Annotated in this window: 56 protein-coding genes and 2 tRNA genes (2 of these 58 cut by a window edge); 40 read left to right on the forward strand and 18 right to left on the reverse strand. The window is 62.0% G+C overall.

Annotation, left to right across the window (positions count from 1 at the left end; genetic code table 11):
- Positions 1-2,150, reverse strand: the 5' portion of a protein-coding gene (locus ASD01_RS13950; RefSeq protein WP_060529515.1) for a type I polyketide synthase. 5,362 nt of this gene lie to the left of the window's left edge; 2,150 of the gene's 7,512 nt are visible here — the first part of the coding sequence; the start codon lies at positions 2,148-2,150; the stop codon falls past the left edge of the window.
- A gap of 408 nt (positions 2,151-2,558) precedes the next feature.
- On the opposite strand from ASD01_RS13950, the gene ASD01_RS13955 reads away from it, so the two are divergent.
- The 3 genes from ASD01_RS13955 (at position 2,559) to pncB (ending at position 5,875) form a co-directional block, all read left to right on the forward strand.
- Positions 2,559-3,746 (forward strand): polysaccharide biosynthesis/export family protein, encoded by a 1,188-nt coding sequence (locus tag ASD01_RS13955; protein WP_034797015.1) that lies wholly within the window; start codon positions 2,559-2,561, stop codon positions 3,744-3,746.
- A gap of 179 nt (positions 3,747-3,925) precedes the next feature.
- Positions 3,926-4,525, forward strand: coding sequence for a bifunctional nicotinamidase/pyrazinamidase (pncA, locus tag ASD01_RS13960; RefSeq protein WP_034797595.1), 600 nt, complete (start codon positions 3,926-3,928; stop codon positions 4,523-4,525).
- A gap of 45 nt (positions 4,526-4,570) precedes the next feature.
- Positions 4,571-5,875 (forward strand): nicotinate phosphoribosyltransferase, encoded by a 1,305-nt coding sequence (gene pncB, locus ASD01_RS13965; protein WP_034797014.1) that lies wholly within the window; start codon positions 4,571-4,573, stop codon positions 5,873-5,875.
- 346 nt (positions 5,876-6,221) lie between these two features.
- Here the strand turns inward: pncB and ASD01_RS13970 are convergent, their stop codons facing one another.
- Positions 6,222-6,935, reverse strand: coding sequence for a DNA helicase (locus tag ASD01_RS13970; RefSeq protein ID WP_034797013.1), 714 nt, complete (start codon positions 6,933-6,935; stop codon positions 6,222-6,224).
- Positions 6,936-7,259: 324 nt separating this feature from the next.
- Positions 7,260-7,334: transfer RNA gene (locus ASD01_RS13975), tRNA-Thr, on the reverse strand.
- A gap of 151 nt (positions 7,335-7,485) precedes the next feature.
- Here ASD01_RS13975 and ASD01_RS13980 point away from each other — a divergent pair.
- The 10 genes from ASD01_RS13980 to ASD01_RS14025 all read left to right on the forward strand — a co-directional run bounded on the left by ASD01_RS13980 (position 7,486) and on the right by ASD01_RS14025 (position 14,031).
- Positions 7,486-7,737 (forward strand): hypothetical protein, encoded by a 252-nt coding sequence (locus ASD01_RS13980; RefSeq protein ID WP_060644096.1) that lies wholly within the window; start codon positions 7,486-7,488, stop codon positions 7,735-7,737.
- A 259-nt stretch (positions 7,738-7,996) separates the two neighbouring features.
- Positions 7,997-9,289: a UDP-N-acetylglucosamine 1-carboxyvinyltransferase gene (murA, locus tag ASD01_RS13985; RefSeq protein ID WP_034797010.1), complete on the forward strand. Its 1,293-nt coding sequence runs from the start codon at positions 7,997-7,999 to the stop codon at positions 9,287-9,289.
- 106 nt (positions 9,290-9,395) lie between these two features.
- Positions 9,396-9,836: a DUF2948 family protein gene (locus ASD01_RS13990; RefSeq protein ID WP_034797590.1), complete on the forward strand. Its 441-nt coding sequence runs from the start codon at positions 9,396-9,398 to the stop codon at positions 9,834-9,836.
- Positions 9,837-9,879: 43 nt separating this feature from the next.
- Positions 9,880-11,184, forward strand: a complete 1,305-nt coding sequence (gene hisD, locus ASD01_RS13995) for a histidinol dehydrogenase (RefSeq protein ID WP_060644097.1) — start codon at positions 9,880-9,882, stop codon at positions 11,182-11,184.
- Positions 11,181-11,657: a UPF0262 family protein gene (locus tag ASD01_RS14000; protein ID WP_034797007.1), complete on the forward strand. Its 477-nt coding sequence runs from the start codon at positions 11,181-11,183 to the stop codon at positions 11,655-11,657. Before hisD ends, ASD01_RS14000 begins: the two co-directional genes overlap by 4 nt.
- 14 nt (positions 11,658-11,671) lie before the next feature.
- Positions 11,672-12,139: an arsenate-mycothiol transferase ArsC gene (locus ASD01_RS14005; protein WP_034797006.1), complete on the forward strand. Its 468-nt coding sequence runs from the start codon at positions 11,672-11,674 to the stop codon at positions 12,137-12,139.
- A 271-nt stretch (positions 12,140-12,410) separates the two neighbouring features.
- Complete coding sequence (gene infA, locus ASD01_RS14010; RefSeq protein WP_004435948.1) at positions 12,411-12,629, forward strand: translation initiation factor IF-1; 219 nt, start codon at positions 12,411-12,413, stop codon at positions 12,627-12,629.
- A gap of 147 nt (positions 12,630-12,776) precedes the next feature.
- Positions 12,777-13,397 carry a Maf-like protein gene (locus ASD01_RS14015; protein WP_034797002.1) on the forward strand — a complete coding sequence of 207 codons (621 nt, stop codon included), beginning with the start codon at positions 12,777-12,779 and terminating at the stop codon, positions 13,395-13,397.
- Positions 13,366-13,614, forward strand: a complete 249-nt coding sequence (gene yacG, locus ASD01_RS14020; RefSeq protein ID WP_051659366.1) for a DNA gyrase inhibitor YacG — start codon at positions 13,366-13,368, stop codon at positions 13,612-13,614. The genes ASD01_RS14015 and yacG overlap by 32 nt, the downstream gene beginning before the upstream one ends.
- A 341-nt stretch (positions 13,615-13,955) precedes the next feature.
- Positions 13,956-14,031 (forward strand) — tRNA-Phe (locus tag ASD01_RS14025).
- A gap of 77 nt (positions 14,032-14,108) precedes the next feature.
- Here ASD01_RS14025 and ASD01_RS14030 read toward each other — a convergent pair.
- Positions 14,109-15,008: a LysR family transcriptional regulator gene (locus ASD01_RS14030; protein WP_034796999.1), complete on the reverse strand. Its 900-nt coding sequence runs from the start codon at positions 15,006-15,008 to the stop codon at positions 14,109-14,111.
- Positions 15,009-15,106: 98 nt separating this feature from the next.
- Here ASD01_RS14030 and ASD01_RS14035 point away from each other — a divergent pair, with 98 nt between their 5' ends.
- The 7 genes from ASD01_RS14035 (at position 15,107) to ASD01_RS14065 (ending at position 22,903) form a co-directional block, all read left to right on the forward strand.
- Positions 15,107-16,177: a 4-oxalomesaconate tautomerase gene (locus ASD01_RS14035; RefSeq protein WP_034796997.1), complete on the forward strand. Its 1,071-nt coding sequence runs from the start codon at positions 15,107-15,109 to the stop codon at positions 16,175-16,177.
- 54 nt (positions 16,178-16,231) lie between these two features.
- The gene (locus ASD01_RS14040; RefSeq protein WP_234798726.1) at positions 16,232-17,212 is read left to right on the forward strand and encodes a Bug family tripartite tricarboxylate transporter substrate binding protein; all 981 of its coding nucleotides are present in this window, start codon (positions 16,232-16,234) and stop codon (positions 17,210-17,212) included.
- Between the two features lies 1 nt (position 17,213).
- Positions 17,214-17,735 (forward strand): tripartite tricarboxylate transporter TctB family protein, encoded by a 522-nt coding sequence (locus tag ASD01_RS14045; protein WP_082566601.1) that lies wholly within the window; start codon positions 17,214-17,216, stop codon positions 17,733-17,735.
- A 1-nt stretch (position 17,736) separates the two neighbouring features.
- Positions 17,737-19,242 carry a tripartite tricarboxylate transporter permease gene (locus ASD01_RS14050; protein ID WP_034796995.1) on the forward strand — a complete coding sequence of 502 codons (1,506 nt, stop codon included), beginning with the start codon at positions 17,737-17,739 and terminating at the stop codon, positions 19,240-19,242.
- A gap of 196 nt (positions 19,243-19,438) precedes the next feature.
- Positions 19,439-20,485, forward strand: a complete 1,047-nt coding sequence (locus tag ASD01_RS14055) for an acyltransferase family protein (protein WP_034796993.1) — start codon at positions 19,439-19,441, stop codon at positions 20,483-20,485.
- A gap of 177 nt (positions 20,486-20,662) precedes the next feature.
- Positions 20,663-22,426, forward strand: coding sequence for a flagellin N-terminal helical domain-containing protein (locus ASD01_RS37590; protein ID WP_034796991.1), 1,764 nt, complete (start codon positions 20,663-20,665; stop codon positions 22,424-22,426).
- A gap of 255 nt (positions 22,427-22,681) precedes the next feature.
- Positions 22,682-22,903, forward strand: coding sequence for a hypothetical protein (locus tag ASD01_RS14065; RefSeq protein WP_034796981.1), 222 nt, complete (start codon positions 22,682-22,684; stop codon positions 22,901-22,903).
- A 104-nt stretch (positions 22,904-23,007) separates the two neighbouring features.
- Here the strand turns inward: ASD01_RS14065 and ASD01_RS14070 are convergent, their stop codons facing one another.
- From ASD01_RS14070 to ASD01_RS14100, 7 genes are all read right to left on the reverse strand, one after another.
- The gene (locus ASD01_RS14070) at positions 23,008-24,255 is read right to left on the reverse strand and encodes a glycosyltransferase family 2 protein (protein WP_034797586.1); all 1,248 of its coding nucleotides are present in this window, start codon (positions 24,253-24,255) and stop codon (positions 23,008-23,010) included.
- Positions 24,256-24,725: 470 nt separating this feature from the next.
- Positions 24,726-25,112: a DUF930 domain-containing protein gene (locus tag ASD01_RS14075; protein ID WP_034796975.1), complete on the reverse strand. Its 387-nt coding sequence runs from the start codon at positions 25,110-25,112 to the stop codon at positions 24,726-24,728.
- A gap of 120 nt (positions 25,113-25,232) precedes the next feature.
- On the reverse strand, positions 25,233-25,694 hold the full coding sequence (locus ASD01_RS14080; RefSeq protein ID WP_034796972.1) for a YbaK/EbsC family protein: 462 nt from the start codon (positions 25,692-25,694) through the stop codon (positions 25,233-25,235).
- 89 nt (positions 25,695-25,783) lie between these two features.
- Positions 25,784-25,972 (reverse strand): hypothetical protein, encoded by a 189-nt coding sequence (locus tag ASD01_RS14085; RefSeq protein ID WP_034796970.1) that lies wholly within the window; start codon positions 25,970-25,972, stop codon positions 25,784-25,786.
- A 127-nt stretch (positions 25,973-26,099) separates the two neighbouring features.
- Entirely contained in the window at positions 26,100-26,354 is a 255-nt protein-coding gene (locus tag ASD01_RS14090) for a GlsB/YeaQ/YmgE family stress response membrane protein (RefSeq protein ID WP_034796969.1), read from the reverse strand.
- Positions 26,355-26,510: 156 nt separating this feature from the next.
- Positions 26,511-27,806: an L-rhamnose catabolism isomerase gene (gene rhaI / locus ASD01_RS14095; RefSeq protein ID WP_034796968.1), complete on the reverse strand. Its 1,296-nt coding sequence runs from the start codon at positions 27,804-27,806 to the stop codon at positions 26,511-26,513.
- 14 nt (positions 27,807-27,820) lie between these two features.
- Entirely contained in the window at positions 27,821-29,920 is a 2,100-nt protein-coding gene (locus tag ASD01_RS14100) for a bifunctional rhamnulose-1-phosphate aldolase/short-chain dehydrogenase (protein ID WP_034796967.1), read from the reverse strand.
- Positions 29,921-30,123: 203 nt separating this feature from the next.
- Here ASD01_RS14100 and ASD01_RS14105 point away from each other — a divergent pair, with 203 nt between their 5' ends.
- The 7 genes from ASD01_RS14105 to ASD01_RS14135 all read left to right on the forward strand — a co-directional run bounded on the left by ASD01_RS14105 (position 30,124) and on the right by ASD01_RS14135 (position 37,504).
- Positions 30,124-30,936 carry a DeoR/GlpR family DNA-binding transcription regulator gene (locus ASD01_RS14105; RefSeq protein WP_034796966.1) on the forward strand — a complete coding sequence of 271 codons (813 nt, stop codon included), beginning with the start codon at positions 30,124-30,126 and terminating at the stop codon, positions 30,934-30,936.
- A gap of 117 nt (positions 30,937-31,053) precedes the next feature.
- Positions 31,054-32,043 (forward strand): rhamnose ABC transporter substrate-binding protein, encoded by a 990-nt coding sequence (gene rhaS / locus ASD01_RS14110; protein ID WP_034796964.1) that lies wholly within the window; start codon positions 31,054-31,056, stop codon positions 32,041-32,043.
- Between the two features lie 268 nt (positions 32,044-32,311).
- Entirely contained in the window at positions 32,312-33,808 is a 1,497-nt protein-coding gene (locus ASD01_RS14115) for a sugar ABC transporter ATP-binding protein (RefSeq protein ID WP_034797583.1), read from the forward strand.
- Complete coding sequence (locus ASD01_RS14120; protein ID WP_034796963.1) at positions 33,805-34,785, forward strand: ABC transporter permease; 981 nt, start codon at positions 33,805-33,807, stop codon at positions 34,783-34,785. Before ASD01_RS14115 ends, ASD01_RS14120 begins: the two co-directional genes overlap by 4 nt.
- Positions 34,785-35,789, forward strand: a complete 1,005-nt coding sequence (locus ASD01_RS14125; protein ID WP_034796962.1) for an ABC transporter permease — start codon at positions 34,785-34,787, stop codon at positions 35,787-35,789. Before ASD01_RS14120 ends, ASD01_RS14125 begins: the two co-directional genes overlap by 1 nt.
- A 7-nt stretch (positions 35,790-35,796) precedes the next feature.
- Positions 35,797-36,111: an L-rhamnose mutarotase gene (rhaM, locus tag ASD01_RS14130; protein WP_034796960.1), complete on the forward strand. Its 315-nt coding sequence runs from the start codon at positions 35,797-35,799 to the stop codon at positions 36,109-36,111.
- Positions 36,112-36,115: 4 nt separating this feature from the next.
- Entirely contained in the window at positions 36,116-37,504 is a 1,389-nt protein-coding gene (locus ASD01_RS14135; protein WP_034796958.1) for an FGGY-family carbohydrate kinase, read from the forward strand.
- 51 nt (positions 37,505-37,555) lie between these two features.
- On the opposite strand, the gene ASD01_RS35990 is transcribed toward ASD01_RS14135, so the two are convergent.
- On the reverse strand, positions 37,556-37,798 hold the full coding sequence (locus tag ASD01_RS35990) for a hypothetical protein (RefSeq protein ID WP_156552927.1): 243 nt from the start codon (positions 37,796-37,798) through the stop codon (positions 37,556-37,558).
- A 395-nt stretch (positions 37,799-38,193) separates the two neighbouring features.
- Here ASD01_RS35990 and ASD01_RS14140 point away from each other — a divergent pair, with 395 nt between their 5' ends.
- The 13 genes from ASD01_RS14140 to visR all read left to right on the forward strand — a co-directional run bounded on the left by ASD01_RS14140 (position 38,194) and on the right by visR (position 51,046).
- Complete coding sequence (locus ASD01_RS14140) at positions 38,194-39,810, forward strand: globin-coupled sensor protein (protein WP_034796956.1); 1,617 nt, start codon at positions 38,194-38,196, stop codon at positions 39,808-39,810.
- 41 nt (positions 39,811-39,851) lie between these two features.
- On the forward strand, positions 39,852-40,145 hold the full coding sequence (locus ASD01_RS14145) for an STAS domain-containing protein (protein ID WP_034796954.1): 294 nt from the start codon (positions 39,852-39,854) through the stop codon (positions 40,143-40,145).
- A gap of 4 nt (positions 40,146-40,149) precedes the next feature.
- The gene (locus ASD01_RS14150; protein WP_025425897.1) at positions 40,150-40,515 is read left to right on the forward strand and encodes a response regulator; all 366 of its coding nucleotides are present in this window, start codon (positions 40,150-40,152) and stop codon (positions 40,513-40,515) included.
- 19 nt (positions 40,516-40,534) lie between these two features.
- Entirely contained in the window at positions 40,535-42,826 is a 2,292-nt protein-coding gene (locus tag ASD01_RS14155) for a chemotaxis protein CheA (protein WP_034796950.1), read from the forward strand.
- 5 nt (positions 42,827-42,831) lie between these two features.
- Entirely contained in the window at positions 42,832-43,302 is a 471-nt protein-coding gene (locus ASD01_RS14160; RefSeq protein ID WP_034796948.1) for a chemotaxis protein CheW, read from the forward strand.
- A complete protein-coding gene (locus tag ASD01_RS14165) occupies positions 43,299-44,207 on the forward strand; it encodes a protein-glutamate O-methyltransferase (protein WP_034796945.1) in 909 nt (302 codons plus the stop codon). The genes ASD01_RS14160 and ASD01_RS14165 overlap by 4 nt, the downstream gene beginning before the upstream one ends.
- Entirely contained in the window at positions 44,204-45,262 is a 1,059-nt protein-coding gene (locus ASD01_RS14170; protein ID WP_034796943.1) for a protein-glutamate methylesterase/protein-glutamine glutaminase, read from the forward strand. Before ASD01_RS14165 ends, ASD01_RS14170 begins: the two co-directional genes overlap by 4 nt.
- The gene (locus tag ASD01_RS14175) at positions 45,262-45,651 is read left to right on the forward strand and encodes a response regulator (RefSeq protein WP_025425902.1); all 390 of its coding nucleotides are present in this window, start codon (positions 45,262-45,264) and stop codon (positions 45,649-45,651) included. The genes ASD01_RS14170 and ASD01_RS14175 overlap by 1 nt, the downstream gene beginning before the upstream one ends.
- A complete protein-coding gene (cheD, locus tag ASD01_RS14180) occupies positions 45,648-46,202 on the forward strand; it encodes a chemoreceptor glutamine deamidase CheD (RefSeq protein WP_034796938.1) in 555 nt (184 codons plus the stop codon). The genes ASD01_RS14175 and cheD overlap by 4 nt, the downstream gene beginning before the upstream one ends.
- Before the next feature lie 73 nt (positions 46,203-46,275).
- Entirely contained in the window at positions 46,276-46,668 is a 393-nt protein-coding gene (gene cheT, locus ASD01_RS14185; protein WP_034796935.1) for a chemotaxis protein CheT, read from the forward strand.
- Between the two features lie 359 nt (positions 46,669-47,027).
- Entirely contained in the window at positions 47,028-48,704 is a 1,677-nt protein-coding gene (gene fliF / locus ASD01_RS14190) for a flagellar basal-body MS-ring/collar protein FliF (RefSeq protein ID WP_034796933.1), read from the forward strand.
- Positions 48,705-49,546: 842 nt separating this feature from the next.
- Entirely contained in the window at positions 49,547-50,287 is a 741-nt protein-coding gene (visN, locus tag ASD01_RS14195; RefSeq protein WP_034796931.1) for a transcriptional regulator VisN, read from the forward strand.
- A gap of 12 nt (positions 50,288-50,299) precedes the next feature.
- Positions 50,300-51,046, forward strand: coding sequence for a transcriptional regulator VisR (gene visR / locus ASD01_RS14200; RefSeq protein ID WP_051659365.1), 747 nt, complete (start codon positions 50,300-50,302; stop codon positions 51,044-51,046).
- A 106-nt stretch (positions 51,047-51,152) separates the two neighbouring features.
- Here visR and ASD01_RS14205 read toward each other — a convergent pair whose 3' ends face one another.
- The 6 genes from ASD01_RS14205 to motA form a co-directional block, all read right to left on the reverse strand.
- Complete coding sequence (locus ASD01_RS14205) at positions 51,153-51,593, reverse strand: hypothetical protein (protein WP_034796929.1); 441 nt, start codon at positions 51,591-51,593, stop codon at positions 51,153-51,155.
- A gap of 5 nt (positions 51,594-51,598) precedes the next feature.
- Positions 51,599-52,675 (reverse strand): flagellar biosynthesis protein FlhB, encoded by a 1,077-nt coding sequence (flhB, locus tag ASD01_RS14210; RefSeq protein WP_034796927.1) that lies wholly within the window; start codon positions 52,673-52,675, stop codon positions 51,599-51,601.
- A 198-nt stretch (positions 52,676-52,873) separates the two neighbouring features.
- Positions 52,874-53,905 (reverse strand): flagellar motor switch protein FliG, encoded by a 1,032-nt coding sequence (fliG, locus tag ASD01_RS14215; protein WP_034796925.1) that lies wholly within the window; start codon positions 53,903-53,905, stop codon positions 52,874-52,876.
- Between the two features lie 29 nt (positions 53,906-53,934).
- Positions 53,935-54,543, reverse strand: coding sequence for a flagellar motor switch protein FliN (gene fliN / locus ASD01_RS14220; RefSeq protein ID WP_034796923.1), 609 nt, complete (start codon positions 54,541-54,543; stop codon positions 53,935-53,937).
- A gap of 60 nt (positions 54,544-54,603) precedes the next feature.
- The gene (locus ASD01_RS14225; protein ID WP_034797578.1) at positions 54,604-55,539 is read right to left on the reverse strand and encodes a FliM/FliN family flagellar motor switch protein; all 936 of its coding nucleotides are present in this window, start codon (positions 55,537-55,539) and stop codon (positions 54,604-54,606) included.
- A gap of 4 nt (positions 55,540-55,543) precedes the next feature.
- Positions 55,544-56,030: the 3' portion of a flagellar motor stator protein MotA gene (motA, locus tag ASD01_RS14230; protein ID WP_034796921.1), read on the reverse strand. It continues 392 nt past the right edge of the window; only the last 487 of its 879 coding nucleotides appear in the window; the start codon falls outside the window, past its right edge — the gene reads right to left on this strand; its stop codon occupies positions 55,544-55,546.

Consider the following 56,030-nt stretch of genomic DNA (forward strand, 5'->3'; position numbering starts at 1 on the left):
ATGTCGAGGATCTGGACCGGGATCTTCGCCTTGCGGGCGGCATCGCGGAAGGCCGAGATCTGGTCGGCCGGGCCCGAGATCGTCACGGAATTATGCGCGTTGACCGCAGCAACGCAGAGTTCGTCAAGACCGCGAGCCTCGGCAAAGGCGCGAGCAGCCTCTTCACCGAGCATGACGGCCGCCATCGTGCCGTGGCCGGCAAGCAGGTCCTGATGCAGCGAACGTTTCGCAACGATCGAAACGGCATCGACGAGCGACAGCGCGCCGGCCGCGTAGGCGGCGGCGATTTCGCCGACAGAGTGACCGAAGACGGCGACCGGCTTGATGCCCATGGCAACCAGCGAATCCGACAGGGCGGCCTGCACCGCAAACAGCAGCGGCTGGGCGATCTTGGTGTCGGCAAGCTTCTTGTCGAGATCAGGATCGGTCAGGAGATCGGTGAGCGCGATATCCGAATGGAACTTGAACAGCGCGCTGACCGAGGTGAAACACTGGCGGAAATGCAGGTTTTCGCGGAAGGCTTCCACACCCATGCCGGCCCATTGCGAGCCGTTGCCGGAGAACACGAACGCGACCTTGGCGTCGCGAACGACGGCCTCGCCCACCTCACCGATATCCGAGCCGGGCTTTTCCAGGTGGCTGGCGATCGCACGGACGATATCTTCGGGCTGGTCGCTGCGAGCGGCAAACCGATGGCGCATATGGGTGCGGTTGGCACCCGATGCGGCGATCATCGCACGGGCTTCACTCTTGGAAGCATGCGCGAAAGCGGTCTTGTAATCCTTGAGAAGGGCTTCCAGGCTCGACTGCGTATGAGCGCTTGCGAGGAACACATGTCCCGAAGACGACGGGTTTGCGGCCTTTTCATCGGCGGCCGGTTCCGGGTCGCTGATAACGACGTGCGCATTGGCGCCGCCGAAGCCGAACGAGTTGATGCCGGCAAGGCGCGCGCGCTTGCCGCGCAGAAGCTCGATCGGGTTTGCCGTGACGCGGACGTTCAGACCATCGAAGTCGATATGCTCGTTTGGCGTGTCGAAATGCAGCGAAGCCGGCAGGTAGTTGTTCTCAAGCGCCATCATGGCCTTCAGCATGCCGAAGAGGCCGGAGGCGGGTTCCGTATGGCCGATGTTCGACTTGATCGAGCCGATCGGCACAGGCGCCCGGCGCTTGGCGCCGATGACCGTTCCGATCGACCAGACTTCCGCCGGGTCGCCGACCTTGGTGCCGGTACCGTGGCCTTCGACGAAGGCCACCTGATTGGCGTCGATGCCGTTTCCTTCGTAGATCGCTCTCAGCAGGTTGGCCTGGGCTTCGCGCGACGGCAGCGAAATGCCGTTGGTGCGGCCGGCCGAATTCACGCCGGTCGCGACGATGCGCGCATAGCTGCGGTCTTTCTCGCGGCGCGCCCGGTCGGAACGGCGCAGCACGAAGACCACGCCGCCTTCGGCGCGCACGTAGCCGGCGCCGTCGTTGTCATAGGCGCGGCAGAGGCCTTCCGGCGACAGCATGCGTGCCTGGGCGAAGCCGACGAAGGGCAGGGGGTGGGCAAGGATGTTGACGCCGCCGACGATCGCCGTGTCGATCTCCCCGGCGTTGAGCGCCCGCATCGCCTGGTCGAGGGCGACCAGCGAGGAGGAACAGGCGGTGTCGACCGTCATGCTCGGGCCGCTGAGGCCGAAGATGTGCGAGATGCGGTTGGAGACGATCGACAGGGTGTTGCCGGTCATGAAGTACGGGCCAGCCGCGGCCGGATCCTCGACCGTCAGGTTGGCGTGGTCGAGGCTCGATGCGCCGATATAGACACCGACGTTTTCGCCGTGCAGCGACGTCGCCGAGATGTTGGCGTCTTCAAGCGCCCGCCAGGCGAGCTGGAGCAGCACGCGCTGCTGCGGGTCCATATACATGGCCTCGCGCTGCGACATGCCGAAGACGGCCGGATCGAAATCATAGAGTTGATCCAGCACGCCGGCCGCGAAGGAATAGGTCTTCCCCTGCGTGCCCATGACGGGATGCCAGAATCGCGCCACGTCCCAGCGATCCGATGGAATGCTGGTGACGGTGCACTTGCCCTGACGTAGAAGTTTGAACAACGCCGAGGGCGATTCTGCTCCAGGGGCGAGGCATGCACGCCCAATAATCTCAACAGCCATGTATGATCGAACGCTCTAAAATGCCGTTAAAGTTGCACCTGCGATTGCGCGGCGGAAGTTGAAATGCAATCGCCAATCGTCATGCTTGCGGGCTATCCCCAGCTATATTCGTTCCGCCTCATTAGTCAGCTTTTAACTTAAAGTCCCTAGCTTTCAACCCCAAAGACTGAAGATATACACGCTGTCAACGCCAGTCCAAGTCGGATTGGGCGACAAACCACGCTCAAGGTATCGAAGGTATGACCAGAAAGACGCGGGCTCAAATAAATTGCCCGTCTTGGTCTTGAGGTGACTTGTTGTGGGACGGCGATTGTGCTTTTCAGAGACCGGCGAAATTCCCTGCCGGGGGATGATGCGGCGCGGAACCATGAGCAAAATCATGGCTGTGCCGAATGTGGAGTGTCGTAGTTGAAACGAGTCAGTGCCCTTCTGCTTTGTTCCGCCCTCGTCGGGTGCCAGGCTGTGCCTGGTGAAGGGCCGCTGGCCGGAGCGATCGTCAAGGACGCCGGCCAGTCAGGCGCCGAGATCGGCCGCCAGAATGCAACGGTTTTCGACATCGTCGATGTGGACGGACGCTCCGCGCGTCTCGTTTCCGATTATGTCTCCTCGACGCTTAATCGCCGTTTCGGCATTGGCGGCGGTGTTGGCCGCGTCGTCATCGGCGTTGGCGACCAGCTTAAGGTCTCGATCTTCGAAGCCGGCAGCGACGGCTTGTTCTCGACGCAGGACTCCAAGCAGACGAGCATCGATCTCGTCGTTCAGCCGGATGGCAAGGCTGCCATCCCCTATGTCGGCCCGGTCAAGTTTGCCGGCCTGACACTGGAGCAGGCGCGCCAGGAAATTCTGGAAGCGCTGAAGCAGAAGGCGGTTGAGCCCGACGTCATCGTCACGAGCATGAGCACCGCCTCGCGTAACGTTACGGTTTCGGGTGCCGTCGGCAAATCGTCGGTGGTGCCGCTGAGCCTCGTCGACGAAACGATCAACGAGGTGATCGCCAAGGCCGGCGGCCCGGTCGCGCAGCCCTACGAGACCTTCGTCACATTGGTGCGCGGCAAGAAGACCGGAACGGTTCTCCTGAAGTCGATCATCGAGAACCCGTCGGAAAATATCCACGTCAAGCCGGGCGACCAGATCTTCGTGACGCGCGATCCGCGCCGCTTCACGATCCTCGGTGCGGTCAAGGCCAACCAGCGCGTCGAATTCGGCGCCAACGATCTCAATCTGCTCGAGGCGATGGGCCTTGCGGGCGGTGGCTCGGACTACACGCTCGACATGAAGGGCTATTTCATCTTCCGTTACGAAGAGCCTGATGTGGTCATGAGCCTGCTCGGTCAGCAGCGTTTCAACGAAATGCTGCGTAAGGGCATGAAGACCGACAGCGTGGGGCGCTACCCGATCGTCTACCGCTTTGACATGAGCAAGCCGGACAGCCTGATTGTCGGCCAGACCTTCCCGGTCAAGAACCGCGACGTCATCTATGCCTCGCGTCACCCGTCGGTCGATTTCTCGAAGTTCCTGAACTTCGTCGCCCAGCCGGTCGGCATCGCCAATTCCGGCTTCTCGATCGCAGATAACATCAACAATCTCGGAAACTGATCGTTTTCGATCGCATTTGTTCGAGGGCGTCGGCCATGGCCGACGCCCTTTTTGCTTATCTGCCCTTCCGATCTCGGAAGCCTGCGGAACTGGCTTGTCGTCGCTCAAATTCTGTGATTGATCTTGGACTTAAATCGATTTTGGTGATCGATAAGCAGTTGATCGTCCAGAGGTGAATGATGGCGGATAAAGCGTTGATCGTCGTGGATGTGCAGAACGATTTCTGCCCGGGCGGAGCGCTTGGTGTTGCGGGCGGCGACGAGATCGTGCCGATGATTAACGGGCTGATCGGCCGCTTCGAGCATGTGGTTCTGACCCAGGATTGGCATCCGGCCGGCCACTCCAGCTTTGCCTCCAGCCATCCCGGCAAAAATCCCTTCGAAATGATCGCCATGCCCTATGGCGCGCAGACGCTCTGGCCGGATCATTGCGTGCAGGGCAGCGCCGGCGCCGATTTCCATCCGGCGCTCGAATGGACCCGCGCCGAACTTTTGATCCGCAAGGGTTTCCGCGCGCAAATCGACAGCTATTCCGCCTTCTTTGAAAACGACCGCCGGACGCCGACCGGCCTTTCCGGCTATCTCAGGGACCGCGGTATCAAAAAGGTGACGCTCTGCGGGCTCGCGACCGATTTCTGCGTCGCCTTCTCCGCGCTCGACGCGGTGGCGCAGGGATTCTCGACCACGGTCGTTCTCGATGCCTGTCGGGGCATCGACCTCAACGGCTCGCTTCATGCCATGGTGACGCGTATGCGTGATGCCGGCGTCGAGCTGAACTAGCCGAGATGATCTAGCCTCGCCCAAGAGGAAGGAGCAATTTCACCGATGACGAAGACCGATATCGCCAGGCGCGTCTACAATCATGCCTGGAAACTCGACCCGATCGTACGCAGCCTGCTGGACACGGATTTCTACAAGCTCCTGATGCTGCAGATGATCTGGCAGCTCTATCCGGATGTCGATGCGACCTTCTCGCTGATCAACCGCACGAAGACGGTGCGGCTCGCCGACGAGATCGACGAGCAGGAACTGCGCGAGCAGCTCGATCACGCACGCGAACTGCGTTTCTCCAAGAAGGAAATGATCTGGCTTGCGGGTAATACCTTCTATGGCCGCAAGCAGATCTTCTCGCCGGAGTTTCTCGCCTGGCTCGCCAAGTTCCGCCTGCCGGATTATGAGCTGAAACGCAGCGATGGCCAGTTCGAGCTGACCTTCCGCGGCCGCTGGGCGGAGACCACCATGTGGGAGATCCCGGCGCTGGCGATCATCAACGAGCTGCGCTCGCGCTCGGCGATGAAGGGCCTCGGTCCCTTTACCCTCGATGTGCTCTATGCCCGCGCCAAGGCCAAGATGTGGTCCAAAGTCGAGCGGCTGCGGCAGTACCCTAACCTCAGGATCTCCGATTTCGGCACGCGCCGCCGCCACAGCTTCCTTTGGCAGCGCTGGTGCGTCGAGGCGTTGAAGGAAGGGATTGGCAGTTCGTTCTCCGGGACCAGCAATGTCTTGCTCGCGATGGACAACGATCTGGAGGCGCTTGGTACCAACGCACACGAATTGCCGATGGTGGCCGCGGCCCTTGCCCGCAACGACAAGGAACTGGCCGCCGCCCCCTACAAGGTGCTGCAGGACTGGAACCAACTCTATGGCGGCAATCTCCTGATCGTGCTGCCCGATGCCTTCGGCACAGCGGCGTTCCTGCGCGACGCGCCGAAATGGGTGGCGGACTGGACGGGCTTTCGGCCGGACAGCGCGCCGCCGATCGAAGGTGGCGAAAAAATCGTCGCCTGGTGGAAGAAGATGGGACGGGATCCCCGGGAAAAGCTGCTGATCTTCTCCGATGGTCTCGACGTCGACACGATCATCGAGACGTACCGACACTTCGAGGGGCGCGTGCGCATGAGCTTCGGCTGGGGCACCAACCTCACCAATGATTTTGCCGGTTGCGCGCCGACGGAAATCAGCGGCCTCAGTCCGATCTCGATCGTCTGCAAGGTCAGCGAGGCGGATGGCCGGCCGGCTGTAAAACTCTCCGACAATCCGCGCAAGGCGACCGGTGACCCGGCCGAGGTCGAGCGCTACCTCAAGTTCTTTGGCTCGCAGGATTTCGTTGAGCAGGCGGTTAAGGTCTGACCGCCAAGTAACGCCTAAGTCAAACGACGCCGCGTGCTCAGCGATCTTGCAAAAAAAGAAACCGGCAGGAGCCGGTTTCAAAAGGGGATCAAAGATGTTGCGATTGTCCATCATCGCAATATCAAATCTGGCAGTGGAATCTTAAGGTTGCGTTAATCTGCCAACCTGCCGTTGCATTTTGCTTCTCTAGAATACGAACATGTAGAGAAGGATGATGACGATGAGCGGCACGCCCATAAGCCAGAGAACGATACCTTTCATTGAGAAGCCTCCGCGTTGCTGCCTTTGAAACGATAACGCAGCATCGGGAAATACGTTCCGGGTGTCAGCGAGGCAGGCTCTTGTTTCAGTTTATCGCCAGTAGCCTCGCTTCGCCCTTGTTCAAGAAGTAGGCCTTGTCGAAAAGCCGGAGATCGACGGGGTTCGGCATCCGGATATCGTCCAGGTCCGGAAGTGGTTTCACGGCGGCTTCGAAGGATCGATCGATCTGCGAGATGAAGATGATGATCAGCCCGCGTTGCCGCGCGAATGCCCTCAATTTGCGCACCTGATCGCCAAGAGCGGGATTGTCACGTCGCTGATCGAGAAGCTGGAGGTAATCGACGACCACCAGCGTGCCGGGATCGGCCTTGGACAGCTTGCCGACGATATGGTCGGCGCTGATCGTGTCGGAGCAATCGATCTCGAACAGCGGGGCAAACCGGCCATGGTCGGCCCCGATGGCCGCAAAACGCTCGATGACGTCCGTCACGGTATATTCCAGTGTGAAGAAGTAGGCGCGATGGCCGGCCCTCATCGCCTCTACGGCAAGCTCGAGGCTCTTCAGCGTCTTGCCCTGGCCGGGGCGTGCGCCGAGGACCACGAGATCTCCGGGAGCGAGCTGGGCAAGCATACTCGCCGCGGTGCCGGCAGTCGTTTGTCGTGCCGCAAGCAGGCTCCAAGTGGAGTAGCCCTCCTGAACGGCAATGCGATCAAGTGCTTCATGGAGCGGGATGGCTTCTTCACGGCACAGGCGTTTCGCCCTGCGTTTCAAATGGTAGATCGGTGCAGTCAGTTTCATCGGCAACCTCCTGGTACGAGCGATCGTCGCAGTCCCTCCTTGTGCGCATTGCCCCAACAGTCGGTTCGATGATGAGAGTGCCCGGTATGGAATCTACTTTCCCGATCGGAGGGGGGAGGCGTGGGCGCGCCCGAATCGCAGCATAACGCAGATGGCAGCAGGCGAAAATTGCATCCGATGAGAAATTCTGCGGCCTGGCGCGCGTCTTTCGCGGCGCCCTAGATCCTGCTCGTTTGGGGCGATAGGACAGGCGAAAACATTCGCAGACCGCAAAAGCACGCGGTGCTACGAGCGAGTATCAATTTGATTTCTTTAAGAGAAAACTGGTGCTGCTAGAGAGATTTGAACTCTCGGCCTCTCCCTTACCAAGGGAGTGCTCTACCCCTGAGCTATAGCAGCATCTCGCGGCCGGTTCGTGTGTCAGCCGCATCAAGCGAGGGGGCTATTGCCATAGCTCAGCGGCGAGTGCAAGCCGCAATTCGAAGTTTTTCGCGAAGAGCTGTGAGAAAAGTCACCGGCGCTTCCGAAGACCCTGGTTTTGCGCTATGGCATGGGCATGCAAACAGACGACGAAGAAGGCGGCAAAGCGGTGCCTCCGCCTGACGAACGGCAGGCGGATGGCAAGGTGCGCCAGAAAAAGATAAAGGATACGACCGAGGCGGACCTGAAAAAGGCGCGTCTTGCCAGGAACTTGCGCGACAACCTCATGCGCCGCAAGCAGCAGATGCGGGCGCGCCGATCTGGCGCTGCCGATGACGTCAGCGGTCTTCCTGCCGCAAAAACGGACGAATCCCAAGATTAGTACGGGCAGGAAGCGGCATCGCCGCTTCGTTCTCAATTTGCCGGTGGCATCTCCATCGGCGTTCGATTGCACAGGTTCGTAAATCGGGACCGATCGCGGGGGAAGCCGTGCAGCGACCTAAATGTTACAGCGCCAGGCGTCCGAAGGGATGCGCGGCGTTCAAGGCACTTCTAATTTCGCGGCGTCTCCACTAAAGAGGCGCCTTCAGACAACATCGGATTATTTTGGAAAGGCGGGCCAAGCCCGTTCGAGAGGCCTCATGGATCGCATCAGGATTGTAGGCGGCAACAAGCTCAACGGCGTCATCCCGATTTCGGGCGCCAAGAATGCGGCCCTGCCGCTGATGATTGCGTCGCTTCTGACCGACGACACGCTGACGCTCGAAAACGTGCCGCATCTGGCCGACGTCGAGCAACTGATCCGTATCCTCGGCAACCATGGCGCGGATATCTCCGTCAACGGTCGCCGCGAGCGCCAGGGCGAGAGCTACGCCCGCACCATCCATTTCACCTGCCGCAACATCGTCGACACGACCGCCCCTTACGAGTTGGTCTCGAAGATGCGCGCGAGCTTCTGGGTTATCGGCCCGTTGCTTGCCCGTGAAGGCAAGGCGCGGGTATCGCTGCCGGGCGGTTGCGCCATCGGCACGCGTCCGGTCGATCTCTTCATCGAAGGCCTGCAGGCGCTTTCCGCCAACATCGAGATCGACAGCGGTTACGTCAACGCGACGGCGCCGGCTGGCGGCCTGATCGGCGCGCGCTACACCTTCCCGAAGGTGTCGGTCGGCGCCACCCATGTGCTGATGATGGCAGCGACGCTTGCCAACGGCACCACGGTGCTCGGCAACGCCGCGCGCGAGCCTGAAGTCGTCGACCTCGCCAACTGCCTGAACGCCATGGGCGCCAAGATTACCGGCCAGGGCACCTCGACGATCACCATCGAGGGCGTTCGCTCGCTCTCCGGCGCCCGTCACCGCGTTCTTCCTGATCGCATCGAGACCGGCACCTACGCCATGGCCGTTGCCATGACCGGCGGCGACGTCATTCTCGAAGACACCGACATGGCGCTGCTCGACACGGCGCTGGAAGCGATCCGCCGCGCCGGCGCCGAGATCACCGAGACCAACAGCGGCATCCGCGTCGTGCGCAACGGCGCCGGCATTAAGCCGGTCGATATCGTCACTGATCCCTTCCCGGGCTTCCCGACCGACCTGCAGGCGCAGTTCATGGGTCTGATGACCATGGCGAAGGGCACCTCGCACATCACCGAGACGATCTTCGAGAACCGCTTCATGCACGTGCAGGAACTCGCCCGTCTCGGCGCCAAGATCTCGCTTTCCGGCCAGACGGCGAAAATCGAGGGCGTCGGCCGCCTGAAGGGCGCGCCTGTCATGGCGACCGACCTTCGCGCCTCGGTCTCGCTCGTCATCGCCGGCCTAGCCGCCGAAGGCGAGACCATGGTCTCGCGCGTCTATCATCTCGACCGCGGCTTCGAGCGGCTCGAAGAGAAGCTTACCCGGTGCGGCGCGCACGTCGAGCGCGTCAGCGACTGATTTGAACGGTTGCGCCTGATACCGTTGCGGTTTCAGGCGCAACATCCTATGTCCATTTCAATTGTGGCACGGCAAGATGTGCGGCGAAACGAAAGGAATGGATGGCATGACCGGATTGAAGCTGCTGGCGCTCGACGAGGAGGATCTCGCTGTCGTCTCCGCCCACGTCCAGGATGCCGTGTTCAAGGTTTCGGGCCTGGAATACGACGCGCGTCGCAAGCAGTTTTCTCTCATCGTCAACCGCTTCGTCTGGGAGACGGCCGATGGCAAGCGCCGCTCCTTTGAGCGCCGGCGTGCGGCTCTCCTCTTCAAACGTGTGAATGCAGTGCGCTCCGTCGGCTTCGACCGGCGTGACGGCGAGGCGGTGCTCGATCTGCTGACGCTGAAGTTCGCGCTGCAGGGCGAGGGGCCGGAAGGCACGCTGGAGTTGGTTCTGGCTGGCGACGCCTCGATCGCGCTTGACGTCGAATGCATCGAAACGCAGCTTGCGGATACCGGCGGGGCGTGGGAAACCGCTTTCAAGCCCAAGCATCCCGAAGGCGCTTGACGCTGATCGACCCGACCGACACTGGCATACAAGGACGTCCCCTTTGGCAATCAGGCTCAATTTTCTCGACGGTGACTTCGAACAAAAGTTCGCGGCATTCCTGACGACCAAGCGAGAGGTGTCCGAGGACGTCAATGCGGTGGTCAAGGCGATCATCGACGACGTGCGGGCACACGGTGACGCGGCGCTCGCCGAATACTCCAAGCGTTTTGATGGCGTCGATTTCCAGACGACGCCGATGGCGGTCAGCGCCGTCGAGATCGATGCAGCGATCCAGGCGGTCGAGCCGGAAGTTCTCGGCGCGCTAAAGGTCGCCGCCACCCGCATCGAGGCGCACCATGCCCGCCAGCGCCCGAAGGACGATATCTACCAGGACGCCATGGGCGTCGGCCTCGGCTCGCGCTGGACGGCGGTCGATGCCGTCGGCCTCTATGTGCCCGGCGGCACCGCGAGCTATCCGAGCTCGGTGCTGATGAACGCGCTGCCGGCAAAGGTTGCCGGCGTGTCCCGCATCGTCATGGTAGTGCCGGCAACCGGCGGCAAGGTCAACCCGGCGGTGCTGGCTGCTGCACGCCTTGCCGGCGTCGAGGAAATCTACCGCATCGGCGGCGCGCAGGCTGTGGCCGCCCTTGCCTATGGCACCGAGACGATTGCACCGGTTGCCAAGATCGCCGGCCCGGGCAATGCCTATGTGGCTGCGGCCAAGCGCCAGGTCTTCGGCACGGTCGGCATCGACATGATCGCCGGCCCCTCCGAAGTGCTTGTTATTGCCGACAAGCACAACGATCCGGACTGGATCGCTGCCGATCTTCTCGCCCAGGCCGAGCACGATGTCGGCGCCCAGTCGATCCTGATCACCGACGATGCGGATTTCGGCCAGGCGGTCGAGAGCGCAGTCGAGCGGCAGCTGAAAACTCTGCCACGCGCCGAAACGGCGTCGGCAAGCTGGCGCGATTTCGGCGCCGTCATCCTCGTGCCCGATCTTGAGAAGGCCGTGCCGCTCGCGAACCGCATCGCTGCCGAACACTTGGAGCTGGCGCTTGCCGACCCCGAGCCGATGGTGGCCAAGATCCGCAATGCCGGCGCGATCTTCGTCGGTCGCCACACGCCCGAGGTCATCGGCGACTATGTCGGCGGCTCCAACCACGTGCTGCCGACCGCTCGTTCCGCGCGCTTCTCCTCCGGCCTTGGGGTGCTGGATTACATGAAGCGCACGTCGATCCTGCGGCTTGATGCCGAACAATTGCGGATCCTCGGACCGGCGGCCATCGTGCTGGCAAAATCCGAAGGCCTTGAGGCCCATGCGCGCTCCGTCGCCATTCGCCTCAATCTCGGGGACGCTGGATGAAGGCGGACCGCAACCAGCGTCTCTGCGATGTCGTTCTGGACGAGACCATCGGCCGCTCGACCCCTGACGTGGAGCATGAGCGCGCGGTTGCGATCTTCGACCTGCTCGAAGAAAACCTGTTCGAGCCGGTCGGCCATCCAGGCGGCCCCTATAAGCTCAATCTCTCGCTCGTCGACGCCAAGCTCGTCTTTGCGATCTCGACCGACAAGGGCAGCGACGTCGCCACCCATATTCTGTCGCTGACGCCGTTCCGCCGGATCGTGAAGGACTACTTCATGATCTGCGAAAGTTACTACGAAGCGATCCGCTCGGCGACGCCGAGCCAGATCGAGGCGATCGACATGGGGCGCCGCGGCATTCACAACGAGGGTTCGCAGACGCTGATGGATCGCCTCTCCGGCAAGATCCGGCTGGACTTCGATACCGCCCGCCGCCTGTTCACGCTCGTCTGCGTGCTCTACTGGCGCGGGTGAGGGCGGCGACCGGCATGGCGGGAACCGAGGCTCAGCGCTTGAAAATGCCCCGCTCGGTCCTCTTCATGTGCGGCATGAACGCTATTCGCTCGCCGATGGCCGAAGCGCTCGCCAAGGCGGCGCTGCCGGCCGGAACCTATGTCGCCTCCGCCGGCGTGCGGCATGGCGAACGCGACCCCTTCGTCGACGTGGTCATGGCCGAAGTGGGCCTGAGCCTCGGTCGCCACCAGCCGCATACGCTCGATGAACTCGAGGATGACTATTTCGACCTTATCGTCACGCTGGCGCCGGAGGCGCATCACAAGGCGCTCGAATTGACGCGCTCCATGGCCGTCGACGTGGTCTACTGGCCGACGCCGGATCCGACGGTGGCTGCCGGCACGCGCGAGCAGATCGTCGATGCCTACCGCGCCGTGCGCGATCACCTATCGACGCTGATCAATCATCGGTTGATCGGCTCCAGGAAGTCGGAAGACGCTTGAGAGTGTTGCGAAAAATCCCGGCGCGGTCTGCAGTCTCCGTCGCTTCCATGCCGGCGTAAATCTCGATCGATTTAAGACTAGAGACATGGAGCGGTACGAAGTGCTATAGCGGCTTCGCGCTTCTGATCCGACGCGCGGCACAGTAGCCCGTCACAAAAGCGCAAAAGCCGGTCTTAGATGGTTCACAAATCCTCGTCGATTGTGTAGTTTCCGGCGAATTTTTCGGGATACCTGACGGTTCCCTAAACAAAGATAGAAAGAACAGTCCTACATGGCGAAAGAAGAAGTCCTTGAATTTCCGGGCGTGGTCACCGAATTGCTTCCGAATGCGACCTTCCGCGTGAAGCTCGAAAACGAGCATGAGATCATCGCTCACACTGCTGGTCGTATGCGCAAGAACCGCATTCGCGTGCTTGCCGGCGACAAGGTTCTCGTTGAAATGACCCCGTACGACCTTACCAAGGGCCGTATCACCTACCGCTTCAAGTAAGCCGCTCCGGCTCTTAGCAATTCCTGGAGCATTTCCGCTTCTTCTTCGAATCGCGAAAACGCTCTAACCTTTGGTTGGATTGCAATTCCAGACGTAAACCGCCTATCGCATTTTGCTGGAATTGCTCTGGAGTGACGGCTCGTTCCGATGACAGTGGCCAAGAAACTGATACTTGCGTCCGGTTCGCCGCGTCGCGTCGAGCTTCTGGCGCAAGCCGGCATCGAGCCCGCGCGCCTGATGCCGATGGATCTCGATGAGACGCCGAAGCGTGCCGAACATCCGCGTTCGCTCGCAAGGCGCCTGTCGGCAGAAAAGGCGCGAGCGGCGCTTGCTGCAGTCAAGGGCGAGGCCGGCTGGGACGGAAGCTACATTCTGGCAGCCGATACGGTCGTTTGCGTTGGCCGCCGCATCCTGCCGAAACCGGAACTCGTCAGCGAAGCCTCGAGCGCGCTGCATCTTCTTTCCGGCCGCAGTCATCGCGTCTACACCGGCGTCTGCCTGATCACCCCGGACAAGACCGTGCGCCAGAAGGTCGTCGACACCAAGGTGCGCTTCAAGCGCCTGTCCGGTTTCGATATCGAAAGCTATCTCGCCTCGGGCCAATGGCGCGGCAAGGCGGGCGGCTACGGCATCCAGGGCATCGCCGGCAGCTTCGTGGTCAAGCTCGTCGGCTCCTACAGCAACGTCGTTGGCCTGCCGCTTTACGAAACCGTCAGCCTGCTTGTCGGCGAAGGCTATGACGTGCACAATCGTTGGCTGGAAGGCTGAACGAGTGACCGACGAAACGAAGAAAAGCGCTTCGAACGTTGCGCCCCTGCGCGCACCGCGCCCGTGTCCGGAATGTGGCCGGCCGTCGCATCGGGAACACTATCCCTTCTGCTCCGACCGCTGCCGCAACGTCGACCTCAATCGCTGGCTCTCCGGCTCCTACGCTATTCCGGTCGCCGACGACGAGGCGAAGGCCGACGACGGCGACGACCGCTAGGCGTACCGCTGCGGCCGGACCCGCCGGTCCGGCTTTTCCTTCCCCACATCCTCTTTGCCGCGAACGACGCCTCGAAGATCCTCGCGCGTCACCGGGTGCGTGCAATCATCTTTTTCGGCTTCCAACGGCCACTTTCCACGAAAAATGGACCAGGGAGAGAATGCGATCTCTCTGAAACTCCTCGCTTTTTCGGCGTTTCGATTGTCCACAGGATTTCGGTCAAAAAACTTTCATTTGGCGCTGGACACCGCCGAACAAGATGCTATAACCCCGCTCGTTCCCAGGGCAAACACAAGCGCCCCGATGGTTCCGAAAGGAGCCGATGCCCGAAACGGCAGGATGCCCGGATAGCTCAGTTGGTAGAGCAGCGGATTGAAAATCCGCGTGTCGGTGGTTCAAATCCGCCTCCGGGCACCATCTTTCTTCTCGAAGATCTTGGTTCCTTCAAGCGCTGGCGTGTCGTTTCCTTGCGTCCACTATGCGGCTGCGCTCCCTCAATACGTCGTCCACTCCTGCACCAGCATCTCGCGAAAGCGGATGGCGGCCGGTGATAGTCTGCCGCCGCGGCGTTCGACGAGGCCGATGGTGCGGCTGACGGTGGGGGCGGTCAGCGGCACGGTGGCGATCACTGGGTGTTCGACCTGGGGTGTGGCCAGCCGCGGCATCACGGAGATGCCGAGGCCCGCCTCGACGAGGCCGAGCGAGGTCGACAGGTGGTTGACCTCGTAGAACCAGTTGAGCTGCACCTGGGCCGTTGTAAGCGCCCGGTCGAGCACGGCACGGTTGCCGCTGGTCTTGCTGACCCCGATCAGCGGGTGGCCGGTCAGATCCGCCCAGGTCAGTTGCTTCGAGGTCGCCAGCGGATGATCGCGGCGGCAGGCGAGCACGAACGGGTCGTCGACGAGCGGCGTGAAGCTGAGATCAGGGCGCGCCGCCCCAGTGATGTTGATGCCGAATTCGACCTCGCCGTTGGCGACCGCATCAAGCCCCTCATTGGCCGAGAGATCGAGGATTCGGAAGCGGATACCCGGGAATTTCTCGTTGAAGGATTGCACAACCCTGGGAAGAAAATAGAAGGCCGCGGTCGGGACCGAGGCGATGGTGACCTGGGCGCGGTGTCGCCCACCGAGGTCGCTGATCGAGAGGATCGATTCCTCGAATTCGTCGACCAGACGCCTGACCAGTGGCAGAAGCTCCCGCCCGACCTGCGTCGGCGCCACGTGCCGGGTCGTGCGTTCGATCAACTGCGCGCCGACGGAGGCTTCAAAGCCCTTGATCCGCCGTGAAAGCGCAGGTTGTGAAAGATTGAGCTGGCGGGCAGCTTCGTTGAACGAGCCGAGGTCGAGTACGGCGAGAAAAGCCTTGAGGTCGAGGAATTCGAAATTATTGCGCATATCGGAATAATTACGCCATTCTTTGCATTTCACAACAGATTTGATCCGTGAGATCCCTCCGATCAGCCGGTTGCGGCCGGTTCGAAGGAGCATGCGGAATGGATGACTTGATCAGGATACCCTGCGTGATGATGCGCGGCGGAACGTCGAAGGGACCGTTTTTTCTGTCTCGCGATCTTCCGGCTGATCCCGTCGAGCGCGACCGCCTGCTGATCGAAATCATGGGCTCCGGCCACCCGCTGCAGATCGACGGTCTCGGCGGTGGCAACTCGCTGACGAGCAAGGTCGCGATCGTCGGTCCGTCGAGCCGTCCGGAAGCTGATGTCGATTATCTCTTCGCCCAGGTGAAGGTGCTGGAGCGCAGCGTCGATACGGCGCCGAACTGCGGCAACATGCTCTCGGCCGTCGGCCCGTTCGCCATCGAGGCCGGCCTGGTTCTGCCGACCGGCGACGAAACGGTCATCAAGGTTCACAACGTCAACACCGGCAAGATCATCGACGCCCGCATTCAGACCCCCGGCGGCGCGATCGCCTATCAGGGAGAGGCCGCCATCGACGGCGTGCCGGGCAAGGCCGCCCCTGTCTATCTGGCCTTTCGCGATGCGATCGGCGCCAAGACCGGCCGACTGCTGCCGAGCGGCAAGGCGACCGATGTCATTCTCGGTCTTGAAGTAACGCTGCTGGACGGCGCAACGCCGGTGGTGATCATCACCGCCGAGGATATGGGCTACAGCGGCTCGGAGCCCGCTGCAGCTTTCGACGCCGATGCGGCTTTCATGGCCCGGCTCGAGGAAATCCGGCGGGAGGCCGGAAGGCTGATGGGGATGGGGGATGTCAGCCAGTCGGTTCTGCCGAAGCCGGTGCTGATCGGGGCGCCCGCGAGCGGCGGCGATCTGGCCGTGCGCTATTTCACGCCCGCCAATTGCCACACCGCGCTTGCAACGACCGGTGCCGTGAGCCTCGGTTTGGCGGCAACGATCCCGACCGGCCTCGTGGGTCGGCGTTTTCCGGAGCTTTCGCTGCCGGCGACGCTCGCCTTCGAGCACCCGACCGGTGAACTGCGGGTGAGGGTCGAGAAGGCAATAGGAGACAATAGCCCGACTGTGTCTGTGATGCGCACCACGCGTCGGCTGTTTGAAGGTGCGGCTCTTGTTCGCAAAGACGCTTAGGGTCTTGCAGAGCAACGTGTCGCGAATGCATTAACGAACTGGGAGGAGAACAAAATGCCCATGAAATTTACCCGTCGCGTCGCCCTGGCCCTGTGCGGGGCCGCCATGACCATGTCGGTCGCAGCCCCTATGATGGCGCAGGATGCGTATCCGTCCAAGCCGATCACGCTGGTGGTTTCCTATGCCGCCGGCGGCGGCACAGATGCCATCGCCCGCGTCTTTGCCGCGCGGCTTGAAAAGGCGCTCGGCGGTCGCGTCATCGTCGAAAACCGGCCGGGTGCCGCCGCCAACCTTGGAACCGAAGTCGCCGCTGCGGCTGATCCCGACGGCTACACCCTGCTGATCGGCAATCAGGGCCCGATGGTCGTCAACCCGCATATCTTCAAGCTGAAGGCCGATCCGGGCACGGACCTCGATCCGATCGCGATGATCGCGGATGCGTCCCTCGTCGTCGTTGTCGGACCATCGCTCAAGGTCAACACGCTCGGCGAACTGGTCGAGGCGGCCAAGTCCGGCGAGCTGGTCTATGGTTCGGCCGGCAACGCCTCGGCCAGCCATCTCGGCGCGCTGCTGCTCGGCCAGACCGCCGGCATCAAGGTCAGGCACGTTCCTTACAAGGGCGCAGGCCCGGCGGTGAACGATCTCGTCGGCGGCCACATTGACTTCATGGTCACCACCATTCCCTCGGCGATCGGGCTGATCGAGAGCGGCACGCTGAAGGCGCTTGCCGTCACCGGCGACAAGCGCTTTGCGAGCCTGCCGGATGTGCCGACCGCCATTGAAGCCGGCGTTCCGGGCTACACGGCCTCGGCCTGGTATGGCCTCGTCGGTCCGAAAGGCATGCCGGCGGACGTAAAGTCGAAGCTCGAGGCGGCGACGACCGAGACGCTCAGCGATGCCGACGTGCTCGACAAGCTGAAGAACGACGGCGCCGTGCCGTCCTCCATGGGCCCCCAGGCCTTTGCCGATTTCATGGCCAAGGAGCGCGCGCGCTGGGGCGACGTGGTGAAAGCGGCCGACATCAAGGTCGAGTAAGATGGAAGCCACGTCCACGAACACTGAAACCGAGCCCTCTGCGGGAGGGCTCGGCCGGGAGAGGCTTGCCGGCATCGTGCTGGTCGGCCTCGGCGGGCTTGGCCTGTGGGCCGGCTCCGATCTGCCCTTCATGACCTCGGAAGGCGTCGGCTCGGGGCTGATGCCGCGGCTGCTTTCCCTCGTCATCCTGGGGCTCGGGCTCCTGCAACTGGTGCTGAGCCGAAAGGATCCGGGGCCTTCGACCGGCCGCTGGGCGATCCGCGAGACGATCCCCGTCATCCTCGGCGTCGTTCTCTTTGCCGTTACGGTGCGTGGCTATCATCTCGGTCCGGTTACCATTCCCGGTCTCGGCCTCTCGATCGCCTGTCCGCTGGCGGTCGTCGCTTCCGGCCTGGCCGCGCGCGATGCCCGCCTTGGCGAACTTCTTGTCTTTGCCGCCGTGCTAACAGCCTTCTGCATCGGCCTCTTTCGCTATGCGCTCGGGCTTTCGGTTCCCGTTGCGCCCTGGCTTCTAGGATACTGAGATGCTGGACGTCTTTATCAATCTCGGCCTCGGCATGACCGTGGCGTTCACCCTGCAGAACATCGCGCTCTGCTTCATCGGCTGTCTCATCGGCACGCTGGTGGGCGTGTTGCCGGGCGTCGGCCCGGTTGCCACCATCGCGATCCTGCTGCCGGTCACCCTCTCGCTCGATCCGACCGGCTCGTTGATCATGCTCGCCGGCATCTATTACGGCGCCCAGTACGGCGGCTCGACCACGGCGATCCTCGTCAACATTCCCGGTGAGGCAACCGCGGTCGTCACCGCCATCGACGGCCACAAGATGGCCCAGAAGGGCCAGGCGGGGCTTGCGCTCGGCCTGGCGGCGATCGGTTCGTTCTTTGCCGGCACGGTTGCCACCATCGTGATTGCCGCTCTCGGCGTTCCGATGACGCGCATGGGCCTTCTCTTCGGCCCGACCGAGTATTTTTCGCTGATGATCATGGGCCTCGTTTTTGCCGTCGTGCTGGCGCACGGCTCGCTTCTGAAGGCGGTTTCGATGATCCTCATCGGCGTGCTGCTCTCCTGTGTCGGCGCCGATATGGAAACGGGTCGCGAGCGCATGACCTTCGGCCTTGAAATGCTCCAGGACGGCATCGAATTCGTCGTGCTGGCCATGGGCATCTTCGGCTTCGGCGAGATCTTCAAGAACCTTGCCGATCCGGAATCCCGCGATGTCGTGCGCAGCCGCATCGGCCGCCTGTGGCCGACGCTGAAGGAGCTGAAGGATAACTTCCCGCCGATCCTGCGCGGCACCTTCCTCGGCTCTGTCCTTGGCGTTCTGCCGGGCAACGGCGCGATCCTCGGCCCCTTTGCCAGCTATGCGGTGGAAAAGCGTATGTCGAAGCGGCCGCAGGACTTCGGCCATGGCGCACCGGCGGCCGTCGCCGGCCCGGAAAGCGCCAACAATGCCGGCGCGCAGACCTCGTTCATCCCGCTTCTCACCCTCGGCCTGCCGCCGAATGCGGTGATGGCGCTGATGGTGGGCGCGATGATGATCCAGGGCATCGTGCCCGGGCCACAGGTGATCGAGCGCAATCCGGAACTGTTCTGGGGGCTCATCGCCTCGATGTGGATCGGCAACCTCATGCTGGTCATCATCAACCTGCCGCTGATCGGTCTGTGGGTGAAGCTGCTGCGCGTGCCCTATCGCCTCCTGTTTCCGGCCATCGTCTGCTTCTGCTGCATCGGCCTCTACTCGATCGCCAACGATGCGGCCCAGGTAATGATGGCCGCCCTGTTCGGGATCATCGGCTACGCCCTCTACAAGCTCGAATTCGAGCCTGCGCCGCTGGCGCTCGGCTTCGTGCTAGGCCGCTTGCTCGAGGAGAAGCTGCGCCAGTCGCTGATCATCTCCGGCGGCAGCCCGCTGACCTTCCTGCAATCGCCGCTGTCGGCAATTCTGCTGGCGATCGCCGTCATGGCGCTTGTGATCGCCATCTCGCCGTCGATGCGGCGAAACCGCGACGAGGTCTTCAAGGAAGCCTAAGGTTTGCTTCTAAACGTTGGGAAGGCCACGGGCACGCCGCGCCCGTGGCCTTCCTGTTTTCGGGCAGGCGCGCGAGGTATCGTCGCCGATCGGTCAAGAACATCGCTCTCTTCACAAGTGCGCGGAAGCGGCGTAATCTCCAAGGATATTCTTAAGTAGAAATAATTTAAGTAATAGATCCTGCGGGGACAAAGGAATGGCTGCGACGGGAGCGCGCGGCGACAGGCGGGAGCAAATTGACGGGCTTCGCGTGATCGCCATGACGGGGGTATTGTACGTTCATTACTGGAACGAGCATCCCACACTTGAATCTGTTCGAGTTTCACTCTTCTTCATCATCAGCGGCTTCTTGATCGGGGTGATCCTGCTGTCGGCAAAAGACACCCAGGCAACGATCAACGTCACCAATTTCTACATTCGCCGCTCGCTACGCCTGCTTCCGGCGCTGTTCCTGATGCTGTTCGTGGCGGCACTGTTCAACATGGATGGCATACGCAACAGCCTGGCGTGGCACACGTTTCAGATGTCGAGCCTGTATTTCGCCATCACTCAGGACTGGGAGCCCTGGGTTGCCGCGCATCTCTGGAGCCTCAACATCGTCGAGCAGTTCTACCTTACCGCTCCGCTGATCATCATCTTCCTGAGCCGGCGGCACATATTCGTGGCCTATGTCCTCATCTTCACGATGTCGGTGATCGCCCGAACCTATAGCGACGAGCTCGGTCTTCTCGCCTGGTCAAACATCGTTCTTGCCTTTGACCCGGTGGCGGCAGGGGCGATCCTGGCGCTGGTCAAGGACAATGCCGATGTGCGGGCGGTTCTGACGAGCAAGCTCAACAACCTCGCATCTGTCGCGATCATCGCGTCGCCTCTCTTCGTCGGTTTCAAGTTCGGCCATTCGGAAACCTATAAGTTGCTTTGCATCTACGCGCTGGCCTCGATCGTTCTGAGTTCCTACATCGGATACAAGGGCGTGTCGGCCTATCTCCTGGCAAACCCCGTCACGCGCTTCCTCAGCCGCGTCAGTTACGCGACCTATGTGTACCACATGGCGCTCTGGTGGCTGGTCGCAGAACAGTGGCCGGCGCTCTACAGGGCGGGGCCGATGACGTTCCTTATCATGAGCACCATCACGGTCATCGTCGCGACGATTTCCTGGCATCTGGTGGAAAAGCACTTCGACGCCCTGAAAGCCCTGTTCCCCGTAACCCAACCGGTGCCGCTGGCGGCCGAGCGTGCCTGACCCCGCCTGCAGGGCGAGGAGCAAGGGCGCAATTATTGCCAACCATCGGAAGGGCTGACGCAATATTTGCGCCCCGAGGCGAGGTTTCTTAAGTCGGTGTTAACCACGTATTTGGTTGTATCGCCACAATCACAGCGGCCCATGAAGGGCATTTTTCAATTTTAAGATGTCACTAATATGGTCAGCATTCTCACGAACGCTGGAGCGATTTCTGCGCTCCAGACTCTGCGTACGATTAACTCCGACATGGCTCAGGTCCGCGGGCAACTGAACTCGGGCCTGAGAATTCAGACGGCGGCCGACAACGCCGCCTATTGGTCGATCTCGACAACCATGCGCTCCGACGCCAAGGCCGTGTCTGCGGTCCAGGACGCGCTCGGGCTGGGAGCGGCCAAGGTCGAGACGGCCTATGCGGCGATGGATGCCGTTACCGGTATTCTCAGCGAGTTCAAGGCCAGGCTGGTGACGGCGAGGGAGCCCGGCGTCGACAAGGGCAAGCTCCAGAAGGAGCTCGACCAGCTCAAGCAGCAGATCCTGAGCATCGTGGATTCGGCGAGCTTCAGCGGACAGAACTGGCTGAGAACCAATGTCTCCGACATCTATGACAGCGATCTGAATCGCACGTCCGTCGCCTCCTCGTTTTCGAGAGACGCCCGAAACGGCGTGTCGCTGAACACGGCCGACTTTTTCCTGCGGGACTCCTCGCTGTTCAACAGCACCGGCGGCGGCATCCTGCAGGCCGACACGCGGGATCTGAGGACCGTCGGCGGGATCCGCTTCGTGACCTCGGTCGATGTCGACGGCTACACCACCAACAGCAACTACAACAACCGGGCGGGCCAGGCTGGCGAATTCGTGTTCCATTTCACGGGGCCGCTCAGTTTTTCGAACGCGGGCGACAAGATCACGTTTGACGTCATCGTCGACAAGGACAGCAGCTCTCAAGGTCTCTCGCTGCCGCTACACGCCGGAAAGACGACCTCGGTCACCGTCGATCGCACCACCGTCGACACGGTGCTCGGCGCCACTGCCAACGGCGTGATATCGGACTACACGCAATATGCAGCAGTGCTCGACCACGCGGTCAAGCAGGCGGGGGCCGGCGCCACGGTCAAGACATATAGACACCCCTATGAGCCTTACGCCCCCATTATCAATCAAATCGGCTTCATGACACAGCAGAACTCCGGCCTCGACGGGTCCTATGTCGAGGTCGCCAATCTGGTCGTCAGCACGTCGAGCGGCGGCGGAGCTGGTCTCGTTGAAAACTCGGATTTCGGCGAGCGCGGATCGGAGATGACGCTGACGTTCGAGCAATTCGAGGTCTACAAGGACGTCGTCGTATCCTTCAATTTTTCGGTGAACGGCGAAGCTCCCAGCACCCATTCCTTCGACCGCAATCAGGTGAACGCGCTGCTGGGCAAGGATACCGGCAAGATCGAAACGGTCGACGAGATGGTGACGGTGCTTCAGTCGCTCATCACCCGGCCGAACACCATCATTCAGAACAACGGCTCAGGCGGCATCCTGATAAAGTCCGATCCGGCCGTCGATCGGAAATCCGGTGCCGGAACCTTTATCGGCTTCACCAACATTGACGTGAACATCGAACCGATCGCCCGCAGAAACTTCCTTGACGTCGATATCGCGGCCAACCCGCAATCGGTCGATTCCTATCTCCACTACATCGAAGTCGTCCTGCAGCGGACCATCGACGGTGCAGCGGCGCTCGGTTCGCTGCTGTCGCGCATCGACATGCAAACGACCTTCGCTCAAACGCTGATGGCGACGATCGACAAGGGGGTCGGGCGCCTGGTGGATGCCGACATGAACGAGACATCGACGCGGCTGAAGGCCTTGCAGTCGCAGGAGCAGCTCGGCATTCAGGCTTTGCAGATCGCCAACTCCGACGCTCAGAACATCCTGCAGCTCTTCCGCTGAGACAAGCCGCAGAGGTGGATTTGGAGGGCGCGATTAAGAGGGGAAAATATCGTCGGCTCTGCCGACCTGGCTTCGACTGACCCGGGAACTTAACCCAGCCGAGACTCCTCGGCTGTCACCTGCGTTACAGGCGTGTCGCAGCTTCTGCCTATTCTGGCGCCCGGGAGGACCTGAGCGGCGCAGTTCGTCGCCGCACAATTTAGGCCGCGACGTCCGGAAAAAACGGGGGCGCGGCCGGGTCAACGAGGATTAGACATGCGTAAACTTGCGACACTCTCTCTGGCAGCTTTGGTGACTGCGACGGTCGCCGTGGGCGGCGTTGCTCCGGCATTTGCCGGCGGAAGCTACTACAAGGGCGTATCGACAACGCCCATCAACGAAGGCCACAAGAGCGAGAAGTACAACCCTGAGGCCAAGGTCGTGAACCGCCCGCCGCCGCGCAACGGCGCCTATTACAAGGGCATCATGCGCAAGTAATGCGGTATCCGTGGGGCGTGCGTGGTCAAGCGGCCTTTTTGCCCGTCGCGCTACCCGGCATAACCTGCGAAACAAACGAGGGCGCCAGCGGCGCCCTTTATATTTTAAAGCAGAACGTGGTTGAGGATGTCGCTTTCGCTGACCACTAGGTTCGGCAGGTGCCCCTTGCGAAGATAGTGCTTGCGATCGCTGTCGGCCGTGACGAAGACGGCGGTGCGGCCAATTTCGTCCGGCGTGAGTTCCGTTGTACCGGGAACGACGGCGATATGGGAGCGCAGGCCAAGGTCACGCAACAGCTCTTCGATCGCACCATGGTCTTCGACGCCGTGCAGCACCAGACGATCGATCTCGGCGACCGCGTTCGTGTGCCACATCACCGTCTGCAGGGCGACCATGAGCGGCAGAACGCCCTTTGATCGCTGCAGTTCGGGATGGTGTTCGAAGCCGCCGAGCATCAGGCGAGTATAAAGCTCATAGGCGCGGATGTAGTCCTTCTTCGCGAGCCACATGCGCAGGGCGACCGTCATGCGCAGCATGGTGAAATCCCTCACCTGCGCATCGAGATAGGCCCGGCGCTCCGGTGTTAGCCGCACGGCGCCGCGCTTGGCACCGGAATAGAGAAAATATTCAAGGCCGCCGCGGTAGCTGTCCCAGGCGGTGAGCACGTCGGCATGGCCGGCTTGCGGTCGGTCGCGGGCGATCTTCGAACGGGTGACCTGTCGGTAGAACGGCTTTCTCAGGAAGGCGACGGCGCCCTGCTCCAGAAAATGGGCGAGATAGGCGAAGGCCCAGTAGGCGAAGTTCCTGGGCACCCAGGCCGACCGTAGCGCCGACGCCCGGTAGATGCCGATTTCCGGAAACACGTGTCGCTCGCAGAGGAAGTCGAACACTTCCTCGGAAGCGCGCTTCTTGAACTTCGTGTCCTTGTCGACGATGTAGAACGGCGGATCGTCGCGCTCCTCGACTTCGTCATGCGTGTACCAGGGCGCGTAGCAAGCGGTGACTTCCGGATTGAGATCCAGGTAGCGGATCGCCTCGCGCATGCCTTCGTTGATCAGGATGTCGTCGTCGGCGAGATAGAGCACATATTCGCCGGTCGCGCGGCTGAAGGCGCTGACGACGTTGGCGCCGGAACCGTAGTTCTCCGCCTGCCTGAGGTAGCGGATCGGCAGGCCCTTGGCGATGAAACGCTCGGCCACGTCGCGCGTGTCGTCCGTAGACGCGTTGTCGGAGATGATGATCTCGTACTTATAGGAGAATTGGTAAAGGTCGACGAAGTAGGCGAGCGACTTCTCGAGAAAGGCTGCGCGATTGTAGGTTGGAATGCAAATGCTCAGCTTAACCTGGCTCACGCGCCTCTCCATGGTGCTTTTCTCGCGCGGTTTCCAGTCTCTTCGGACGTTGCCGTTGCCCGCATCGCCAGCCTTGGCGCTGCCCGCACGGCGCAGGTGTTCCGCGCATACAGGGAACGCCCCCTGCACATTCCTTATTCCGCTTCGATCTTGTGTGAGCCTTGTCTTGGATAGGCGATGTCGGCCCCCTCTCGGCGCCGGTCGAGCGCAGTTAACGCTTTGTTAACCATGCTGGCGCACTCTCGGATCAGGCTCACGCCGCCCCTTGTGCGACGGACCGGAGCTGCCGGACGGGATACGCCGTCGCGTTCGTTCCGATGGAGCCGAGGTAAGGGTGTACGATATGGCAGAGCACATGATGAAAATGCTGATGAGCATCATGGCCGCGCTCTCGTTCGGCTCCCTGCTCTTTCTCGTGGCCATCCTCTAGGGCTCTCTGCCCTCAAGGCCACCGCGTCCTTCGACGCCTGTCAGGGATAAAGGTAGAATTCGTCCCAGCTCTCGTGCGGCACAAGCTCGCCGATCTTGTATTCGAAGGACAGGACATCCAGGTGCTCGGCGTCGGTGCGGCACTTGAACTTCAGCTTGTACCATTCGCCCTTGCTGCGGAACACGGCGCCCGGCGCCTTCATCTTGTCTTCCTTCACGACCGGTTCGGCGAAAGTATAGGCAATCACCTTGTCCGGTTTGAAGCTCGACTTGTCGGCGTTGATGCGCTCCATCGCTTCGGTGTCGCAGCGCTGCTCCAGGCGGGTCTGCGGGTCGAGCTTCTCGAACTGACGTACCAGGGACTGATCCATCGCCAGCGCCGGGGAGAATGTGGCGGTGAAGACGAGCGGGTACGCGAGTAGCTTCATGCTTGACGGACTCCTAGGAACGGAAAGGACCAACCCGGCAAATCACTGCCGGGGCGCGCCTGCGGTTTCAGTTAAGCTTTGTGGCCATTCCAAGGCAGGCCCCGTATCCGCAACGGCAAACTACGCTTCCGATACGTCGATCCACTCGGCGCCGGTCAGCTCGGCGATGCGGGTCGGGCTGATGTGCACAGCCGCATTGGTGGCACCGGCGGCCGGCACGACGATGTCGTAGGCCTTGAGCGACAGGTCGCAATAGATGCTGTGCGGCTTGGCGAGACCGAAGGGGCAGACGCCGCCGACCGGGTGGCCGGTCTCGGCTTCCACCTCGTCGAACCCAAGCATGCGGGCCTTTGTGCCGAAGCGGGCCTTGTACTTCTTGTTGTCGAGGCGGGCGTCGCCACGCGTGACGATCAGGATCACGTCGTCGCCGACGCGAAGCGCCAGCGTCTTGGCGATCTGGGCGGGCTCGACGCCGTGGCCCTCGGCCGCAAGAGCAACCGTGGCGGTGCTTTGTTGTAGCTCGATGACGTCGATATCTGGGGCGTGCTGGGAGAAGAAGTCTTTGACGGAGGTCAGGCTCATGGCGAACAGTTCACGCTATTGAAAAGGCAAGGGGCGGCCGCCGCGGCGCAAGAAGCGCTATGGTCCTTCGTGCCGGGCGCGCAAATCTCTCAATCGTCGTTGGAAGCGTCAAGGTCTTCCGGGCGCAGACCTTCCTGCTGCGGTGGCAGGTAGCCGTGATTGGTGAACCAGTTTTCGAGGATCGCGATGATCGCCTGATCCCGTGTCTGCATTCCCGGGTGATCCGCAATGAACGACTTGAGCGCCGTTTCGATCTTGTCGGTGTAAAGAGCGTTCATGCTCGCCTCCGTCTGGCTATGTGCGATGTCCCGTCCAGCAGATCACAGTGCTACAGCCCCCTTTGCGCGTCCAGATGGAACGGCCGGGGATATCCCGGGCGCGAAGGGTACTGCGGCCGACGATGGGTCAGGCCTGTTTGACAATGCGGATCAGCACCAGAAGGATGACGGCACCGATCGTCGCGTGCAGGATCGCTGAAAGGATGCCGGTGCCGAGGCTGATACCGATCGCCGGAAAGAGGAAGCCGGCGATGAAGGCGCCGATGATGCCGACGACCATATTGCCGATGAGGCCGAAACCGCCGCCCTTGACAATGAGGCCGGCGAGCCAGCCGGCGACCGCGCCGACGATCAGGAAGACGAGAATGCTTTCAATGCCCATGAACGGGTCCCTTTCCGTTGAATCTCCAAGGGAAAGATAGATCAGGAATTGAAATCAGATAGGGGGCAATTTCATCGCGCAGCGATTTTTTGAGCCGTCGAGCGTGGGATGCGGCGCCGGGCCTCAAATGGCAGCCCGGCGCCGCTCGTTTCAGGGTCAGACGATACCGCCCCCGCCGCCGGCAACGGCCGGGCGCTCAGCCGCGACTTTCGCGCGGTAACCGCTCTTGCGATAGGCCGCGACAGGTGCGATTGCGCCGCCGCTTTCGAGCCGCGCCATTGCGAGAATAGGCTCGACGTCGGTGCGGAAGGCTACCTTCAGCGTCTCGCTCGCCATCAGCGCGTCGTTGTCGTCCTGGTAGCCCGCGAGCGCCTGGCGGTCGACAATCAGCGCCTGGGCATAGGCGCGGCAGACCTCGGTGGCACTCGTCATCAGGCTTTCGATCGGGTCGGTGACGTTGTGGCTCTGGTCGAGCATGTGCGCCGGCTCGAACCCCTTGGCCTTGCGGGTCTCCGCATCGACGAGTTCGTTGAAGACGAGGAACAGCCGGTAGGGATCGATCGAACCGGTGTCGAGATCGTCGTCACCATACTTCGAATCGTTGAAGTGGAAGCCGCCGAGCTTGCCGAACTGGATGAGGCGGGCGACGATCATCTCGATGTTGACGTTCGGCGCATGGTGGCCAAGGTCGACAAGGCAGAAGGCCTTGGGGCCGAGCTCCTGGGCGATCAGGTAGTTGCTGCCCCAGTCCTGGACGACGGTCGAATAGAAGGCCGGCTCGAACATCTTGTGTTCGGTGTAGACGCGCCAGTCATCCGGCAGCGCCGCGTAGACCGATTTCATCGCGTCGAGATAACGCTCGAAAGCGCGGGTGAAGTTGCTCTGGCCGGGGAAGTTGGAGCCGTCGCCGACCCAGACCGTCAGCGCCTTGGACCCAAGCTGCCGGCCGATCTCGATGCATTCGAGATTGTGCTCCACCGCTTGGGCGCGCGTGGCGGCGTCGGCATGCGACAGCGAGCCGAACTTGTAGGAATGTTCCTGGCCCGGCGCGTCGGAGAAGGTGTTGGAGTTCATCGCATCGAAACCGAGGCCGAGCGACGTGCCCTTCTCCTTTAGTTCGGAAATGTCGCTCACCTTGTCCCAGGGGATATGCAGCGAGACGGTCGGCGTCGCCCGGGTCAGCTGCTGGATGACCGCGCAATCCTCGAGCTTGTCGAAGATGTTGCGCGGTTCGCCCTTGCCGGGGAAGCGGGCAAAGCGCGTGCCGCCGGTGCCGACACCCCAGGAAGGGACGGCAACACCGTAGGCGGTGACCTTCCGTTTGATCTCGTCGATCGCGATGCCGCGCCGGCTGAGCCTTTCGCCGAGGCTCTCATAATCCCGGCGAAGTGCAGTGAGCCGGCTTTCGTTCTCGGCCTCGACGGTCGCCTGGCTGATCATGGTGGTCGTCATGAAACTCTCCTCGATCAGCGGGTGAAGGACTGGGCGTTGCCCGCGTCGACATTGATGATGTTGCCGGTCGATTTCGCCGACATGTCGGAGGCGAGGAAATAGATCGCCTCGGCGATATCCTCGGGGAAGACGCTGAGCTTCAGCATCGAGCGCTCGCGATAATGCGCCTCGAGGTCGTCCACATCCATCTTGTAGGCGGCGGCGCGCTGTTCCTTCCACTCGCCAGTCCAGATCTTCGAGCCGCGCAACACCGCGTCGGGGTTCACGACGTTGACGCGGATCTGCGCGCCAGCCCCTTCGAGCGCCAGGCAGCGGGCGAGGTGGATTTCGGCCGCCTTGGCGGTGCAATAGGCAGATGCGCCGGGGGAGGCGGCAAGACCGTTCTTGGAGGCGACGAAGACGACGTTGCCGCCGGCCTTCTGCTGGCGGAAGATGCGGAAGGCTTCACGCGAGACGAGGAAGTAGCCGGTCGTCAGGATGTCGATGTTCTTGGTCCAGAGCGCCAGCGTCGTGTCTTCGATGGCGGCTGACGAGGCGAGGCCGGCATTGGAGACCAGGATATCGAGGCCGCCGAAGGCGAGCAGAGCGTCGGCAAAACCGCCCTCGACCGCAGCTTCGCTGGTGACGTTCATGCTGACGGAGCGGACGAAATCCTTGCCGTAGCGCTTGGACAGTTCGCCTTCGGCCGCCGCAAGCGCGGTCTCATCGATATCGGCGAGCACGACGCAGGCGCCTTCCTGCATCAGCCGGTTGGCCGTCGCCTTGCCGATACCGCCGGCGCCGCCGGTAACGAGCGCGATGCGGCCGGCGAGGCTCTTCGGCTTCGGCATGCGCTGCAGCTTTGCTTCCTCCAGCAGCCAGTATTCGATGTCGAAGGCTTCCTGTTCCGGCAGGCCGACATAGGTGGAAACGCCGGAGGCGCCGCGCATGACGTTGATGGCGTTGACGTAGAACTCGCCGGAGATGCGGGCGGTCGCCTTGTCCTTGGCAAAGGTGATCATACCGACGCCGGGCACGAGATAGACGACCGCGTTCGGGTCGCGCATGGCGGGGCTGTCTTCGTGCTTGCAGCGCTCGTAGTAGGCCGCATAGTCGGCGCGATAGGCGGCGATCGCTTCGGGCAGCGCTGCCAGCGTCTTGTCGACATCGGGACTGGCCGGATCGAAATCGACCACCAGCGGCCGGATCTTGGTGCGCAGGAAATGGTCGGGGCAGCTGGTGCCAAGAGCGGCCAGCGGCTTCAGATCCTTCGACGTGACGAAATCGAGCACGGCCTGGCTGTCGTCGAAATGGCCGACCTTCTTCTCGTCGGCGCTGATCAGCCCGCGGATGACCGGCATCAGCTTGCGGGCGACGTCGGCGCGGGCGGCCGCGTCGAGCGCCGGCTTCGCCGCGCCGCCAAAAGCAGGCTTGGTGTTCTCGGCCTCGAACCAGGCGATCGCCTTGTTGATGATCTCGACCGTCGTCTCGTAGGCTTCTTTCGCCGTGTCGCCCCAGGTGAAGAGGCCATGGCTTTCAAGCACCACACCGCGTGCGCGCGGGTTTTCCAGGCAGAACTTTTCCAGCCACAGGCCGAGCTCGTAGCCCGGGCGCTTCCACGGCAGCCAGCCGATGTCGTCGCCGAAGATCTTTGCCGTCAGCTCGCGGCTGTTCTTGGCCGCGGCAATCGCGATGATTGCGTCGGGATGCATGTGGTCGACATGCTTCTTCGGCACGTAGGCATGCAGCGGCGTGTCGATCGAGGCGGCGCGTGGATTGAGGTTGAAAGTGCAGTGCGGCAGGTAGCCGACCATCTCGTCTTCGAACGCGACACCGCGATAAATCGACTTCAGCGCGTTGAGCTTGTCCATATAGAGAGTGGCAAAACCGTCGAGCTTGATCGTTCCGACGTCGCCGCCCGAACCCTTGACCCAGAGCACCTCGACCGTGCCGCCCCCAAGCGGATCCTTCTCCATCACCTTGGCCGAGGTGTTACCGCCGCCGTAGTTGGTGATGCGCTTGTCGGAGCCGAGCAGGTTGGAGCGATAGAGCAGGCGCTCGGATTCGCTCATGCCGGCAGCCTTTGCCTCGTCCCAAAGGTTTGCAAGTCGCGCACCCTGCTGCTTGTCGAGCATCTCGAATTTCCTCCCGGTCTGATATCGCGCGGCTTGGCGACCGCGCAGAGATGTGGTTGGCATCAGATCACAGGACTTGAGCGTTAAAGTCAATCAAAAACGATCAAGTTCGCGCATATTGCGCTGCACAATGAAAAAATATGATTGTTTGTGATTGACAATGGTCGATCGTGATGGAAGCATGAACGCCATCGGAGGAACGCATGCACGAGAAAGAAAGACACCGGATCATTCAGTCGGCGGTTCAGGAAAAACCCGTCGTCACCGTCCAGGAGCTGGTCGATCTGACCGACAGTTCCGAGGCGACGATCCGGCGCGATATTGCAGCCCTCCACGTGCAGAAGAAGCTGCGACGGGTGCGCGGCGGCGCCGAGGCGATCAATCCGCCGCAATTCGTCGGCCTTGCCGGTCGTCCGTTCAAGGTCAACGAGGGCCTGCACGCCCGCGAAAAACAGGCGATCGCCAAGGAGGCGGTGGCGCTCTGCGAGGATGGCGAGCCGATCATCATCAATGGCGGCACCACGACCTTTCAGATGGTGCATTTCCTCAGCAATCGGCGAATGCAGGTTTTCACCAATTCCTTCCCGATCGCCGAGCATCTTTTGAAGCATTCGAAGAACACGGTGATGCTGTCGGGCGGCACGATCTACCGCGAGCAGAACATCATCCTCAGCCCCTTCGACAATGACGTGACGCGCAATTTCTATGCGCGCCGCATGTTCATGGGGGCACAGGGCTTAGGCCCGCTCGGCCTGATGGAGGCGGATCCGCTGTTGATCCAGGCGGAGCAGAAACTGATCGACCAGGCCGACGAACTCGTCGTGCTGGTGGACTCCTCGAAGTTTCACAAGCGGTCGAGCCTCATCCTTTGCGGGCTGAAGCGGATCGCCACTGTCATTACGGATTCAGGCATCGAGGACAGGCATGCCGCGATGCTTGAAAATGCCGGTGTGCGGCTGGTCGTTGCCAGCTCGAGAGCCGGCACAGATGCGGAGAACATGTCCTCGTCCGCCTGAGGGGTGGGCGAGGAGAGGGGAAGGTGACGCTCACGGCCGGAGGGGCCGGGGCATCGCCAATGGAGGAAATCGCGCCGGCGACGCTTGTCGCGTGCCGGTCATTGGGAGGAAATGAGCATGAAGATCCTGAAGTCACTGATGGTCACGGCCGCCGTTTCGCTGGCGCTGATGGCCAATGCCGCGCATGCGGAAAACAAGAAGATCGCGCTCGTGGTCAAGGCGCTCGGCATCGGCTTCTTCGAAGCCGCCAACAAGGGCGCGCAGGAAGCCGCCAAGGAGCTCGGCGACGTCGAGGTGATCTATACCGGCCCGACGACGACGACCGCCGAAGGCCAGATCGAGGTGATCAACTCGTTGATCGCCCAGAAGGTTGACGCCATCGCCGTTTCCACCAACGACACCGACGCCCTCGTTCCGGCGCTGAAGAAGGCGATGGATCGCGGCATCAAGGTCATCTCCTGGGACTCAGGCGTCGCCAAGGATGGCCGCCTGATGCACCTGAACCCGTCGTCGAGCCCGCTGATCGGCAACATGATCATCAAGCTCGCCGCCGACAACCTGCCTGAGGGCGGCGATGTCGCGGTGCTTTCAGCAACGGCGACCTCGACCAACCAGAACACCTGGATCGCCGAGATGAAGAAGGTCCAGGGCAACTACAAGGGCATCAATGTCGTCGCGACCGTTTATGGTGACGACCTCGCCGACAAGTCCTATCGCGAAACGCAGGGCCTTATTCAGTCCTATCCGAACCTGAAGGCGATCATCGCGCCGACCTCGGTCGGTATCGTTGCCGCCGCCCAGGCCGTCACCGACGCCGGCAAGATCGGCCAGATCAACGTCACCGGTCTCGGCCTTCCCTCGGAAATGGCCGGCCACGTGAAGTCGGGCGCCTCCAAGTCTTTCGCGATCTGGAACCCGATCGACCTCGGCTACTCCGCAACGATGGTCGCCTACGACCTGATCAACGGTGCCGAAGCCAAGCCGGGTGCTGAACTGAAGATGGGCCGCATGGGTGCCGTCAAGCTCGACGACAACAACGAAGGCGCGATGGCCGACCCGTTCGTCTACGATGCCAAGAATGTCGAGGAATTCGCCAAGATCTTCTGATCCGGCGAAAGCCCCTCATCCGCCTGCCGGTCCCTTCTCCCCGCTTGCAGGGAGAAGGGACAAGCGGCAACGGTTTGCCCCCCCTTCCCGACGAGGAGGGAAGAGAGCGGCATGCCCGTGCCTTCTCACCGCATGCGGGGAGAAGGTTAGGGTGAGAGGCAAGCCGCGCGGGCGGATACGAGGGCATACGAGGCCCGAACGACTTCGCGTTAATCGAAACGACTGAATGGTGGACTGTCTCTTGCTGCAGGATACGCTCACATCGCGGATGAAGCCCGCCATTGCGCTCGAAGGGATCTCGAAGTCCTTTCCCGGGGTGAAGGCGCTCTCCGATGTTTCGCTGGCGCTCTATCCGGGGTCGGTGACCGCGCTGATCGGCGAAAACGGCGCCGGGAAATCGACGCTGGTGAAGATCCTGACCGGCATCTACCAACCGGACGAGGGCACGATCTCCGTCGGTGATCAGGAGGCTCATTTCCCGACGGCGCTGGCGGCCGCACGCGCCGGCGTCACCGCGATCCATCAGGAAACCGTGCTCTTCGATGAGCTCTCGGTCGCCGAGAACATTTTCCTCGGCCACGCCCCGCGCAATCGCTTCGGGCTGATCGACTGGAAGAAGCTCAATGCCGATGCGCGTGCCTTGCTTTCGCGCGCCGGTGCCGATCTCGATCCGACCATCCGCCTGCGCGATCTCGGTATCGCCAAGAAACATCTGGTCGCGATCGCCCGAGCGCTGTCGATCGATGCGCAGGTGGTGATCATGGACGAGCCCACGGCCGCCTTGTCGCACAAGGAAATCCACGAACTCTATGCCCTCGTCGAACGGCTGAAGGCAGACGGCAAGGCGATCCTGTTCATCAGCCACAAGTTCGATGAAATCTTCCGCATCGCCGACCGCTACACGGTGTTTCGCGACGGAACGATGGTCGACGAAGGGCTGATCGCCGATGTCAGCCAGGACGAACTGGTGCGCCTTATGGTTGGCCGCGCTGTCGGTTCGGTTTACCCGAAGAAGGATGTGGCGATCGGCGAACCGGTGCTCACGGTCTCCGGCTACCGCCACCCGACCGAGTTCGAGGACATCAACTTCGAGCTTCGCCGAGGCGAGATCCTTGGCTTCTACGGCCTGGTCGGCGCCGGCCGTTCCGAGTTCATGCAGTCGCTGATCGGCGTCACCCGGCCATCGGCCGGTGCCGTCCGGCTCGATGGCGAGGTGCTGGTGATCCGCAGCCCGTCCGAAGCGATCCGGGCTGGCATCGTCTATGTGCCCGAAGAGCGCGGCCGCCAGGGTGCGATCATCGGCCTGCCGATCTTTCAGAACGTCACGCTGCCGTCGTTGTCGCGCACCTCGCGCTCGGGCTTCCTGAAGCTTGCCAACGAGTTCGCGCTTGCCCGCGAATACACCACGCGCCTCGACCTGCGCGCCGCCTCGCTCGATCAGGATGTCGGCACGCTTTCGGGCGGCAACCAGCAGAAGGTCGTGATCGCCAAGTGGCTGGCGACGAAGCCGAAGGTGATCATTCTCGACGAGCCGACCAAAGGCATCGACATCGGCTCCAAGGCCGCCGTGCACGCCTTCATGAGCGAGTTGGCGGCACAGGGCCTGAGCGTCATCATGGTCTCCTCGGAAATCCCGGAGATCATGGGCATGTCCGACCGCGTCATCGTGATGCGCGAGGGGCGGATCGCCGGGCGCTTCGAGCGCGCCGAACTGACGGCGGAAAAGCTGGTGCGTGCCGCAGCCGGCATTCAGGAGGCCGCGTGATGGCAAACATCCTCAGGAATCGCGAACTGCTGCTGGTCGGCGCGATCGCCGTGCTGCTGGCGCTGATCACCTGGCGTTTCCCGCCCTTCGTCGCGCCCGCGAACCTCGGGCGCGTCTACAACGACACGTCGATCCTGATCATTCTGGCGCTTGGCCAGATGGCGGTGATCCTGACGCGCTGCATCGATCTTTCGATGGCCGCCAACCTCGCGCTCTCGGGCATGGTGGCGGCGATGCTGAACGCCGCCTTTCCGGGCCTGCCGATCCCGCTGATCATCCTTGCGGCAGTTGCGCTCGGCACTTTGCTCGGCATGATCAACGGCGCGCTCGTCTGGAAGCTTGACATTCCGCCGATCGTCGTAACCCTCGGCACGCTCACCATCTATCGCGGCCTGATCTTTCTCTTGAGCGGCGGCAAGTGGATCAATGCCCACCAGATGAGCGACGCCTTCAAGGCATTGCCGCGCGACGAGCTCTTTGGTTTCCCGGTTCTCTCCTGGCTCTCGCTGGTGATGATCGCGCTCGTTTTCCTGCTGATGAGCCGCACGGCGCTCGGACGCGCCTTTTATGCGGTCGGCGGCAATCCGCACGCGGCGGTCTATACCGGCATCGATGTCGGCCGCACCCGCTTCTCGGCCTATTGCATATCCGGCGCGCTTGCCGGGCTCTCGGGCTATCTTTGGGTGTCGCGTTATGCCGTCGCCTATGTCGACATCGCCGCCGGCTTCGAACTCGACATCATCGCAGCCTGTGTGATCGGCGGCATATCGATCGCCGGCGGCATCGGCACGGTAGCAGGCGCGGTGCTCGGTGCGCTGTTCCTTGGCGTGATCAAGAACGCCTTGCCGGTCATCAATATCTCGCCCTTCGCCCAATTGGCGATTTCGGGCATGGTCATCATTGTCGCTGTTGCCGTCAACGCCCGCGCCGAGCGGCGCAAGGGCCGCGTCATCTTGAGAAAGGCGGAGGCTGTCTGATGGCCGAGACGCACCTTACCCCACGACATATCCCCGATCGGCTGGAAGGCCGCAGCGCGCGCCTGCTGAAGAGCTGGGAAAGCCTGCTGCTTGTCGTCGCCTGCCTCATCTTTCTCGGCAACTCGCTGGCCTCGCCCTACTTCCTCGACCCGTGGAACCTCTCGGACGCGACCTTCAACTTCACCGAAAAGGCGATGATTGCCTTCGCCATGGCGCTGGTGATCATTTCCGGCGAGATCGATCTGTCGGTGGCCTCGATCATCGCGCTCGCCTCGACGGCGATGGGCTATGCCGTGCAACTTGGCTTCGACACGCCGGCGCTGGTGGTGATCGGTCTCTCTGTCGGGCTTCTTTGCGGTGCGATCAACGGCCTCTTGATCACCGGTCTCGGGTTGCCCTCGATCGTGGTGACCATCGGCACCATGAGCCTCTTCCGCGGTCTTTCCTTCATCATCCTCGGCGACCAGGCTTTCACCGGTTATCCCGACAGCTTCTCGTGGTTCGGCCAAGGCTATGTCTGGTGGGTGTTCTCCTTCGAGTTCACGCTCTTCGTTTCCCTCGCGGTCGTCTACGGCGTCGTCTTGCACAAGACAAATTTCGGCCGCGCGGTCTATGCCATCGGCAACAATCAGACGGCGGCGCTCTTCTCCGGCATCCGCGTTGCGCGCATCAAATTCATCCTCTTCCTCCTGACCGGGTTGATGGCCGGGCTTGCCTCGATCTGCCTGACCTCGCGCCTCGGCTCGACGCGCCCGTCGATCGCGCTCGGCTGGGAGCTGGAGGTGGTAACGATGGTGGTACTCGGCGGCGTCAACATTCTCGGTGGCTCCGGCACCATCCCGGGCGTCGTGCTGGCCGCCCTGATCATGGGTATGGTGACCTTCGGTTTCGGCCTGCTCAACGTGCCGGGCATCGTCATGTCGATCTTCATCGGCCTGCTGCTGATCTCGGTGATCGCGCTCCCCATTCTCTGGCGGCGCGCCCGTCAGCGTCTCGCACATTGAGGATCCGATGGAAAAATACGCGTTCCGTATGCGCCTGAACCCAGGCATGGCCGCCGAATACAGGGCGCGGCACGATGCCATCTGGCCGGAACTGGCCACCCTGCTGAAGGAGGCCGGCGTCTCCGACTACTCCATCCATCTGGACGAGGAGACCAGTCTGCTTTTCGGTGTGCTCTGGCGGACCGACGATCACCGCATGGCCGACCTGCCGTCCCATCCCATCATGCAGAAATGGTGGGCCTATATGGCCGATATCATGGAAACCCATGGCGATAACGAACCGGTGGCGGTGCCGCTGACGACCGTTTTCCATTTGGACTGAAAAGATGCGGGTTGTTGGCGTTATCGATATCGGCAAGACCAATGCCAAGGTCGCAGCCGTTGATCTCGACCGTTTCGAGGAGATCGCCGTCCGCAAGACGGCGAATGCGGTGCTGACTGATGGTCCTTATCCGCATTTCGATGTCGAGCGTCTCTGGGCCTTCCTGCTCGAAAGCCTCGCGTCACTCCATGCCGAACACGCCTTTGAGGCGATCTCGATCACCACCCACGGCGCGACCGCCGTCGTGCTCGACGCATCAGGCAACCTGGCGCTTCCGGTTTTAGACTATGAGCACGCCGGTCCCGACAGCCTCGCCGCCGAGTATGATAATGTCAGGCCGCCCTTTTCCGAGACCGGCTCCGCGCGCCTGCCGATGGGCCTCAATGTCGGCGCCCAGCTCTATTGGCAGCAGAAGACCTTTCCCGACGACTTCGCCAGGGTCGCCTCGGTCCTCACCTATGCGCAATATTGGACCTATCGACTGACAGGTACGCTCTGTAACGAGCTGACCTCGCTCGGCTGCCACACGGATCTCTGGACCCCACGGGCAGGGACATTCTCGTCTCTTGTCGAAAGCCAGGGCTGGACGCCCCTCTTCGCACCGGTGTTGAAGGCGAGCGATATCGCCGGAACGCTACTGCCAGAGCTTTGTTCGGCAACGGGCATTGCATCAGGGACCCCCGTCTATTGCGGCATTCACGATTCCAACGCCTCGCTGCTGCCGCATCTCCTGACACGTACCTCGCCCTTCTCGGTGGTCTCAACCGGCACCTGGGTGGTGATGCTTGCGGTCGGTGCCGAGGCGAAGATGCTCGATGAACACCGCGACACGCTGATCAACGTCAACGCGCTTGGCGATCCCGTACCCTCCGCCCGCTTCATGGGCGGCCGCGCCTTCCAGCTTCTGTTGGGGGAGGGGGCGCGCCCTGTGTCGCCGCAAACGGAAGAGGCCGTGGCCGGGGCCGGCCACATGCTGCTGCCGTCCATTCCCGAGGGATCCGGTCCCTTTCCGGCCGCAAAAGCGATCTGGACGACGGACGAACGGGAGCTTGGCCCCGCCGAACGCTTTGTCGTCGTCTCGTTCCATCTGGCGCTGATGACAGCCACCTGTCTCGACCTGATCGGCGCGCGCGGCGATATCGTCGTCGAAGGGCCCTTTGCTTCCAACAGGACCTATCTGCGCATGCTCGCCGCAGCGACGGGCCGGCCGGTCTTTGCCGATCCCCACAATATCACGGGTACGAGCCTCGGTGCTGCGTGTCTGGTTAAGGGATCCGCGGTCAGGACCGGGGTCGAGCCGCTTGCGGGCGAGATCGCGGAGAGCCTCGCCGCCTATGCGCAGGCATGGCAAAAGGCGACGCAGGACCATGTGTGCAAAGAAAAGCGGCCGTAGAACATCCGTCCCCGGCCGCAGAGATGCCTGGTTGTGTCAGTAAGAGACGGGCTAAAGCCCGATCAAAACACAGAGCTGCGCTTTGCCGACCGGTTGTGCTCGATGTTGAGCACGATCGATACTGCCATCATTGTCAGGATTGCTGTGAGTGCGGCGCCAATGCCAAGAACAATCATTGTTCGTTTCCTGTAAGCGCATCGTCATGATGTCGCTTTGCGTGATGCGAAGGTTTCTTCGCGCATGCAGCGCCCACTTCACTTTCGCTTCGATACGCGAGCGCAAGTCGAAGTACAATTCTAAACTCTTGTGATTGAGAACCTGTTGGTTTCAGGCGTGTTTATTACAGTTTTGTTGCAGCGCAAAAATGGCGCGTGAAAACACCCTGTGAATTTTAGTGATTCCGATTAGAGGCGAGGGACCGTTAACCTTCAAGCAAGGAATTAACCATAAACATGGTCCCACACGTCGGAATGGGATAATTCACAAGTCTCCTCAAGGCATGATGCCGCCCCGCCGTACCGGTTCCGGTCCGGTATCCATTCTTCACCGAATTTACTTGCGGGATGAACGACAGCAGACGCTTTTCGGCGGAGGCTGATCTCATCGATGTGGCGTGCACGTCCGGTGGACCGTGGCTCTCCCTGATGCTCCCCAGGCAAGTTCCGAACGTGCAGCACCGGGGATCAGCGTTGAGGCAGGAAGCATCGTCAGAACAGGCAAAAAAGGGCCAGGCAGGCAGCCTGCTGGAGCGCCTGCGCTTTGCCGGGCTCGACGACGAGAGCTGCAACCGCGTCCGCGATCACAGGCAAAAGCTTTCTCCCCGGATTGATCAGGCGCTTCGCGACCTCTTCCAGCGCCTCCAGACCTATCCCGACGCCGCCCGCCATTTCGACAGCGACCGCCAGATCGACCGCCTTCAGGATCTTCAGTCGTCGCACTGGAACGTGCTGACCGACGCACGCTTTGACGGGCTTTATGCCGAGCGCATCAAGGTGCTCGCAGACACCGCAAGCCGCATGGGCCTCGACCCGCGCTGGCAGATGGCAAGCCATGCCGTCGTGCTCGAACATCTCATCGTCGGACTGATCGAAGACGCCTGGCCGCGATCCTTCCTGCCGATTGGCAAGGCGCGCCGCCGCGAACTTTGCGACCTCGTCGCCGCTCTGGTGCGCACGACCTTCGTCGACAGCGAGATCGGCGTTTCGCTCCGCTTCAACGCCCTCCGCCAACAGCACCAGCGGCAGCTCGCCGAGCAGCGCAGCGCCGACGAGCTGGAGGTCAAGGCGCTCTTCGGCGACTTTGCCGAAGGCGTGAGCCAGGGTGATCTCGGCGCGCGGTTGCCGGAAACGGCGGTCGAAGCCTATCAGCCGATCGTGGCGAGCCTGAACGCGGCACTCGAACAGATCCAACAAAGTCTTCAGGCCTCCGATCAGCGCAGCCAGGCTGCCGGGGTACTGGTCGACCGCATGCGCGACGGCGCGACAGCCTTCACGGACAAGGCGAGCGCTGAAGCCGACGCGCTTTCCGGGCAGCTTGCCGTGCTCTCCGACATGGCCGGACGCATGGCGACCGGTTCGGGCCGGATCAGCGCCACGGAAACGAAGGCCAACGAGACCCGCATTGCCGTCGAGCGCAGCGGCGAGATAGCCGGCCAGGCGATTTCCGCCATGGCCGACATCGAGGCGTCGGCCGAAAAGATCGGCCAGATCATCGGCGTCATCGACGAGATCGCCTTCCAGACCAATCTTTTGGCGCTCAACGCCGGCATCGAAGCGGCGCGCGCCGGCGACAGCGGTCGCGGTTTTGCCGTCGTCGCCCAGGAAGTGCGTGCGCTGGCACAGCGCTCCGGCGAAGCGGCGCGCGAAATCAAGCAGCTCGTTTCCGGCACCAAGGCGCAGGTCGAGACCGGCGTCGAGATTGTCGGCCGCACCCAGGACGCGATCAGCAGCATCGTCGAGCAGGTCACGTCGATCAATTCCGCCGTCTCCGGCATCGCCCGCGAGGCGGAGCAGCAGGTCGGCGACCTCCGCGGCGTCGCGACCGAGATCGGCACGATCTCCAGGGGTGTCGAGGCAAGTGCCGCGCTGGCCGGCGAAACCGTCCGTTCGTCGGACGATCTTCATACGGTCATCGTCGAGCTCGGCGAGACCATCCGCCAGTTCCGCCTGGAGCGTCGCCATCCGGCCGCATCGGCGCGCGCCGGCCGCGAGCCCTTCCGTCACACATCCGCCGTCGTTGCCGAAGAGCCGGCCGCACCGTTGTTTGACGACGGGCTGCAGCGGCAGCTCGCCGGTTGGCAGCGCTGATATCAAGGGCAGTAGAGAGTTAGCAGTCGAGGAAGACAGAAATGGCCAGCAAGAAGACCGCCCAGAAGACGCTTAGCCTCGCTCCGGTTCTGGACCTGAATGAGGCAACGGCACTGCACGAGAAGCTGCTCGCGCTCAAGGGCAGCGATATCGTGATCGACGCTTCCGCGGTCGAGCGGGTCGGGACGCTTTGTGTCCAGGTGCTGATGGCCGGCGCCAAGACCTGGGAAGAGGAACATTTGTCTTTCACCTTCAGCAAGGTGTCGGACGCTTTCGAGAAAACGACACAGCTCATCGGGGTCGAGATCGACCACCTGATGGCAAAGGAGATTTGAGAAAATGAAGAAGCGAGTTCTGACGGTCGACGACTCCCGGACGATCCGAAACATGCTGCTGGTCACGCTGAACAATGCCGGTTTCGAAACGATTCAGGCCGAGGACGGCGTCGAGGGTCTTGAGGTCCTGGAAGAAGCCAATCCGGACGTGATCGTCACCGACATCAACATGCCGCGTCTCGACGGCTTCGGCTTCATCGAAGGCGTGCGCAAGAACGATCGCTACCGCGCCATTCCGATCCTGGTACTGACCACCGAAAGCGACGCGGAGAAGAAGAACCGCGCGCGTCAGGCGGGTGCAACCGGCTGGATCGTCAAGCCGTTCGACCCGACCAAACTCATCGATGCAATCGAGCGCGTAACGGCCTGAAGTCCGGGGATAGCCTCCAATGGATATGAACGAAATCAAAGAGATCTTCTTCCAGGAATGCGAGGAACAACTCGCCGAACTGGAATCGGGTCTGCTGAAGCTCAATGATGGCGACCGCGACCCGGAAACGGTCAATGCCGTTTTCCGTGCGGTGCACTCCATCAAGGGTGGCGCCGGCGCCTTCGGGCTGGACGACCTCGTCTCCTTCGCGCACGTGTTCGAGACGACCCTTGATTGCGTTCGTTCCAATAGGCTCGATCCCGGACCGGAAGTTCTGAAGGTGATGCTGAAGTCGGCCGACGTACTCGCCGACCTCACCAACGCTGCGCGCGATGGCGGCAGCGTCGACGAGGCGCGCAGCCGCCAGCTGATCAAGGAACTCGAGGCGCTCGCAAACGGCGAAGTTCCACAGGCGTCGGCAGCGCCGGCCGAACCGGTTGCCAAGCCCGTCGCTGCCGTGGCTCCGCCGCCCGTCAACGACGAAGGCTTCCAGCCGGTCGCCTTCTCCTTCGATGACTTCGACGCGGCTGAAGAGCCGCCGCTGATGGAAATGCCCACATATGAGATCGTCTTCAAGCCGAAGTCCGATCTCTACGCCAAGGGCAACGAGGCAACGCTGCTTCTGCGCGACCTCTCGCGCCTTGGCGAGATGAGCATCCATTGCGACATGGGCGCACTGCCGACGCTCGATCGGCTGAGCCCGGAGAGCGCCTATTTCTTCTGGAAGATCTCGCTCAAGACCGACAAGGGCGAGGACGCGATCCGTACGGTTTTCGAATTCGCCGAGTGGGATTGCGACCTGGAGATTTCGCTGGTCGAAGACGAGGCGACGCAGTCGGGCGAAGAGCTGCCGATGCAGCCCGTTCCCTTCGACCTGTCGATCCTTGACGACGAACCGGCGGTATCGGTCGGTGTCGTCGAGGAAGAAGAACAGCTTGCCTCCCAGCAGCAGGATCGCGACGCCGCGGTTTCAGCCGCCGGCACGGCCAGCAACGTGCTGCAGATGGCGCAGTCCGCCGCCCGCGCACCGGCTGAGAAGGCAGCTCCCGCGGCCAGCGCCGCCGCCCAGAGCGCTGCCGCCCAGCAGGCCGCTGCATCGGCTGCAACGCCGACCATTCGCGTCGATCTCGATCGCGTCGACCGCCTGATCAACCTTGTCGGCGAACTCGTGATCAATCAGGCGATGCTCTCGCAGAGCGTCGTCGAGAACGACACCAACGGCACGTCCTCGATCAACATGGGCCTCGAAGAGCTGCAGCAGCTCACCCGCGAGATCCAGGATTCGGTGATGGCGATCCGCGCCCAGCCGGTGAAGCCTGTCTTCCAGCGCATGTCGCGTATCGTTCGCGAAATCGCCGACATGACCGGCAAGTCGGTCCGCCTGATCACCGAAGGCGAGAACACCGAAGTCGACAAGACGGTCATCGACAAGCTCGCCGAGCCGCTGACCCACATGATCCGCAACGCGGTCGACCACGGCCTCGAAACGCCGGAGAAGCGCCTTGCCGCCGGCAAGAGCGCCGAAGGCACTGTGCGCCTGACGGCAAAGCACCGTTCCGGCCGCATCGTCATCGAGCTTGCCGACGACGGTGCCGGCATCAACCGTGAGAAGGTGCGCCAGAAGGCGATCGACAACGACCTGATTGCCGCTGACGCCAACCTCTCGGACGAAGAGATCGACAACCTGATCTTCCACGCCGGCTTCTCGACGGCCGACAAGATCTCTGACATCTCCGGCCGCGGCGTCGGCATGGACGTGGTCAAGCGCTCGATCCAGGCGCTCGGCGGCCGCATCAACATCTCCTCGAAGCCGGGCCACGGCTCGGTCTTCACCATGAGCCTGCCGCTGACGCTCGCCGTGCTCGACGGCATGGTGGTCACCGTCGCCAACCAGACACTGGTAGTGCCGCTGACGGCAATCGTCGAAACGCTGCAGCCGGAAGCCGCAGCGATCCATTCCTTCGGTTCCAACCAGCGGCTGATCTCGATCCGCAACTCCTTCTGCCCGCTCGTCGACGTCGGCCGGATCCTGAATTTCCGTGCCATCCAGGCGAACCCGGTCGAAGGCGTCGCCCTGCTCGTCGAATCGGAAGGTGGCGGCCAGCGCGCCCTGATGGTCGATGCGATCCAGGGCCAGCGCCAAGTGGTGATCAAGAGCCTCGAGGCCAACTACACCCACGTGCCGGGCATCGCCGCGGCGACCATTCTCGGCGACGGCCGCGTGGCGCTCATCCTCGATGTCGACGCGATCGTCGCCGCCTCGCGCGGGCATTCGCTGAAACCTGAAATGTCACTGGCTGCAGTCGGATAATGACAATGACCTATGCCGCAAAAAATCTGACCACGGACGGACGGGAGCTGATCGCTTTCCGCGTCGGTGATCAGGAATTCTGCGTAAACATCATGCAGGTGCGCGAGATCCGTGGCTGGACGCCTGCGACATCCATGCCGCATGCGCCATCCTATGTGCTCGGTGTCATCAACCTTCGCGGTGCGGTGCTGCCGATCGTCGATCTCTCGGCCCGGCTCGGCATGACTCCGGCCGACCCGACCGTGCGTCACGTCATCATCGTCGCGCAGGTCAAGAGCCAGGTCGTCGGCCTTCTGGTCGACGCCGTCTCCGACATCCTGACGATTACAGACGACAAGATCCAGCCGACGCCGGATGTCATCTCGTCGGAGTTCGAAAAGAGCTTCGCGCGCGGTGTGCTTGCGATCGAAGGCCGGATGATCTGTCTCATTGAACTCGAAGCGATCTTCCCGCAGGAAGAAAGGGAAGCCGCATGAGAAGTCAGCCCATCGCTGAACAGAAACTGTCGCCGGACGAGTGCCTGGCGAGCGGCGAGTATCCGTTGACCCGCCGCGATCTTACCGAGATCGCTGCGATGATCTATGCGGATGCCGGCATCTATCTCAACGAGACCAAGGCGTCGCTTGTTTATTCGCGGCTGTCGAAGCATATCCGCAATCTCGGGCTCAGGGGCTTCCGCGAATATTGCCAGCTGGTCGCTTCGCCCGCCGGTGCGGCCGCGCGGCGCGACATGCTTTCGCATCTGACCACCAACTTCACGCGGTTCTTCCGCGAGAACCATCACTTCGAGCACCTGAAGACCGACGTGCTGCCGGAGCTCATCGCGCGCGCTAAGGCCGGCGGCCGGGTGCGCATCTGGTCGGCCGCCTGCTCGGACGGCCAGGAGCCCTATTCGATTGCGCTGACGGTTCTGTCGCTGCTGCCGAATGCGGCCGACTACGACTTCCGGATCCTGGCAACCGACATCGACCCGAAGATCCTGGCGCTCGCCCGCGCCGGTGCCTACGACGCAACCGCGCTCGAAACCGTCAATCCGGCCATGCGCAAGCAATATTTCTCCGAGGTCAACAGCGGCGGCCGCTTCAAGTGGCAGGTCGACGATCGGGTCAAGCGGCTGATCACCTTCAACGAACTGAACCTGATGGCGCAATGGCCGTTCAAGGGGCCGTTCGACGTTATCTTCTGCCGCAACGTCGTCATCTATTTCGACGAGCCGACGCAGATGAAGATCTGGTCGCGCTTCGCCGGCATGCTGAACACCGACGGTCACCTTTATATCGGCCATTCCGAACGGGTGTCCGGTGACGCGAAGGCGCACTTCGACAACATCGGCATCACCACCTACCGCCACACCGGCAAATTTCATGGAGGACGGGCATGACCACTCCCGCTCGCGTTCTCGTCGTTGACGACTCCGCCACGATGCGTGGCCTGATTACAGCCGTGCTCAACGCGGATCCAGACGTGACCGTCGTCGGCCAGGCGGCCGACGCCATGGAAGCGCGCCAGGCGATCAAGCAACTCGATCCCGATGTCGTCACCCTCGACATCGAAATGCCGAACATGAACGGCCTAGAATTCCTCGACAAGATCATGCGGTTGCGGCCGATGCCGGTCATCATGGTCTCGACGCTTACCCACAAGGGCGCTGAAGCCACGATCGCAGCACTCGAGATCGGCGCCTTCGATTGTGTCGGCAAGCCGCATCCGGGCGATCCCCATCCCTTTGCCGGCCTCGTCGACAAGGTAAAGGCGGCCGCCCGCTCGCAGCGCAAGTTCATCATCACCGGCAATAAGGTCGCGGCGCCGGCTCCGGCCAATGCGAATACGGCGTCCGAGTACCGGGCCGGCCGCAAGATCATCGCCATCGGCGCCTCGACAGGCGGCGTTGAAGCCCTGATCACGGTGCTCCAGAAGTTCCCGGCCAATTGCCCGCCGACGGTCATCACGCAGCACATGCCGCACACCTTCACCAAGAGCTTCGCGGAGCGGCTGAACCGTCTCTGCGCGCCGGCGGTGCAGGAAGCGACGGACGGCGCGCGGCTCGAAATCGGCAAGGTCTACCTGGCGCCCGGTGGCGAGCGCCATCTGCAGGTCGCCAACCCGACGGCACCCTGCTGCCGCCTGGTGGACCGCGACCCGGTCAACGGGCATCGGCCTTCGGTCGACGTGCTGTTCGATTCGGTCGCCGAGCTTGCCGGACGCAATGCGATCGGTGTCATTCTGACCGGCATGGGGCGCGACGGCGCCTCCGGTCTCCTGAAAATGCGGCATGCCGGAGCAAAGACCTTCGGCCAGAACGAAAAGACATGTGTCGTCTACGGCATGCCGAGAGTCGCCTATGAATTGGGCGCCGTTGAAACCCAGCTCCCCCTCGGATCCATCGGGGAGGAGGTCCTGAAAGCAGCGGCGCTCCGCAAGGAAGGAAGCGAATAATGTCCATCGCCGAAAAAATCAAAGTTCTGATCGTCGACGATCAGGTGACGAGCCGCCTGCTCCTGGGTGACGCCCTGCAGCAGCTCGGCTTCAAGCAGATCACCGCCGCCGGTGACGGGGAGCAGGGCATGAAGATCATGGCTCAGAACCCGCACCACCTCGTGATCTCCGACTTCAACATGCCGAAGATGGACGGACTCGGCCTGCTGCAGGCGGTCCGCTCCAACCCGGCGACCAAGAAGGCGGCCTTCATCATCCTGACGGCCCAGGGCGACCGTGCCCTGGTTCAGAAGGCAGCGGCCCTCGGTGCCAACAACGTTCTGGCCAAGCCCTTCACCATCGAAAAGATGAAGGCTGCGATCGAAGCCGTATTCGGGGCGCTCAAATGAACATGGAAGCCGCCGGCAAGCGCGTGCATGTCATCCAGGGTGAGTACAAGGTCTTCAACGATCCGAACATCGTGCTGTCGACCATTCTCGGTTCCTGTGTGGCAGCCTGCATGCGCGATCCCGTGGCCGGCGTCGGCGGCATGAATCACTTCCTGCTGCCAGGTTCCGCGACGTCGCCCATGTCCGGCGGCGACGCGACCCGCTACGGGGTCCACCTCATGGAATTGCTCATCAACGGTCTCCTGAAACAGGGCGCCCGGCGAGATCGTCTCGAAGCCAAGATCTTCGGCGGCGCCAAGACCATCGCGCGGTTTTCCAATGTCGGCGAACAGAACGCCGCCTTCGCGCGCCAGTTCCTGCTCGACGAGGGCATCCGCATCGTCGGCGAGAGCACGGGCGGCGAGCACGGCCGCAAGCTCGAATACTGGCCGTCGTCTGGCCGCGCCCGGCAATACGCCCTGACCGGCGTCGAGACGCAGCGCACGGTGCAACTGGAGGAACGGCCGATCGTCGCGCCGAAGCCGGCCGAAAGCTCCATCGAATTCTTCTGATGCTGCGAGGCAGACGCCTCGCAGGCCTGAAATACGACTTCTACCGCAGCCCCGAGCCACGTGAGACATACACATGCAGACCGACTACCTGGGCCACATGCCGCACGTGGAAGAAGCGCTCCCCGAAGTGCTGATGCGCATCGTCACCGAATTGCATGACGTCGCCTATCTGATCGAGCGGATCGAGCCGCAACTGGCCGGTGACCACGGCGCCGATGCGCTTGCCAATCCCGACAAGATGATGGTGCTGCAGGGCATCGACCTTGCCGTGCAGAAGACCCGCGGGCTGGCCGAATTCATCGACACGATTACCGCATCGATCCCGGACGCCTGGATGGTCGACGTCACCACGGCCGTCAATCTGGTAAAGCTTGCCGATATGAAAAAGGCACTTGGCAACGGCATGTTGCGCCACGGCCACTCCCAACCGCTGACGAAGGCGGCCGGTGATTTCGAAGCCTTCTGACGCTCCCAGAGAGCGTCGCAGGACGCGGGTTCAAGAAACATCCATTTAAAATCAATGACTTGCTGCGCCGAATTCTGACGCGGCCGCGACTTTGTGCGCAGGTTTGGCTTCGTCCGACGGTCCGTTTCGCCCCAGTGGATAAGTTTTGCGGCGGCGCCTCCGCCGCTTCGGTCGGGCGCATCAAGCCAAGTTCGCGCAAGTTTCGTTTCCTACGGTCCGGATCGGGACTGGTGGATTCGCGCGCATTGGAAGTCGATACTCGGCATGTCGATACCCAGAAAACCCGAATGTTGGAACTGCGCAGGGCGCTCGGCCGATGATCGGCCCGTTGACCTTGCGATACTGGGTGCGGAAACAGAATGAGTCTGTTGGATCAACTCTCGACGTTCACGAAGAACCTGAGCAGTCTCGGGCAAGGCAAGCTGATCGCGTTGGCGGCGGCTGGCATTGTCGCGGTCGGCATGGTGCTCGGGGCCGGAATTTACGTCAACAGACCCTCGTTCGAGACGCTCTATGTCGGGCTCGAACGCAGCGATGTCACTCAGATCAGCATCGCGCTGGCCGAGGCCAACATCGACTTCAATGTCGGGGCTGACGGCGCCAGTCTGCAGGTTCCCGTTGGCATGACCAGCAAGGCGCGCCTGCTGCTCGCCGAGCGTGGCCTGCCGAGCAGCGCCAATGCCGGTTATGAACTCTTCGACAATGTCGGCTCGCTCGGCCTCACCTCCTTCATGCAGGAAGTGACCCGCGTGCGTGCCCTCGAAGGCGAAATCGGCCGCACCATCCAGCAGATTTCCGGTATCGCCGCCGCCCGCGTCCACATCGTGATGCCGGAGCGCGGCAGCTTCCGCAAGGCAGACCAGAACCCCACCGCCTCGGTCATGATTCGCGCCAGCGCCACGGTCGGCCGCAGCGCCGCCGCTTCGATCCGTCATCTCGTCGCCTCGTCCGTACCGGGGCTCGACGTCGATGACGTGACCGTGCTCGATTCGACCGGCCAGCTTCTCGCATCGGGCGACGATCCGGCCAACAGCGCCCTCAACCAGTCGCTCGGCGTCGTCCAGAACGTCCAGACCGAGCTTGAGAAGAAGATCGACAACGCGCTCGCTCCGTTCCTCGGCATGGACAACTTCCGTTCGAGCGTCACGGCACGTCTGAACACCGACACGCAGCAGATCCAGGAAACGGTGTTCGATCCGGAATCGCGGGTCGAACGCTCTACGCGCGTGACCAAGGAAGAGCAGAAGTCCAGCCAGCAGCAGCCGGACAATGCAGCGACGGTGCAGCAGAACATTCCTCAGGCCGCCCCGAAAGGCGGTGCCGGCCCGCAGTCGAGCGACCAGGCCGAGAAGAAGGAAGAGCAGACCAACTACGAGATCAACAGCAAGACGATCGCCACCGTCAAGAACAGCTATACGGTCGAGCGGCTCTCCGTTGCCGTCGTCGTCAACCGCGGCCGCCTGGCAGCGATGGTCGGCGAACCGGCCGATCAGGCCAAGATCGACGCCTATCTCGCTGACATGCAGAAGATCGTCGCTTCGGCTGCCGGACTCGATACCAACCGCGGCGACGTCGTGACCCTGACCGCCATGGACTTCGTCGAGACGCAGCTGCTCGACCAGGCGGTTGCCGGTCCGGGTGTGATGGAGACGCTCACTCGCAATCTCGGCGGCATCATCAACGCGCTGGCCTTCATCGTCGTCGCCTTCCTGGTGGTCTGGATGGGCATGCGACCGCTGGCACGCCAGCTCGGTCTCGGTGGCGGTGCCGGTCAGATCCAGGGCGAAGCAGCCGGCCTCGAACTGCCCGACTTCTCTCCGGCCAATGCCGGTGCCGGTGGCGCGCTCATGGACGGCTTCGGCTCGGACTTCGGCTTCGACAGCACCGACGACCTGCTCAGCATGGGCGACGACAGCGGCGGCTTCAACCGCCGCGTCAAGGAAGGGCCGGAGCGGCGCCTGGCCCGCATGGTCGAGATCAGCGAAGAGCGCGCGGCGAAGATCCTGCGCAAGTGGGCTCTCGACAAGGCGGCCTGACACTCAGAAAACAGCTTTGGAATTTCTTGCAAATCCCGCCCTCGTGGCGGGATTTTTCTTGTCCCCGCTGCCTGTGATCGCGCTCGCGATGGATTTCGATGTTCGGAGCAAATATTGCGGGAGTCCGGCCGCCGGTTTTCATCTGGCTTCAAAATTGCTTCAAGTTTCGAAGGGAGCTCGCGTGAGTCCCGGTGGAATCCCGGATGGTAATATTTTAACGATATCTTAATTTATAGATTCCGCGCGCCCGCATGACGTGCATTGTGCTGTGTCATCTACTATGACGGATTCGAGCAATACAGAGTTCAATCGAAATATATCTTTGTTATAGCCGAAATTAATTCTATGGCTTTCACAATTTATATATCGGTAAAATGAGCGTTGTCTGAAAATAGGCTGGTGCATTTGAGCAACAGCTATGTAAACAAAGTATAATATCGCGCCAGTTCGAAATTCTCTGTGCGCGAAGAACCGTCCTTTTTTGGGATGAAATTCCGCTATTTTCCACTTGCAACGCTGCATCGAATCCCGCCTGAGGCGCGGAAACCGCGGATTTTCAAGAGAAAAGCCTCGGTTTTTCAATGTGTTGCGATGCCGCGCCGGTTCCGGCGGTGGCGCAGGGGCGTTGGCAGGGGTGACTGATCGCGAATCGCGACATGCCAGCGGCACGAAGTAAATAGCCAGAAGAGGGCGATGTTTTTTTTCTCGCGTCGATGTACATTTTTAGCAGTTGATTCGTGTCCTGATCTGCGACTGGTGGTGATATTCGGCTTCGGCCGGCTGTTGGCGGCGGCAGCGCAAATGCAGTTCCGGGATGTGGATCCGGCACAGGGGCTGAACTCATGGACATTTCGCAAGCAGACATTGCTGTCTGGCCTTTGCCGACGGCACCGACACGCGCACGCGGCGGCGGGTTTTCGCGCGAGCAGCTTTTGCGACGACTGGGCGAAGTCGCCGGGCGCGGTGCTCTCGGAAGCGGCCTTTCGGCGCTGACGGAATATGTCGGCGCAAGCCATTATCTGTTGGCGCGCTATGATCTGTCACAGGACAGCGGTCTCGACCATGTGGTCTGCTCGGACTGGCCTTTCGACGTCGTCCGGCGGCTTTCCGGCGTGATCACCGCGCTTCATGCCAAGACCACCGAACTGGAAAAGTGCCTCGCGGTGTTGCAGCCGTGTTTTCATGCGCTGCCAGACAATACCGAGCTTCCGCGCGGCATCAGCCGCGAATATTGCGCGATCACCTTCAATGTCGGGCGCCTGCGTTTCTCCCTGATGCTTCTGGTCCCGGAAGACGTGATCCTGTCGCAGGAGAGCCTGCGTGACGTGACGTTGCTGGCGGGCTATCTGGCAAGCTTCACCACGCGCGCCGAAGTCCGCCATGACCGCGATTTCGAGCTTACGGAGCGCGAACTCGAGTGCCTGTTCTGGATTGCCGAAGGCAAGACGAGCGAAGAGATCGCGGTGATCCTCGGCATTTCGCGCAACACCATCAACAACTACATCACCAGCGTCATGCGCAAGACTGCGACCAGGACGCGGTCGGAAGCGATTGCCTACGCGGTGCGCAACAATCTTGTGTAAGGGACGGGCGCGATGACGCATTTTCTTGGCGGCGGGCGGATCGAGGACGAGCAGAAGCTCGCGAGGAACGGCAACCGCGCCGCGCGAGCGGCCACCTTGGTCACGCGCCTGCAAGCCATGCAGCGTCAGATCAACGCCAAGCACTTTGCAGTCCTGCGGCTCAACGGCAAGGGAACCGGCTGCGCCCGAAAGCTCACCTGTGTCCTCGACAACTGGGGCGTTGCTGCCGAAGCGAACGCCCATGATCTCGTCAATGCCTATGGCGAAGAACTCGTCGCTCATCTCGACCAGTCGCTGCTGCCGGTCCTTTGGGACGGCGCCGGCGAGCACCAGGCGGCAGAGCTTTCCGAGCTGGCGCCTTTCGCGCATCGCCTGAAGGGCCGCAAGCTTCCCTATTCCGGCATCGCCTTTCCCGTCAGGCTCGGCGCCCAGGGCAACGGCTATGTCGTCTTCGCAGGCAGCTATGTGGACGCCTCCACCGAGCAGGTGGTCGATCTGCACGGCCGCAGCTGCATGATCATGACCGATCTGCTGGCGGCCGACGAGAAGCGTGTCGCACCGGCGGAAACCTTGAGCGACCGCGAGATCGCCTGCCTGCAGATGGCGGGCGACGGTCACATCAGCGAAGAGATCGCCGAGCGCATGGGACTTTCGGTCCACACGGTCAACGCCTATCTGGGCGCGGCGACGACGAAGCTCGATTCGGTCAACCGCATCCAGGCGATCGCCAAGGCAATCCGCCTCGGCTACATCAGCTGAATCTGAACTAGACGGGTCGCTCCGGCCTTTTGAGCAGCGGCGCCGACGGAATTTAACCTGCCAGCGTCAATCGCACGTCCGCACGAGACCCGTCGGAGCGGTGCTTTCAGCTCGCCAGCGGCAACTCATAGGACTTGATGAATTTCGCCTCTGCCAGGCTCCGAGCCAGGAAGGCCGTGTTCTCGTGCGGGTCGGACGAGGGGTTCTGGAAATTGATGTGGCTGATCTCGATCCCGGCCGTCTCGTTGCCGAGCGACAGGCGGACATAGATGGTCACGCCGCGGGGTTTCAGTTCGAGGTCGAGCACGATTTCCGGCTCGCTGTCCCAATCCAGATTGTAGTTGCCGCCGAGGCCGAAATTGACCGTGCCGGGCAGAAAATAGAGCTCCGCTGCCGATTCGACGAGGTCAGCGAGGCTGGCATAGGACTCGAACCGCAATAGCGCGATGAAATCGGCGGCGTCGATGAGACGCAGTTCGGTCGCCACGGGGCGAATTGCTTCAGCTACGATCTGTTCCCGCTTCTCGGAGAATTCGCACTTTTTCATCGGAGTTATGTCATCCGTTTTGGTTGCGACGCATGCACCCGGTGAATGAGTTCGGCAACAGCCTTGTAAAACACCGGTGGAATCACACTATCGACCGAGACTTGTGCAAACATGGAGCGTGCAAGCGGCGGATCTTCGAAGACCGGAACACCGTTTTTCTCCGCAATCTCACGGATTTTGAGGGCAACCAGGTCCTGGCCCATTGCTACGACCACGGGGGCGTCGCTCTCCTCGCGGACATAACGCAAGGCGACGGCATAGTGGGTCGGGTTGGCGATGACGAGCGTGGCGCGCGGCACAGACGAGATCATGCGCTTGCGCGCCCGGTCGCGTTGCATCGAGCGCAGGCGCGATTTGACGATCGGGTCGCCCTGCGCCTGTTTCATTTCCTCCTTCACTTCCTGCTTGGTCATCATCAGTTCGGTGTACCAATGGTGCCGCGACCAGAAGAGGTCGGCGATCGCCAGCACAGCGGTCGACAGCAGAATGACGATCATTATCTCGTTGAGGTCGCTCGCCATCGTCGAGAACATCGTGACCGGATCAGAAAACATCAGGTCGAGCGTGGCGAAATAGTCGTTCCAGAGCACCAGAACGACGACGACTGACACGATGATGATCTTGAACAGCGACTTGCCGAATTCGACCAGGCCCTGGATGCCGAAGATCCGCTTGAGCCCGGCCATCGGCGAAACCCGATTGAGCTTTGGCTGGATGCGGTCGAGAACCGGCACGGGCAGGTTCTGGAAGATGGAGGCGCCGACGCCGAAGACGATGAGCAGGACGAAAGCCGGGACAACCAGGGCTGTCGATTTCCAGATAAGATGGGTGATCAGTGCCACGACGTCGGTGGCGTTTTCCAGCCGCCAGGCCTCCGGTTGCTCGAAGATATCCTTGAGCGCTTCGGTGAGGGTGGCGACGCCGTCGGTCAGGAAGAAGACGAAGAAAATGTAGATCGCGAGCGTCGATGCGAACATCGTGGCTTCACGAGAAAAGGGCACGTTACCCTTTTCGGCGGCGTCGGAGATCTTCTTCTCTGACGGGGCTTCTGTTTTGCTGTCTTTATCCTGATCGTCCGACATGAGACAGGACGGCTCCCGGTTCCTCTACAGCGACGCGCGTCCGGCGGACATACGCCCTGCATTGCGCCTCCTGTAGTGGACCGAGCGCGGGAACCAGGCAAGAGTTGAGCCCCGGCATTCGCCGGGGCTCAACAGAAATTACCCTTTGGGGAGCGGTAGCCCGGCCGCTTTGTGCGGCTCGTCAGACGGAGGCAGGCCTCAGGCCGCCTGCACGTCCTTTTCCTTGAGCTCGAGCTGTCCGTTCGCAGCCAACCTGATGGCTTCCTGCGTGATCGAGCGGCGTGCGATGGCGATATCGCGCGGATTGATGCCGGCATCGCCCATGGCGAGATCGGACTCGATCATGCGGCGCTGGCGCGCGCCGATCGAGGCGAGTACCGATTCGCGCAGTTCCGACGTCGAGCCGCGCAGCGCCATCGTGATGATGTCGGTCGACACGTCGTTGAAGAGCTGAACGCGGCTGCGCTGTGGCATGTAGAGCACGTCGTCGAAGAGGAAGATCTTCGGGCGTACCTTGTTGGCGGAGGCGGTGCTGAGCGATTCGAGCGAGGCGAGCAGCGTATCGACCTGCGGCTTGTCGAGTTCGTTCATCACCTCGGCGATCTTGGCCGGGCCCGCCGAATTGCGTTCCGCTTCCATCTCGCCGATCATTTCCATGACGCGGTTTTCGATGATCGCAGCGGCCTTCGGGTTGACGTCCTTCATGTTGACGGCGCGCTTCAGGATGTCCGGGCGCTGTTCTTCCGACAGCTGCAGCAGCACCTTGGCGCCGAAGCTGGAAGGCATCATCGACAGCACGTAAGCGATTGTCTGCGCATGTTCCTTGGCAAGCTGGACGGAAACGGCAACCGGGTCGCACTCCTGGAGGCGATCCCAGATGTTGGCTTCGTAGGACTGGAAGGTGGCGCGTCGGCCGAGCAGGCCATCGACTTCGTCCGGCGTCAGGCCTTCTTCGAGAATGCTCTCGATCGCCTTGGCGTTGTCCATGAGGCCGGCACCCTCGGTGAAGAGGTCTTCGAACTCGTTGACGAGCGCTTCGAGCTCATGCGGCGGAATGGCGCGCAGCGACTGCGCCGAGGCGATGATCGACTGCAGCTCGCTCTGGGTGAAGAACTTCAACAGCTTGCTGGCGACGCCCTTGCCCATGGCAAGCAGAACGGCCGCCGCCTTGTCCGTCTGGCTGAGCGGCCTTGATAGCGCCTGAGCCTCGAAACTTTCGAAATCCATCATGGATTCATCCTTCGCCCAATCATTGGGCCCTACGACTTCTTATTGCCCTTGATCTCGATGAGTTTGACGCCGAAGCGGGTATCGTCGCCTTCGAGAACGGTAATTTCGCCACGGCCGATCACGCGACCGTTGACCATGATCTCCACCGGCTCGCCGATGCGGCGATCCAGCGCGATCGTTGCGCCTTCGCTGAGGTTCATGAGGCCCGAAACCTGCATCCGGCTCGAGCCGAGCACGATCTGGACGTCGATCGGAATGTCCATGATCAGGTCGAGATTGGCGTTCATGCCGCTGCCGGGCGGTGTATCGACGGCCACATCAGCGCTGTCGAAGGACGTCGCGGCAAAATCCGTGCCGCCGAAGTCGCTCGTCGCGGCCGCGCCGCCGAGGTCGGCGCCGAAGTCGCTGGAGCCGAAATCGCCGCCGAATGCGTCGAGGCCGCCAGCGGCCGGTGCGCCAAAATCACTGCCGAAATCGGTCGTGCCAAGCGTTTCGGCGCCGAATTCGGAGCCGAAAGCATCAGGCGTGTCGGAATCCTGCTTCAGGACACCGCGCAGGTCATTGATCGCCTGGTCGAGTTCCATGTCTCCGACAGCGACTTCGGCCTGTTCGTTGATGGGTGCTTTTTTGGGTGCCATGTGAGAACTATTCCAGTTGAAGCTTGCCTCAGGCATGCTGCGAGCGCGCGGCAGGCCGATTTAACTCATGATGTGGCGAAGGATGTCCTGTTCGGATCCGTGCGTATCCTTGACCCGAACCGTGTATTTCGATCCGGCGCGCCCGAATTCGCAGACATAGAGGTCGCGGCCATTGGCGTTGACGTCGACGCGAACGTCCTGGGCGTCGAGGAAGGGAATGACGTCGCCCGGTTGCAGGCGGCTGATCGTGTCGAGCGTCAGGCTTTCGAGCCGGATGCGCGCCTCGATCGTCACCGCCGAACGGCGAACCTGTTCTTCCAGCTGCTCCGTCCACTCGGCCTTCGCCTTGCGCTGCTGTCCGCTTCCCTTGGGGAAGACGATCGTTGTCTTCAGAAGCACGCTTTGCGGAACGATGATCGAGAAGGTGGAAAGCACGGGGCCGAAGCCGATCGTCATGTCGATGGCGCCGGCGTGAACGTCCTCGATCATCGGATCGGGCTTGGCGCGCGCCACGCTGTTGAGCGGGCGTTCGACGATCGGCTCGAAACCGCCGGGGGCATTGACGGCGGTCCTGAGCACGTCGGCGATCTTCTCGAACAGCGGCACGGCCACGTCGATCTCGATCTGGGAGAGCGCGCGCGGCTGCGGCTCTTCGATGCCGGCGGGCTCGGCGCCGAGCAGCGCCTCCACCAGAGCGATGATGATCGGGCTGTCGCAGCCGATCTGAAAGTCCGTGCACCAGTTACGCAGCGAAACCTCGCTGATGAGCACGCCGGTGCCCATCGACGCGATCAATTCGCGGCGCATGCCGGTCCGATGGCCGGCATAGCCGATGGTGATGTCGAGACCCGTCTCCGCTCGGCAGATATCCGGCAGGAATTCGCCGAAGACCTGGCCGAGTTCGAGGGCCAGTCGGCCGATCACCCGGTCGTCGCCGAGCGCGCCGGTCATGCGCGCCAGAAGTTTACGGTCGAATGCGTGAACGTTGGAGGTCATCAGATCAAGCCGCCTTGCTTTCGCCGCCGCCACCGGGGTTCATCATTTCCTGCTCGACTGCGTCGATCGACGGACGCTCGTAGGCCGAGATGGTCTTGCGGCCATATTCGAGAGCAACCTGCGGAACCGAACCGTTCATGTAGGCAAGCAGCGTCTGCTTGACGATGATGTAGAGGCGGTTCTGCTTTTCACGCACCGATTTGACGTTGGCGACCAGCGGCGCGACGATCGAATAGGAGAGAAACACGCCGAGCAGGGTGCCGACGAGGGCGGCCGCGATCTTGGCGCCCAGAACTTCCGGCGCCTCGCTGATAGCACCCATCGCCTTGATGACGCCGAGAACGGCTGCGACGATACCGATCGCCGGGAAGGCGTCGCCCATCGTGTTCAGCGCGTGATAGCACTTCATCTTGTCGTGGGTGATGGTCTGGATTTCCTCGTCCATCAGCGCTTCGATCTCGTGCGAACGGGCGTTGCCGATGATGATCAGG

This window comes from Ensifer sp. Root423, assembly GCF_001426275.1.
Lineage (GTDB): Bacteria > Pseudomonadota > Alphaproteobacteria > Rhizobiales > Rhizobiaceae > Ensifer > Ensifer adhaerens.

Excerpts from the sequence above, each read along its gene's own strand:
- pncA (WP_034797595.1), top strand. The coding sequence starts at position 3,926 with ATGGCGGATAAAGCGTTGATCGTCGTGGATGTGCAGAACGATTTCTGC.
- pncB (WP_034797014.1), top strand. The coding sequence starts at position 4,571 with ATGACGAAGACCGATATCGCCAGGCGCGTCTACAATCATGCCTGGAAA.
- ASD01_RS13970 (WP_034797013.1), bottom strand. The coding sequence starts at position 6,935 with ATGAAACTGACTGCACCGATCTACCATTTGAAACGCAGGGCGAAACGC.
- ASD01_RS13980 (WP_060644096.1), top strand. The coding sequence starts at position 7,486 with ATGGGCATGCAAACAGACGACGAAGAAGGCGGCAAAGCGGTGCCTCCG.
- murA (WP_034797010.1), top strand. The coding sequence starts at position 7,997 with ATGGATCGCATCAGGATTGTAGGCGGCAACAAGCTCAACGGCGTCATC.
- ASD01_RS13990 (WP_034797590.1), top strand. The coding sequence starts at position 9,396 with ATGACCGGATTGAAGCTGCTGGCGCTCGACGAGGAGGATCTCGCTGTC.
- ASD01_RS14000 (WP_034797007.1), top strand. The coding sequence starts at position 11,181 with ATGAAGGCGGACCGCAACCAGCGTCTCTGCGATGTCGTTCTGGACGAG.
- ASD01_RS14005 (WP_034797006.1), top strand. The coding sequence starts at position 11,672 with ATGGCGGGAACCGAGGCTCAGCGCTTGAAAATGCCCCGCTCGGTCCTC.
- infA (WP_004435948.1), top strand. The coding sequence starts at position 12,411 with ATGGCGAAAGAAGAAGTCCTTGAATTTCCGGGCGTGGTCACCGAATTG.
- ASD01_RS14015 (WP_034797002.1), top strand. The coding sequence starts at position 12,777 with ATGACAGTGGCCAAGAAACTGATACTTGCGTCCGGTTCGCCGCGTCGC.
- yacG (WP_051659366.1), top strand. The coding sequence starts at position 13,366 with ATGACGTGCACAATCGTTGGCTGGAAGGCTGAACGAGTGACCGACGAA.
- ASD01_RS14030 (WP_034796999.1), bottom strand. The coding sequence starts at position 15,008 with ATGCGCAATAATTTCGAATTCCTCGACCTCAAGGCTTTTCTCGCCGTA.
- ASD01_RS14035 (WP_034796997.1), top strand. The coding sequence starts at position 15,107 with ATGGATGACTTGATCAGGATACCCTGCGTGATGATGCGCGGCGGAACG.
- ASD01_RS14040 (WP_234798726.1), top strand. The coding sequence starts at position 16,232 with ATGCCCATGAAATTTACCCGTCGCGTCGCCCTGGCCCTGTGCGGGGCC.
- ASD01_RS14045 (WP_082566601.1), top strand. The coding sequence starts at position 17,214 with ATGGAAGCCACGTCCACGAACACTGAAACCGAGCCCTCTGCGGGAGGG.
- ASD01_RS14050 (WP_034796995.1), top strand. The coding sequence starts at position 17,737 with ATGCTGGACGTCTTTATCAATCTCGGCCTCGGCATGACCGTGGCGTTC.
- ASD01_RS14055 (WP_034796993.1), top strand. The coding sequence starts at position 19,439 with ATGGCTGCGACGGGAGCGCGCGGCGACAGGCGGGAGCAAATTGACGGG.
- ASD01_RS37590 (WP_034796991.1), top strand. The coding sequence starts at position 20,663 with ATGGTCAGCATTCTCACGAACGCTGGAGCGATTTCTGCGCTCCAGACT.
- ASD01_RS14065 (WP_034796981.1), top strand. The coding sequence starts at position 22,682 with ATGCGTAAACTTGCGACACTCTCTCTGGCAGCTTTGGTGACTGCGACG.
- ASD01_RS14075 (WP_034796975.1), bottom strand. The coding sequence starts at position 25,112 with ATGAAGCTACTCGCGTACCCGCTCGTCTTCACCGCCACATTCTCCCCG.
- ASD01_RS14080 (WP_034796972.1), bottom strand. The coding sequence starts at position 25,694 with ATGAGCCTGACCTCCGTCAAAGACTTCTTCTCCCAGCACGCCCCAGAT.
- ASD01_RS14085 (WP_034796970.1), bottom strand. The coding sequence starts at position 25,972 with ATGAACGCTCTTTACACCGACAAGATCGAAACGGCGCTCAAGTCGTTC.
- ASD01_RS14090 (WP_034796969.1), bottom strand. The coding sequence starts at position 26,354 with ATGGGCATTGAAAGCATTCTCGTCTTCCTGATCGTCGGCGCGGTCGCC.
- rhaI (WP_034796968.1), bottom strand. The coding sequence starts at position 27,806 with ATGACGACCACCATGATCAGCCAGGCGACCGTCGAGGCCGAGAACGAA.
- ASD01_RS14100 (WP_034796967.1), bottom strand. The coding sequence starts at position 29,920 with ATGCTCGACAAGCAGCAGGGTGCGCGACTTGCAAACCTTTGGGACGAG.
- ASD01_RS14105 (WP_034796966.1), top strand. The coding sequence starts at position 30,124 with ATGCACGAGAAAGAAAGACACCGGATCATTCAGTCGGCGGTTCAGGAA.
- rhaS (WP_034796964.1), top strand. The coding sequence starts at position 31,054 with ATGAAGATCCTGAAGTCACTGATGGTCACGGCCGCCGTTTCGCTGGCG.
- ASD01_RS14115 (WP_034797583.1), top strand. The coding sequence starts at position 32,312 with ATGAAGCCCGCCATTGCGCTCGAAGGGATCTCGAAGTCCTTTCCCGGG.
- ASD01_RS14125 (WP_034796962.1), top strand. The coding sequence starts at position 34,785 with ATGGCCGAGACGCACCTTACCCCACGACATATCCCCGATCGGCTGGAA.
- rhaM (WP_034796960.1), top strand. The coding sequence starts at position 35,797 with ATGGAAAAATACGCGTTCCGTATGCGCCTGAACCCAGGCATGGCCGCC.
- ASD01_RS14135 (WP_034796958.1), top strand. The coding sequence starts at position 36,116 with ATGCGGGTTGTTGGCGTTATCGATATCGGCAAGACCAATGCCAAGGTC.
- ASD01_RS14145 (WP_034796954.1), top strand. The coding sequence starts at position 39,852 with ATGGCCAGCAAGAAGACCGCCCAGAAGACGCTTAGCCTCGCTCCGGTT.
- ASD01_RS14150 (WP_025425897.1), top strand. The coding sequence starts at position 40,150 with ATGAAGAAGCGAGTTCTGACGGTCGACGACTCCCGGACGATCCGAAAC.
- ASD01_RS14155 (WP_034796950.1), top strand. The coding sequence starts at position 40,535 with ATGGATATGAACGAAATCAAAGAGATCTTCTTCCAGGAATGCGAGGAA.
- ASD01_RS14160 (WP_034796948.1), top strand. The coding sequence starts at position 42,832 with ATGACCTATGCCGCAAAAAATCTGACCACGGACGGACGGGAGCTGATC.
- ASD01_RS14165 (WP_034796945.1), top strand. The coding sequence starts at position 43,299 with ATGAGAAGTCAGCCCATCGCTGAACAGAAACTGTCGCCGGACGAGTGC.
- ASD01_RS14170 (WP_034796943.1), top strand. The coding sequence starts at position 44,204 with ATGACCACTCCCGCTCGCGTTCTCGTCGTTGACGACTCCGCCACGATG.
- ASD01_RS14175 (WP_025425902.1), top strand. The coding sequence starts at position 45,262 with ATGTCCATCGCCGAAAAAATCAAAGTTCTGATCGTCGACGATCAGGTG.
- cheD (WP_034796938.1), top strand. The coding sequence starts at position 45,648 with ATGAACATGGAAGCCGCCGGCAAGCGCGTGCATGTCATCCAGGGTGAG.
- cheT (WP_034796935.1), top strand. The coding sequence starts at position 46,276 with ATGCAGACCGACTACCTGGGCCACATGCCGCACGTGGAAGAAGCGCTC.
- fliF (WP_034796933.1), top strand. The coding sequence starts at position 47,028 with ATGAGTCTGTTGGATCAACTCTCGACGTTCACGAAGAACCTGAGCAGT.
- visN (WP_034796931.1), top strand. The coding sequence starts at position 49,547 with ATGGACATTTCGCAAGCAGACATTGCTGTCTGGCCTTTGCCGACGGCA.
- visR (WP_051659365.1), top strand. The coding sequence starts at position 50,300 with ATGACGCATTTTCTTGGCGGCGGGCGGATCGAGGACGAGCAGAAGCTC.
- ASD01_RS14205 (WP_034796929.1), bottom strand. The coding sequence starts at position 51,593 with ATGAAAAAGTGCGAATTCTCCGAGAAGCGGGAACAGATCGTAGCTGAA.
- flhB (WP_034796927.1), bottom strand. The coding sequence starts at position 52,675 with ATGTCGGACGATCAGGATAAAGACAGCAAAACAGAAGCCCCGTCAGAG.
- fliG (WP_034796925.1), bottom strand. The coding sequence starts at position 53,905 with ATGATGGATTTCGAAAGTTTCGAGGCTCAGGCGCTATCAAGGCCGCTC.
- fliN (WP_034796923.1), bottom strand. The coding sequence starts at position 54,543 with ATGGCACCCAAAAAAGCACCCATCAACGAACAGGCCGAAGTCGCTGTC.
- ASD01_RS14225 (WP_034797578.1), bottom strand. The coding sequence starts at position 55,539 with ATGACCTCCAACGTTCACGCATTCGACCGTAAACTTCTGGCGCGCATG.